53 protein-coding genes and 4 tRNA genes (2 of these 57 only partly in view) are annotated in these 55,743 nt (G+C 73.9%); 38 read left to right on the top strand and 19 right to left on the bottom strand.

Going from position 1 to position 55,743, the window contains the following annotated elements; translation table 11 throughout:
- The 3 genes from FHR36_RS40115 to FHR36_RS30865 form a co-directional block, all read left to right on the top strand.
- Positions 1 to 878, top strand: the 3' portion of a protein-coding gene (locus tag FHR36_RS40115) for a DUF1906 domain-containing protein (RefSeq protein WP_253802528.1). Its footprint begins 178 nt before the window's first position; only the last 878 of its 1,056 coding nucleotides appear in the window; its start codon lies off the left edge, out of view; the stop codon is at positions 876 to 878.
- Positions 879 to 1,048: 170 nt separating this feature from the next.
- The gene (locus FHR36_RS30870; protein WP_253802525.1) at positions 1,049 to 2,710 is read left to right on the top strand and encodes a long-chain fatty acid--CoA ligase; all 1,662 of its coding nucleotides are present in this window, start codon (positions 1,049 to 1,051) and stop codon (positions 2,708 to 2,710) included.
- Between the two features lie 115 nt (positions 2,711 to 2,825).
- Complete coding sequence (locus tag FHR36_RS30865; protein WP_253802524.1) at positions 2,826 to 3,305, top strand: DUF4396 domain-containing protein; 480 nt, start codon at positions 2,826 to 2,828, stop codon at positions 3,303 to 3,305.
- 114 nt (positions 3,306 to 3,419) lie between these two features.
- Here the strand turns inward: FHR36_RS30865 and FHR36_RS30860 are convergent, their stop codons facing one another.
- Positions 3,420 to 4,079: a hypothetical protein gene (locus tag FHR36_RS30860; RefSeq protein ID WP_253802522.1), complete on the bottom strand. Its 660-nt coding sequence runs from the start codon at positions 4,077 to 4,079 to the stop codon at positions 3,420 to 3,422.
- Between the two features lie 121 nt (positions 4,080 to 4,200).
- Between FHR36_RS30860 and FHR36_RS30855 the strand changes: the two genes are divergently transcribed.
- Complete coding sequence (locus FHR36_RS30855; protein WP_253802520.1) at positions 4,201 to 4,878, top strand: response regulator transcription factor; 678 nt, start codon at positions 4,201 to 4,203, stop codon at positions 4,876 to 4,878.
- Positions 4,871 to 6,439: a sensor histidine kinase gene (locus FHR36_RS30850; RefSeq protein WP_253802518.1), complete on the top strand. Its 1,569-nt coding sequence runs from the start codon at positions 4,871 to 4,873 to the stop codon at positions 6,437 to 6,439. The genes FHR36_RS30855 and FHR36_RS30850 overlap by 8 nt, the downstream gene beginning before the upstream one ends.
- 56 nt (positions 6,440 to 6,495) lie before the next feature.
- Here the strand turns inward: FHR36_RS30850 and FHR36_RS30845 are convergent, their stop codons facing one another.
- Complete coding sequence (locus FHR36_RS30845) at positions 6,496 to 10,230, bottom strand: PAS domain-containing protein (RefSeq protein WP_253802516.1); 3,735 nt, start codon at positions 10,228 to 10,230, stop codon at positions 6,496 to 6,498.
- Positions 10,231 to 10,398: 168 nt separating this feature from the next.
- Here FHR36_RS30845 and FHR36_RS30840 point away from each other — a divergent pair.
- The 3 genes from FHR36_RS30840 (at position 10,399) to FHR36_RS30830 (ending at position 10,840) form a co-directional block, all read left to right on the top strand.
- A tRNA-Ser gene (locus FHR36_RS30840) sits at positions 10,399 to 10,489 on the top strand.
- A gap of 165 nt (positions 10,490 to 10,654) precedes the next feature.
- A tRNA-Arg gene (locus FHR36_RS30835) sits at positions 10,655 to 10,730 on the top strand.
- A 34-nt stretch (positions 10,731 to 10,764) separates the two neighbouring features.
- A tRNA-Arg gene (locus FHR36_RS30830) sits at positions 10,765 to 10,840 on the top strand.
- Positions 10,841 to 10,904: 64 nt separating this feature from the next.
- On the opposite strand, the gene FHR36_RS30825 is transcribed toward FHR36_RS30830, so the two are convergent.
- Positions 10,905 to 12,086 carry a globin domain-containing protein gene (locus tag FHR36_RS30825; RefSeq protein ID WP_253802515.1) on the bottom strand — a complete coding sequence of 394 codons (1,182 nt, stop codon included), beginning with the start codon at positions 12,084 to 12,086 and terminating at the stop codon, positions 10,905 to 10,907.
- 408 nt (positions 12,087 to 12,494) lie between these two features.
- On the opposite strand from FHR36_RS30825, the gene FHR36_RS30820 reads away from it, so the two are divergent.
- The gene (locus FHR36_RS30820) at positions 12,495 to 15,707 is read left to right on the top strand and encodes an Ig-like domain-containing protein (RefSeq protein WP_253802513.1); all 3,213 of its coding nucleotides are present in this window, start codon (positions 12,495 to 12,497) and stop codon (positions 15,705 to 15,707) included.
- A gap of 44 nt (positions 15,708 to 15,751) precedes the next feature.
- Positions 15,752 to 17,167 (top strand): SPFH domain-containing protein, encoded by a 1,416-nt coding sequence (locus tag FHR36_RS30815; RefSeq protein ID WP_253802511.1) that lies wholly within the window; start codon positions 15,752 to 15,754, stop codon positions 17,165 to 17,167.
- A 79-nt stretch (positions 17,168 to 17,246) separates the two neighbouring features.
- On the opposite strand, the gene FHR36_RS30810 is transcribed toward FHR36_RS30815, so the two are convergent.
- Positions 17,247 to 18,182, bottom strand: a complete 936-nt coding sequence (locus FHR36_RS30810) for an aldo/keto reductase (protein WP_253802509.1) — start codon at positions 18,180 to 18,182, stop codon at positions 17,247 to 17,249.
- A gap of 160 nt (positions 18,183 to 18,342) precedes the next feature.
- Between FHR36_RS30810 and FHR36_RS30805 the strand changes: the two genes are divergently transcribed.
- Complete coding sequence (locus FHR36_RS30805) at positions 18,343 to 18,543, top strand: hypothetical protein (RefSeq protein ID WP_253802507.1); 201 nt, start codon at positions 18,343 to 18,345, stop codon at positions 18,541 to 18,543.
- 157 nt (positions 18,544 to 18,700) lie between these two features.
- The gene (locus tag FHR36_RS30800; protein WP_253802505.1) at positions 18,701 to 19,600 is read left to right on the top strand and encodes a tyrosine-protein phosphatase; all 900 of its coding nucleotides are present in this window, start codon (positions 18,701 to 18,703) and stop codon (positions 19,598 to 19,600) included.
- A gap of 37 nt (positions 19,601 to 19,637) precedes the next feature.
- On the opposite strand, the gene FHR36_RS30795 is transcribed toward FHR36_RS30800, so the two are convergent.
- The 8 genes from FHR36_RS30795 to FHR36_RS30760 form a co-directional block, all read right to left on the bottom strand.
- Positions 19,638 to 20,516 carry an RNA polymerase sigma factor SigF gene (locus tag FHR36_RS30795; protein ID WP_253802503.1) on the bottom strand — a complete coding sequence of 293 codons (879 nt, stop codon included), beginning with the start codon at positions 20,514 to 20,516 and terminating at the stop codon, positions 19,638 to 19,640.
- Positions 20,517 to 20,677: 161 nt separating this feature from the next.
- Entirely contained in the window at positions 20,678 to 21,697 is a 1,020-nt protein-coding gene (locus FHR36_RS30790) for an RNA polymerase sigma factor SigF (protein ID WP_407660871.1), read from the bottom strand.
- A 278-nt stretch (positions 21,698 to 21,975) separates the two neighbouring features.
- Entirely contained in the window at positions 21,976 to 22,269 is a 294-nt protein-coding gene (locus FHR36_RS30785; protein ID WP_253802501.1) for a Dabb family protein, read from the bottom strand.
- A gap of 103 nt (positions 22,270 to 22,372) precedes the next feature.
- On the bottom strand, positions 22,373 to 22,513 hold the full coding sequence (locus tag FHR36_RS30780) for a hypothetical protein (protein WP_253803267.1): 141 nt from the start codon (positions 22,511 to 22,513) through the stop codon (positions 22,373 to 22,375).
- 460 nt (positions 22,514 to 22,973) lie between these two features.
- Positions 22,974 to 23,060, bottom strand: a tRNA-Ser gene (locus tag FHR36_RS30775).
- A gap of 66 nt (positions 23,061 to 23,126) precedes the next feature.
- Positions 23,127 to 23,666, bottom strand: coding sequence for a tRNA adenosine(34) deaminase TadA (gene tadA, locus FHR36_RS30770; protein ID WP_380231652.1), 540 nt, complete (start codon positions 23,664 to 23,666; stop codon positions 23,127 to 23,129).
- Between the two features lie 29 nt (positions 23,667 to 23,695).
- The gene (locus tag FHR36_RS30765) at positions 23,696 to 24,259 is read right to left on the bottom strand and encodes a tRNA adenosine deaminase-associated protein (protein ID WP_308199683.1); all 564 of its coding nucleotides are present in this window, start codon (positions 24,257 to 24,259) and stop codon (positions 23,696 to 23,698) included.
- A gap of 208 nt (positions 24,260 to 24,467) precedes the next feature.
- Positions 24,468 to 24,695: a hypothetical protein gene (locus FHR36_RS30760; protein WP_253802498.1), complete on the bottom strand. Its 228-nt coding sequence runs from the start codon at positions 24,693 to 24,695 to the stop codon at positions 24,468 to 24,470.
- 128 nt (positions 24,696 to 24,823) lie between these two features.
- On the opposite strand from FHR36_RS30760, the gene upp reads away from it, so the two are divergent.
- Positions 24,824 to 25,459 carry a uracil phosphoribosyltransferase gene (gene upp, locus FHR36_RS30755; RefSeq protein WP_253802497.1) on the top strand — a complete coding sequence of 212 codons (636 nt, stop codon included), beginning with the start codon at positions 24,824 to 24,826 and terminating at the stop codon, positions 25,457 to 25,459.
- A gap of 77 nt (positions 25,460 to 25,536) precedes the next feature.
- On the opposite strand, the gene FHR36_RS30750 is transcribed toward upp, so the two are convergent.
- Together FHR36_RS30750 and FHR36_RS30745 are read right to left on the bottom strand one after the other, a co-directional pair.
- On the bottom strand, positions 25,537 to 26,271 hold the full coding sequence (locus tag FHR36_RS30750; protein WP_253802496.1) for a LytR C-terminal domain-containing protein: 735 nt from the start codon (positions 26,269 to 26,271) through the stop codon (positions 25,537 to 25,539).
- Positions 26,272 to 26,449: 178 nt separating this feature from the next.
- Positions 26,450 to 26,746, bottom strand: a complete 297-nt coding sequence (locus tag FHR36_RS30745) for a type II toxin-antitoxin system VapB family antitoxin (protein ID WP_030273186.1) — start codon at positions 26,744 to 26,746, stop codon at positions 26,450 to 26,452.
- Between the two features lie 132 nt (positions 26,747 to 26,878).
- Between FHR36_RS30745 and FHR36_RS30740 the strand changes: the two genes are divergently transcribed.
- Complete coding sequence (locus FHR36_RS30740; protein WP_253802495.1) at positions 26,879 to 28,453, top strand: helicase HerA-like domain-containing protein; 1,575 nt, start codon at positions 26,879 to 26,881, stop codon at positions 28,451 to 28,453.
- Positions 28,454 to 28,465: 12 nt separating this feature from the next.
- Here the strand turns inward: FHR36_RS30740 and FHR36_RS30735 are convergent, their stop codons facing one another.
- Positions 28,466 to 29,629, bottom strand: coding sequence for a hypothetical protein (locus FHR36_RS30735; RefSeq protein WP_253802494.1), 1,164 nt, complete (start codon positions 29,627 to 29,629; stop codon positions 28,466 to 28,468).
- A 93-nt stretch (positions 29,630 to 29,722) separates the two neighbouring features.
- Here FHR36_RS30735 and FHR36_RS30730 point away from each other — a divergent pair, with 93 nt between their 5' ends.
- Positions 29,723 to 30,568 (top strand): alpha/beta hydrolase, encoded by an 846-nt coding sequence (locus FHR36_RS30730; protein ID WP_253802493.1) that lies wholly within the window; start codon positions 29,723 to 29,725, stop codon positions 30,566 to 30,568.
- Between the two features lie 52 nt (positions 30,569 to 30,620).
- Positions 30,621 to 31,139 (top strand): YbhB/YbcL family Raf kinase inhibitor-like protein, encoded by a 519-nt coding sequence (locus tag FHR36_RS30725; RefSeq protein ID WP_253802491.1) that lies wholly within the window; start codon positions 30,621 to 30,623, stop codon positions 31,137 to 31,139.
- Between the two features lie 66 nt (positions 31,140 to 31,205).
- Here FHR36_RS30725 and FHR36_RS30720 read toward each other — a convergent pair whose 3' ends face one another.
- Positions 31,206 to 31,706 carry an FBP domain-containing protein gene (locus tag FHR36_RS30720; RefSeq protein ID WP_253802490.1) on the bottom strand — a complete coding sequence of 167 codons (501 nt, stop codon included), beginning with the start codon at positions 31,704 to 31,706 and terminating at the stop codon, positions 31,206 to 31,208.
- A gap of 171 nt (positions 31,707 to 31,877) precedes the next feature.
- Between FHR36_RS30720 and FHR36_RS30715 the strand changes: the two genes are divergently transcribed.
- Positions 31,878 to 32,642 carry an SDR family oxidoreductase gene (locus FHR36_RS30715; RefSeq protein WP_253802488.1) on the top strand — a complete coding sequence of 255 codons (765 nt, stop codon included), beginning with the start codon at positions 31,878 to 31,880 and terminating at the stop codon, positions 32,640 to 32,642.
- 20 nt (positions 32,643 to 32,662) lie between these two features.
- Entirely contained in the window at positions 32,663 to 32,872 is a 210-nt protein-coding gene (locus FHR36_RS30710) for a KTSC domain-containing protein (RefSeq protein WP_253802486.1), read from the top strand.
- A gap of 24 nt (positions 32,873 to 32,896) precedes the next feature.
- Here the strand turns inward: FHR36_RS30710 and FHR36_RS30705 are convergent, their stop codons facing one another.
- Entirely contained in the window at positions 32,897 to 33,961 is a 1,065-nt protein-coding gene (locus FHR36_RS30705; protein ID WP_253802484.1) for a helix-turn-helix domain-containing protein, read from the bottom strand.
- Between the two features lie 149 nt (positions 33,962 to 34,110).
- On the opposite strand from FHR36_RS30705, the gene FHR36_RS30700 reads away from it, so the two are divergent.
- The 14 genes from FHR36_RS30700 (at position 34,111) to FHR36_RS30635 (ending at position 47,671) form a co-directional block, all read left to right on the top strand.
- The gene (locus FHR36_RS30700) at positions 34,111 to 34,269 is read left to right on the top strand and encodes a hypothetical protein (RefSeq protein WP_253802483.1); all 159 of its coding nucleotides are present in this window, start codon (positions 34,111 to 34,113) and stop codon (positions 34,267 to 34,269) included.
- 146 nt (positions 34,270 to 34,415) lie between these two features.
- Positions 34,416 to 34,604 (top strand): lysine biosynthesis protein LysW, encoded by a 189-nt coding sequence (locus FHR36_RS30695; protein WP_253802482.1) that lies wholly within the window; start codon positions 34,416 to 34,418, stop codon positions 34,602 to 34,604.
- A complete protein-coding gene (locus FHR36_RS30690; protein ID WP_253802481.1) occupies positions 34,601 to 35,485 on the top strand; it encodes a RimK family alpha-L-glutamate ligase in 885 nt (294 codons plus the stop codon). The genes FHR36_RS30695 and FHR36_RS30690 overlap by 4 nt, the downstream gene beginning before the upstream one ends.
- Before the next feature lie 17 nt (positions 35,486 to 35,502).
- On the top strand, positions 35,503 to 36,144 hold the full coding sequence (locus FHR36_RS30685) for a degT/DnrJ/EryC1/StrS aminotransferase (RefSeq protein ID WP_253802480.1): 642 nt from the start codon (positions 35,503 to 35,505) through the stop codon (positions 36,142 to 36,144).
- Complete coding sequence (locus FHR36_RS30680) at positions 36,141 to 37,460, top strand: aminotransferase class I/II-fold pyridoxal phosphate-dependent enzyme (RefSeq protein ID WP_253802479.1); 1,320 nt, start codon at positions 36,141 to 36,143, stop codon at positions 37,458 to 37,460. The genes FHR36_RS30685 and FHR36_RS30680 overlap by 4 nt, the downstream gene beginning before the upstream one ends.
- Positions 37,453 to 38,493: an N-acetyl-gamma-glutamyl-phosphate reductase gene (gene argC / locus FHR36_RS30675; protein WP_253802478.1), complete on the top strand. Its 1,041-nt coding sequence runs from the start codon at positions 37,453 to 37,455 to the stop codon at positions 38,491 to 38,493. The genes FHR36_RS30680 and argC overlap by 8 nt, the downstream gene beginning before the upstream one ends.
- Entirely contained in the window at positions 38,490 to 40,337 is a 1,848-nt protein-coding gene (locus FHR36_RS40110; protein WP_253802476.1) for a M20/M25/M40 family metallo-hydrolase, read from the top strand. Before argC ends, FHR36_RS40110 begins: the two co-directional genes overlap by 4 nt.
- Positions 40,337 to 41,152 carry a thiamine pyrophosphate-binding protein gene (locus FHR36_RS30665; protein WP_253802474.1) on the top strand — a complete coding sequence of 272 codons (816 nt, stop codon included), beginning with the start codon at positions 40,337 to 40,339 and terminating at the stop codon, positions 41,150 to 41,152. Before FHR36_RS40110 ends, FHR36_RS30665 begins: the two co-directional genes overlap by 1 nt.
- On the top strand, positions 41,149 to 42,072 hold the full coding sequence (locus tag FHR36_RS30660; RefSeq protein ID WP_253802472.1) for a transketolase family protein: 924 nt from the start codon (positions 41,149 to 41,151) through the stop codon (positions 42,070 to 42,072). The genes FHR36_RS30665 and FHR36_RS30660 overlap by 4 nt, the downstream gene beginning before the upstream one ends.
- 58 nt (positions 42,073 to 42,130) lie before the next feature.
- A complete protein-coding gene (locus FHR36_RS30655; RefSeq protein ID WP_253802470.1) occupies positions 42,131 to 43,387 on the top strand; it encodes an ATP-grasp domain-containing protein in 1,257 nt (418 codons plus the stop codon).
- Entirely contained in the window at positions 43,384 to 44,709 is a 1,326-nt protein-coding gene (locus FHR36_RS30650; RefSeq protein WP_253802468.1) for an amidohydrolase family protein, read from the top strand. Before FHR36_RS30655 ends, FHR36_RS30650 begins: the two co-directional genes overlap by 4 nt.
- Entirely contained in the window at positions 44,706 to 45,938 is a 1,233-nt protein-coding gene (locus FHR36_RS30645; protein WP_253802466.1) for an MFS transporter, read from the top strand. Before FHR36_RS30650 ends, FHR36_RS30645 begins: the two co-directional genes overlap by 4 nt.
- Positions 45,939 to 45,980: 42 nt before the next feature.
- A complete protein-coding gene (locus FHR36_RS40105) occupies positions 45,981 to 46,700 on the top strand; it encodes a 4'-phosphopantetheinyl transferase family protein (protein WP_308199682.1) in 720 nt (239 codons plus the stop codon).
- 50 nt (positions 46,701 to 46,750) lie between these two features.
- Positions 46,751 to 47,671, top strand: a complete 921-nt coding sequence (locus FHR36_RS30635) for an LLM class F420-dependent oxidoreductase (protein ID WP_253803212.1) — start codon at positions 46,751 to 46,753, stop codon at positions 47,669 to 47,671.
- 5 nt (positions 47,672 to 47,676) lie between these two features.
- Here the strand turns inward: FHR36_RS30635 and FHR36_RS30630 are convergent, their stop codons facing one another.
- Entirely contained in the window at positions 47,677 to 48,270 is a 594-nt protein-coding gene (locus FHR36_RS30630) for an HhH-GPD-type base excision DNA repair protein (protein ID WP_253802464.1), read from the bottom strand.
- 148 nt (positions 48,271 to 48,418) lie between these two features.
- Between FHR36_RS30630 and FHR36_RS30625 the strand changes: the two genes are divergently transcribed.
- The 3 genes from FHR36_RS30625 to FHR36_RS30615 are packed head-to-tail and all read left to right on the top strand — an operon-like array spanning position 48,419 to position 51,295.
- Positions 48,419 to 48,958, top strand: coding sequence for a SixA phosphatase family protein (locus tag FHR36_RS30625; RefSeq protein WP_253802463.1), 540 nt, complete (start codon positions 48,419 to 48,421; stop codon positions 48,956 to 48,958).
- 2 nt (positions 48,959 to 48,960) lie between these two features.
- On the top strand, positions 48,961 to 50,667 hold the full coding sequence (gene metG, locus FHR36_RS30620) for a methionine--tRNA ligase (protein ID WP_253802460.1): 1,707 nt from the start codon (positions 48,961 to 48,963) through the stop codon (positions 50,665 to 50,667).
- A gap of 43 nt (positions 50,668 to 50,710) precedes the next feature.
- A complete protein-coding gene (locus FHR36_RS30615) occupies positions 50,711 to 51,295 on the top strand; it encodes a hypothetical protein (protein WP_253802458.1) in 585 nt (194 codons plus the stop codon).
- Between the two features lie 7 nt (positions 51,296 to 51,302).
- Here FHR36_RS30615 and FHR36_RS30610 read toward each other — a convergent pair whose 3' ends face one another.
- Entirely contained in the window at positions 51,303 to 52,334 is a 1,032-nt protein-coding gene (locus FHR36_RS30610; protein WP_253802456.1) for a TolB family protein, read from the bottom strand.
- Between the two features lie 210 nt (positions 52,335 to 52,544).
- Here FHR36_RS30610 and FHR36_RS30605 point away from each other — a divergent pair, with 210 nt between their 5' ends.
- The 3 genes from FHR36_RS30605 to FHR36_RS30595 form a co-directional block, all read left to right on the top strand.
- Positions 52,545 to 53,339, top strand: coding sequence for a VOC family protein (locus tag FHR36_RS30605; RefSeq protein ID WP_253802454.1), 795 nt, complete (start codon positions 52,545 to 52,547; stop codon positions 53,337 to 53,339).
- A gap of 71 nt (positions 53,340 to 53,410) precedes the next feature.
- A complete protein-coding gene (locus tag FHR36_RS30600) occupies positions 53,411 to 53,893 on the top strand; it encodes a DinB family protein (RefSeq protein WP_253802451.1) in 483 nt (160 codons plus the stop codon).
- 163 nt (positions 53,894 to 54,056) lie between these two features.
- Positions 54,057 to 55,743: the 5' portion of an MMPL family transporter gene (locus FHR36_RS30595; protein ID WP_253802450.1), read on the top strand. Its footprint extends 431 nt past the window's final position; 1,687 of the gene's 2,118 nt are visible here — the first part of the coding sequence; its start codon is at positions 54,057 to 54,059; its stop codon lies off the right edge, out of view.

The following is a 55,743-nucleotide window of genomic DNA, read 5'->3' as shown; positions in this document are numbered from 1 at the left end:
CCGTCCCGGGCTCCATCCCGCCCGTCGAACTGGCCGCCGCCGAGGTGGCCCACGCCGCCCCGCCCGCCGCGGTCCCGCCCCAGGCCGTCCCGCCCCAGCCGGTCAAGCTCGCCCGCCGGGTGCTCGCCGACCCGGGCTGGACCGAGCGGCGCGAGCAGCTGCCCCGCCAGCTCTTCGCCGGCGCCGGCTTCGACGCCTGCTCCGCCCCCGCGCTCGACACCCTGAAGGCCTGGCGCGGCACGTCCCCGTACGGGGCCGTGGGCATCTACATCAGCGGTGCGCAGCGCGCCTGCGACCAGTCCCGGCTGACCGCCGACTGGGTCCGCCAGGCGCAGGCGATGGGCTGGAAGCTGATCCCGACCCACGTCGGCCTCCAGGCGCCGTGCAGCAGGCTGGCGCGCAAGCCGCACCACATCGACCCGGCGCGGGCCACGCAGCAGGGCCGGGACGAGGCGGCGACGGCGGTCCGCGCGCTGAAGTCGCTCGGGCTGCGCACCGGCAGCCCGGTCTACCTGGACATCGAGGCGTACCCGCGGGGCGACCGGGCGTGCAGCCAGGCGGTGGTCGACTTCGCCCAGGGCTGGACCCAGGCCCTGCACAAGGCCGGCTACTACGCGGGCTTCTACTCCTCCACGGACGCGGGCATCGCCGACCTCGCGGCCGCCGCCCGGGCGGGCAGCTCGCCGCTGCCGGACGCGGTCTGGTACGCCCGCTGGGACGACCGGCCCACCACCACCGACGGCGCCGGGGCGCTGGGCGGCGACCTGTGGGCCCTCCACCAGCGGATCCACCAGCACCACGGCAACGTCCAGGAGAGCTACGGCGGCGCCGCACTCACCATCGACCGGGACCAGCTGGACGCGGTGGTCGCCCGCTGACCCGCCGCCTCGTCGACCCGCGGTCTGCAGCCCTCGGCCCGGCGGCGAATGAGCCGGGTCTCATCTGGGTCGCGATTGCTGACAGCGGCCCCGCCCCGGCGGAAGAATCGGGCGAACCGTTGCCTACCTGCGGGTAGCCAACCGTCCCCGCCCGGTCAAGGAGGACCCGCGTGTTCAGCACGATGCAGGACGTCCCGCTCACCGTCACCCGGATTCTGCGCCACGGGGCCACCGTGCACGGCACGTCCACCGTGACCACCTGGACCGAGGACGGCCCGGTCGTCCGCACCTTCGCCGAGGTCGCCGCCCGCTCCGCGCAGCTCGCCCACGCCCTGCGCGACGAACTCGGCATCCGCGAGGGCGACGTGGTGGCCACCCTGATGTGGAACAACACCGAGCACCAGGAGGCGTACCTCGCCGTCCCGTCGATGGGCGCGGTGCTGCACACGCTCAACCTGCGGCTGCCGGCCCAGCAGTTGGCGTACATCGTCAACCACGCCGCCGACCGGGTGATCGTGGTCGACGGCAGCGTGCTGCCGCTGCTGGCCGCCGTGCTGCCGCAACTGGCCGACACCCTCGAACACCTCGTGGTCAGCGGACCGTACGACCCGGCGCTGCTGGCCGGCTTCGCGGGCGGGGTGCACGAGTACGAGGCGCTGATCGCCGACCGCCCCACCGACTTCCCGTGGCGGGACGACCTCGACGAGCGGGCCGCCGCCGCGATCTGCTACACCTCCGGCACCACCGGCGACCCCAAGGGCGTGGTCTACAGCCACCGCTCGGTCTACCTGCACTGCATGCAGGTCAACGCCGCCGACAGCTTCGGCCTGACCGGCCAGGACACCGTGCTGCCGGTGGTCCCGATGTTCCACGTGAACGCCTGGGGGATCCCCCACGCCGCCTTCATGTCCGGCGCCAACCTGCTGATGCCGGACCGCTTCCTGCAGCCGAAGCCGCTCGCCGAGATGATCGACCGGATCCGGCCGACGGTCAGCGCCGCCGTCCCCACCATCTGGAACGGCCTGCTGGACGAGCTGGACGCCGGCGGCCACGACGCCACCTCGCTGCGGATGGTGGTGATCGGCGGCTCGGCCTGTCCGCCCGCCCTGATGAAGGGCTTCGAGGAGCGGCACGGCATCCGGGTGGTGCACGCCTGGGGCATGACCGAGACCTCGCCGCTCGGCACCTTCGCCACCCCGCCGGCCGGCCTGACGGCGGAGCAGGAGTGGCCGTACCGGGTCACCCAGGGCCGCTTCCCGGCCTCCGTCGAGGCCCGGCTCACCGGCCCGTCCGGTGAGCGGATGCCGCACGACGGCGTCTCGGCCGGCGAACTGGAGGTGCGCGGACCGTGGATCGCCGGTGCGTACTTCGCCGGCGCGGGCCGGGACCCGGAGCGTCCGGCGGACAAGTTCAGCGAGGACGGCTGGCTGCGCACCGGCGACGTCGGCACCATCACCGCGGACGGCTTCCTCACCCTCACCGACCGCGCCAAGGACGTGATCAAGTCCGGCGGCGAGTGGATCTCCTCGGTGGAGCTGGAGAACCAGCTGATGGCCCACCCGGAGGTGGCCGAGGCGGCCGTCGTGGCCGTGCCGGACGAGAAGTGGGGCGAGCGCCCGCTGGCCACCGTCGTCCTGCGCCCGGGCGCCACCGCCGGGCTGCGCGAGCTGCGCGCGTTCCTCGCCGAGCGGGTCGCCTCCTGGCAGCTGCCGGAGCGCTGGGCGATCGTCGAGGCGGTGCCGAAGACCTCGGTGGGCAAGTTCGACAAGAAGGTGATCCGCGCCGACTACGCCGCCGAGCGGCTCGAGGTCACCCTGCTCGGCAAGGAGTAGCAAGGAGCAGCAAGGAGTAGCGGCGCCGCGCGAAACTTTCCCGTCAGGCTGCGGAATACCCCCATGGGGTATCTCGTTGGAGGATGTGTACGCAGCCTGACGAGGAGGGGTCGCCATGGAACACCACGGTCACGCGCACGAGGGTCACCACGCCGGCGGGGGGTCGGGCTGGCGCACCGCCGCCCTGGCCACTCTGCACTGCCTCACCGGCTGCGCCATCGGCGAGATCCTCGGCCTGGTCCTCGGCACCGCGTTCGGCCTGCACAACGGCGCGACCATCGTCCTGTCGGTGCTGCTCGCCTTCGTCTTCGGCTACGCCCTCACCATGCGCGGCGTCCTGCGGGCCGGCCTGACCGTCGGTCAGGCGGTACGGGTGGCCCTGGCCGCCGACACCGTGTCGATCATCGTGATGGAGCTGATCGACAACACCGTCATGGTCGCCGTCCCGGGCGCGATGGACGCGGGCCTCGGGGACCTGCTGTTCTGGACCTCACTGGCCGGCTCGCTGGCCCTGGCCTTCCTGGTCACCGTGCCGGTCAACCGGGCGCTGATCGGCCGCGGCAAGGGCCACGCCGTGGTCCACGCCCACCACTGACGCGGCGCCTGCCACCGACGCGGCGCCCCAGAGCGTTCACCACCGAGCAGCCCCGGTACGAGCATGCGGGAGGCCTGCCACGGGACCCCTCCGTGGCAGGCCCTCCCGCCGCACTCAGCGGCCGTCCTCGACGGTGTTGCCGGTGATCGACCCGTCCGTGCCGTCCACCGTCACCAGGTGCCGTACCCCGTCGGTACCGAGCACCACCACCGCCCAGGAGCTGCCGCCGCCCTCACGGCCGACCACGGTCACCCCGGCCACCCGCCCGCCCGGCACGGCCGCCGCGGCCTTGACCGCCGCCTGGTCGGCCGGCACCGCCGGCAGCGCGGCCGGGGCGAGCGCGCCGGGCCCCGTCCGGAACTGGCCCCCCGGTCGCGACAGCGTCCCGGGAGCACCCGGAGCCCCGGGCGGCACGGGCGCACCCTCGGCGGTCACCCGGCCGCCAGGCCCCCGCTTGACCCGCACCGCGCCGCCGTCGTCCCCCGGCGCCCCGCCGTGCCCGAACTTGCCGCCCATCGGCTTCCCGAACGGACCCTCGGCCCGGGCGACGCCCTGCACCCGCTCGTCGTGGTGGTGCACCACCGCCGCCGCGGCGCCGGCCACCACCACGCCCGCCGCCACCACACCGGCCCCGGCCACCAGCCACCGGGTCCGGCGCCGCCGCGGCAGGTGGACGTAGCGCTGACGGAACGAGGACTTCGCCGCCACGGGCGGCAGCGCGGCGGTCTCCTCGGTACCGGGCTCGGACGGCACCGGCGGGATCGGCTCAGACATCGCAGACTCCTATGCGTGCCGGGACCCCTGCCCGGCCGGAGGCCAGCATGGCGCCACTCGCCTGAAGCCAACCTGAAGACCGCTGGGGCCACCCGGCCACCCGGCTGTCACCCTGTACCCCATGCGCGTACTGGTGGTGGAGGACGAACGGCGGCTCGCCGCCGCCCTGCAACGCGGGCTGCGGGCCGAGGGGTTCGCGGTCGACCTCGCCCACGACGGCGAGGAGGGCTTCTGGCTCGCCACCGAGCACGACTACGACGTCATCGTGCTCGACATCATGCTGCCCGGCCTCAACGGCTACCGGGTCTGCGCCCGGCTGCGGGCCGCCGGCGACGAGACCCCGATCCTCATGCTGACCGCCAAGGACGGCGAGTACGACGAGGCCGAGGCGCTCGACACCGGCGCCGACGACTTCCTCTCCAAGCCCTTCTCGTACGTGGTGCTGGTGGCCCGGCTGCGCGCCCTGGTCCGGCGCACCGGCCGCCGACTGCCGCAGACCCTCGCCTTCGGCGACCTCGCCATCGACCCGGCCCGCCGCACCTGTGTCCGCGGCGCAGTCGAGATCCGGCTCACCGCCCGCGAGTTCGCCGTCCTGGAGTGCCTGGCCCGGGCCGGCGGCGGGGTGGTCTCCAAGCGGGAGATCCTGGAGAGCGTCTGGGACGCCGCCTTCGACGGCGACCCCAACATCGTCGAGGTCCACATCAGCGCGCTGCGCCGCAAGATCGACGCACCGTTCGGGCGCAGCGCGGTCGGTACCGTCCGCGGCGTCGGCTACCGGCTGGCGGTGGACGGTGGCTGAGCCCGACGTCCGCACACGCACCTTCGCCCGCCGACTGCGCACCCTGGCGGCCCGACCTTTCCACCGGCTCGCCAAGCTGCTCCACCCGCTCGCCAAGCTGCTCCGCCGGGCCGTCGGCCGCCTCGCCCGGCTGGTCCCGCGCCCGCTGCGGACCCGGCTGGCGCACCTGGCACCACGCCTCGTCCCCCGCTCGGTCCGGGCCCGCGCCACCGTCGCGGCCACCGCCGTGGTCGCGCTCGCCCTCGGCCTCGCCTCGGTCGCCCTGATGGCGATGGTCCACTCCTACCTGCTCCGCCGGGCCGACGACGACGCCAGCCAACAGGCCCTGTCCGTCGCCAGGATGGCGGCCGACGGCACCCTGCCCACGGTCCTGCCGATCCACGGCGCCGACTTCGTCACCGTGGTGAACGCCAACGGCCAGGTGGTGACCTTCAACCAGGGCCTGGTCGGCCGCCCGCCCGGCGGCGGGCCGTTCCACCGTCCGGCGCCGCCCGACGTCCCCCTCCCGCCCGGCGCAGCGGCCCCGAGCGGCGCCCAGGTGGTCGGTCCCGGCGCCCGGATCCTTCCGTTCGGCCCGTACCGCCAGCGGGTCGTGCAGACCACCACGGACGGCCCCGGCGGCCGCTTCACCGTCTACGCCGGCACCTCGATGCGCGACATCGACGCCGCCTTCGATGTCACCGCCGCCGCCCTGGCCGTCGGCGTACCGCTGATGCTGCTCACCGTCGCCCTCGTCACCTGGCGGGTCACCGGACGGGCGCTGCGCCCGGTCGAGGCGATCCGCGCCGAGTTCGCCGAGATCACCGGCCAGGACCTGCACCGCCGGGTCCCCGTCCCGCGCACCGACGACGAGGTCGCCCGGCTCGCCCTCACCGTCAACACCACCCTCGACCGGCTGGAGGACGCCGGCACCCGCCAGCGCCGCTTCATCGCCGACGCCTCGCACGAACTGCGCAGCCCGATCACCGTGCTGCGCACCCAATTGGAGGTCGCCCTCGCCCACCCGGCCGCCGCCGACTGGCCCGAACTGGTCCGCGACGCCCTCCAGGACACCGTCCGCCTCCAGGACCTGGCCGCCGACCTGCTGCTGCTCGCCCGCCTGGACGCCGCCGACCCGGTCGCCACCGAGCCGCTCGACCTGGCCGCCCTGGTCACCGGGACGCTGGCCGCCCGCGGCCCCGAACGCATCCCCGTCACCACCGACCTCGCACCCGGCACCACCGTCCGCGGCAACCGCAACCGGCTCACCCGGCTGCTCACCAACCTGCTCGACAACGCCCAGCGCTACGCCGACCGGCAGGTCGAGGTCCGGCTGGAGCAGGTCGGCCGGACCGCGGTGTTGGAGGTGCGCGACGACGGCCCGGGCATCCCCGCCGACGACCGCGAGCGGGTCTTCGAACGGTTCACCCGCCTCGACGACGCGCGCAGCCGCGAACTCGGCGGCGCCGGACTGGGCCTGGCCATCGCCCGTGACCTCGCTGCGCACCACGGCGGCACCCTCACCGCCGAGCCGGCCGCCCGCGGCGCCCGGTTGGTGGCCCGTCTCCCGCTCGCCGACTGACCGTCAGCGACGCCCGGGCCGGGCCTGGTACTTCCGTACCGGGCCCGGTACGGAGGTCAGTGCGCCTGCGGTCCGGCGGTCGCCGACACCTCGCCGATCGCACCGATCCGGGCCAGCAGGTCGACGATCCGCGCCTGCACCTCGTCCGTGGTCGAGCGCTCGGCCAGGAACAGCACCGTCTCGCCGGTCCGCAGCCGCGGCAGCTCCTGCGGGTCCAGGTCCACCGAGGTGTAGACGACCAGCGGCGTACGGTGCAGCCGGTCGTTGGCCTGCAGCCAGTCCAGCAGGCCGACCCGGCGGCGCCGGATCTGCAGCAGGTCCATCACCACCAGGTTGGGCTGCACACTGCTGGCCCGCGCCACCGCCTCGTTCTCGTCCGCGGCGTGGTCGACGTGCATGCCGCGCCGCTCCAGACCGGCGACCAGCGCCGCCGCGATGTCCGGATCGGACTCCACCAGCAGCACCCGGGCGGCGTGGTTCTCGCTGTCGCGCGGCGCCAGCGCCCGCAGCAGCACGGCCGGTTCGGCCCCGTACGCCGCGTCCTTGGTGGCCTGCCCGAGGCCCGCCGTGACCAGCACCGGGACGCGGCTGTTCAGCGCCGCCGTGCGCAGCGACTGCAGCGCGGTCCGGGTGATCGGACCGGTCAGCGGGTCGACGAACAGCGCGGCCGGCAGCCCGGCCACCTGTGCGTCCACCTCCTCGCGGGAGCGCACGATCACCGGACGGTAGCCGCGGTCCTGCAGCGCCTGCTTGGTCGACGGGTCCGGCTCCGGCCAGACCAGCAGCCGACGCGCCCCGCCGTCCGCGGCCGGCGCGACCACGGCCGGGAAGTCCGGCTCGTCCTGCGCCGAACCGGCCGGCTCGTCGACCGGGCCCGGGGGAGTGCCGGGTCCGGACGCGGCGGGCAGCGCGAGCGGACCGCCGGCCGGCGCCGCCTCGGCGGCTCCGGCACCGGGGGCGTCGGGGGCGGCCGGTGCACCGTCGAAGCCCGGCTGGGCCACCACGCCGGCCGGGCCGACCGCGAACGGTGCCCGGGCGCCCGCCTCCGGCGCACTGTCGAAGCTCTGCCGCACCGCCCGGCCGCCGCCGGCGCCCGGCGCCGCGTCGAAACCGGTCCGGTGGGGGCCCGGCGCGGCGTCGAAGCCGTTGCGGGCCGCCGGGATCTCGCCGGGCGCGGGTGCGCCGTCGAAGCCCGACGGGGCCGGCCGGTCCCCGCCGCCGGCGGGGGCCAGTTCGAAGCCCTGCCGGGCCGCTGCTCGTCCGCCCGCCGCGACCGGGGCGAGCGCGAAGCCCTGCCCGTTGGAGCGGACGGCGGCTGAGCCGCCGTCCGCCGGAGCGTCGGGCGCCGGGGACGCCGCCGCCTGCTGCGGGAAGGCGCCCGGGAAGGCCGAGGCGAATCCGCCGCCCATCGGCCGCGGCGGTGCCAGCTCACCGAGCCCGCTGCCCACCGGCTGCGGCTGCGCCGGAACCTGGGGCTGCCCGCTCGGCATCGGCGGCACGGCGGGGCGGGAGAGTTCGAGTTCGGCGGCCGGACGCGCGGGTGCGCCGCCCGCCGCCGGGGCGTCCGGCGCGCCGCCGGACTGCGCGGCCTCCGACGGCTGCGGTTCGGCCGGGATCACCGGCAGCACGGTGGTCGCCGCCTCGGCGGCGTCCGCGTGGTCGGCCGGCAGGGCCAGCCGGCGCCGACGGCCGGTCGGCTGGGCGGGCGCGGGGACGACCGGCTCGGGCGGGGCCGCGGGCAGCGCATGCTCCAGGCCCGGGTAGACCGGCGTGCCCGGATCCGGGATGCCCGGGATCGACAGGGCGCCGTGCGACTCCTCGTCGGCCCGGGAGCCGCGGCGGCGCCGGCCCGTCCGGGCGGGCTCCTCCGGCGGCCGCGGCGCGCTCTCGCCCGCGTCACCCGCCGGACCGAGCGCGATCGGCGTCCGCGGACCGGACGGCTCCGCGGCCGCCTCCTCGGCCCGGGCGGCCGCCCGCCGGCGCCGGGACGGCCGCTCCGGCGCGGCGGCGACCTGCGTCCCCGCGCCGTCGGTCCGCTCCCGGGCGTCCGGTTCGGCGCGCCCGTCCTGCTCCGGGCGGCCGGCCGGCCGGCCCGGCCCGGCCTCGGCCACCGGGGTGCCCGCGGCCGGCGTGTTCGCGGGCGCGGGCTGCTCGGCCTTGGGCCCCGGCTCGACGCCGCGCTCCTCCCGCCCGGCCGGCGCCGGACCGGACACCTCCGGCAGGTCCGGCAGCATCGCGGTGTCGGAGTCCTTCGGCACGCTGCGCTGCCCCCGGCCGGCCAGCACCGTCTCCGGGTCGAGCGGCAGCTCGACCACGTACGTGGTGCCCGCCCGGCCGGGCAGCTCGTGGCGCTGCAGCACCCCGCCGTGCCGCTCCACCGTGGCGCGGGCGATCGGCAGGTGCACCGGGCTGGCCTTGCGGGCGGGACCGCGCACCTCGATCCGGGCGACGTCGCCGCGCTGCGCGGCGGCCAGCACCACCATGGGCGCGTCCCCGCCGATCGGCGGCAGCGCCGGCACCCCGAGCGAGGGCGATCCCGCGGCGGCCTCCAGCGAGGGCGTCACGCCGCTCACGTCGGCGACCAGGTGGGCCAGCGCCCTGGCCAGCCGCTCCCGGTCGGCCGGGACCTCGACCGCCGCGGCGTGCACCGAGTACCGGACCCGGCCGGGCCCGACCAGCTCGCCGGCCTGCTCGACGGCCAGCTGCACCACGCCGTCCAGGCCGACCGGTTCGCGCTCCAGGGCCTGCTTGGCGCTCTCCACCGAGCTCTCGAAGCGCTGGTGTTCCAGCACCCCGTCGATCAGCTTGCCGAACCGGCGGCACTCGTCGGCCAGTCGGCGCAGCGTCCAGTTGGCCTCGGGCCACAGCTGCCCGGCCGGGTCGGCGGCCAGCGCGTCGATCCGCCGGTGCAGCGCGGTGAGCGCGCTGCCGAGCTCGTTCTCCAGGACGGCCGTCAGGTGCTCGTTGCGGGCGGTCAGCGCCAGCTCGCGGGTCCGGTCGGTGAAGGTCATCACCGCGCCGACCAGCTGGTCGCCGTCGCGGACCGGCGCGGTGGTGAGGTCGACCGTCACCGGGGTGCCGTCCTTGCGCCACAGCACGGTGTTCTTCACCCGGTGCTTGCGGCCGGAGAGCAGGGTGTCCAGCAGCGCCGAGCCCTCCAGGGCGAGCGGGCTGCCGTCCGGCTGGGAGTGCTGGATCAGCGGGTGCAGCTCGCGGCCGCCCAGCTCGCTGGCCCGGTAGTCGAGGATGTGCGCGGCGGCCGGGTTGACCAGCACCACGCGGCCGTCCAGGTCGACGCCGAGCACGCCCTCGGCCGCCGCCCGCAGGATCATCTCGGTCTGCTTGTGCTGGCGGCGCAGCTCGGTCTCGACGCCCAGGCGCGCGGACAGGTCGCGGACCAGGAGCAGCAGCAGGTCCTGGTCGGTGGTGGCGTAGGAGAGGAAGCCGTGCGGCTCGCCGCCGCCCTCGTCGGTGAAGTCGTTGCCGGACACCTCGACGCTGAAGGTGGTGCCGTCGGTGCGCCGGGCGGTCATCCGGACCGGGCGGTCCAGGCTCTCGGTCTCGCTCTTCGGCGGCCGCATCGACCCGGGGATCCGGCTGGGATCGAACTCGGGCAGCAGGTCCAGGACGCCCATTCCGACCAGGGAGGTGCCGGGGGCCTGCAGGCTCTCCACGGCGGCCCTGTTGGCGTCCACCACCGTGCCGTTGCTGTTCACCAGCAGCAACGCATCGGGCAGTGCGTCCAGTATCGAGGCGAGGCGAGCAGCGCCTCGGGTCGGCCTGCTGCTCACGTCGACAGGTCTCCTCACGGCTCTCCGGAACCCGAAGTATCTCATTCTTCTTTGCGTCGCGGAGGACCCGCCCAGTATCGTTGTCGGTGGTTGGTGCCGGGGCCTCGCGCTGTGGCATCATCGCTTTCGCACGGAGTGCGTCGGCCTGGCCGGCGCGGTTCGAGTGAGGGAGGCGTCGCCTAGTCCGGTCTATGGCGCCGCACTGCTAATGCGGTTTGGGTCTTAAAGCCCATCGAGGGTTCAAATCCCTCCGCCTCCGCCTCACGGGAGCCCCGGTGATCATCGATCACCGGGGCTCTTCGCATGCCCGTGACGAGGGACCGGCGAGGGGCTGCGGAGGGTCGGCGGCAATCGATTTCGCCCCGCGTCGCAGGTCATGTAATGTTGTCCCCGCACCGCCCAGGAGGCCAGTCCGCCGGGGCGAGCGCTCATAGCTCAACGGATAGAGCACTTGACTACGGATCAAGAGGTTGCAGGTTCGAATCCTGCTGAGCGCACCAACCCACCGCTCGCGGTCCTTCCAGGGCCGTACGAGCGCTCATAGCTCAACGGATAGAGCACTTGACTACGGATCAAGAGGTTGCAGGTTCGAATCCTGCTGAGCGCACCAGCCGAAGGCCCCGGGCAGCAGCCCGGGGCCTTCGTCGTTCCCGGGCTCCGCTCCGGGTGCGGTCTCAGCCCAGCTCGGTGCGGTTGATCCAGGGGACGTCCCGGTGGTCGAGGAACCACTCGCCGGGGGTGAGCGGGCGGGCCCGGTTGAAGGTGTCGGCGCCCGGGTCGTGCCGGATCGACGCCGGGTCGGCGCCCTGGCCGACCAGTTGCCGGCCCAGCGCGCGGGCAAGGCCGGGCGGCCCGCTCAGATGCACCTCGTGCCCGGCGCAGTCGCCGTGCCGGCCCAGCCGCTCCCGCAACCACGCCGCCCCGCCGCCCCCGGCCGCGGGGAGCACCGTCCGCAGCCACGGGTGGCGGTCCGCCAGCCGCTCGGCCGCGGCCCGGTCGTACGGGCCGCCCGCGCGGTCGGCCAGGTAGACCGTGGCGGGCCGGCCGCCGTCCAGGGCGAGCTGTTCGACGAGCGCCTTGATCCGGCCCCAGCCGGAGCCGCCGGCGACGGCGAGCAGCGGCCGGTCGGAGTGCGGGTCCAGGACGGCGTCGCCGAGCGGCGGGCCGATCCGCAGCCGCTCGCCCGGCAGGACGTCGTTGACCAGAGCGGTGGAGAGCAGCCCGTCCGGGACGCGCCGGACGTGCAGCTCCAGGGTGTTGTCCGGACGCGGCGCACAGGCGATCGAGTACGGGCGCCAGACCTGCGGCCGGCGGGCGGAGCAGGCGGTCAGGTACTGGCCGGCGGTGAACGGGTACGGGTGGCCGGGGGCCAGGGTGAGCACCACCAGGTCGGCGGCGGCCCGCCGGCGGTCGACCACCTCGGCGTCCCACCAGCGCGGGGCGTCGGCGGGGACGGCCCGGGCGGCGGCGATCATCGCGTCGGAGAGCTCGGTGTACGCCTCCTGCCAGGCCTTCTCGATCGCGGCCGTCCAGGAGTGCCCGGAGAAGTGCCGAAGGGCGGCGATCAGGCTGGCGCCGACGGCGGGGAAGTGCTCGGGACCGACCCGGAACTTGCGGTGGTCGCGGCCGAGCGCCGCCAGGTAGCCGGCCAGTCGGCCGGGTTCGTCCAGCCGCAGCACCAACTGGGTGAGGGCGGCGAAGAACCGGTCGCGCTGCTCGGCGAGACGTTCGGGGAACAGGGCCTGGAAACCCGGGTTGTGGGTGAACAGGTGGGCGTAGAAGAACCGGGTCAGCTGATCGGCGCGGCGCTCGACGACGGCGAAGCTGGCGCGGACGACCGCGGGATCGAAGGGCACCGGGACGGCCTCAGCGCGAGCGCTCGTACTCGAACAGAAACCACCCGCAGAGGTCCGCCGCCGGTTCGCCGGCAGGGCCTTGGAGCGGGGCGGTGGCCGGATTCGTGGTCATGGGGGTCGACTCTACTGAAAGGCCCCGCAATTCGAACAGACCGAGGTGATGAATACTCAGCGGCTTTCGGGAGAAGTCCCGTTCGGCCGGTCTTTTCCTGCCGCAGGTCGGGCCGCGCACCGCCCTTCCGTTGCTCACGGAAGGGCGGCCGCCAATCGGGTGGTACCCGGACGAATGTCCAGGTGTCGCGGTATGACGGACTCCCCATCGTGATTCCCTTTTGTCAGATGTTATTGACGTGTCAGAAGCCATCCGGGACCCACGACTTGGCCGGACGACACCGAGAGGAGAGCCGGATGCGCCGACAGTTCCCCCACCGGGCCCGCGCCTCCGCCGCCCGGCCGGTCCTCCGCACCGGGACACGGCGCACCGTCACCCGGAGCGCCGCGGCCGTGCTCGCCACCGGGCTGCTGGCCGGCCTCGATTCGCCACTGGTCCACGCCCAGCAGTCACCGAACGCCTGGAGCGCCGAACGCCGCGCCGTCCTGCCGTCCGGTTTCGTCATCCAGGCGGATTTCTCCCCCCTCCCGGGAGTGAAGTCCACCGCCGCTCCCGGAAAGCTCGCGGAACGCGCCGCCAGTGCCGCAGGCGCCGCCACAGGCGCCGCCCCCGCCTACTCCGACGGCATTCGTCCCGGCGACCCGGCTGAGACCTTCACCGTCGCCGAACAGCGCCCCGTCGCCGACGGGTCCTGGCACACCCTGGGCACCCTCCAGCTCACCTTCTCCCGGCCGGTCCGCAACCCCCGGCTGCACCTCAGCGGCCTCGCCGGCCTGGCCACCGGCAAGACCGGCACCACCAGCACCGCGACCCGGCTGACCGTCAGCGGCGGCTCGCCCGGCGCCCCGACCCTGGTCGGCCGCACCGCCTGGCCCGGCTGGACCGTCGCCCCCGGCGAACTCGCCCCGGCCGGCGACGGCGGCAAGGACGGCACCGACGCCGGCGCCGGCACCCTCGAACTCGGCGGAACCGTCTCCACCGTCACCTTCCGGGTCGAACAGCGCTCGACCGCCCGGGCCGGCTCCACCACCGCCCCGCCCGCGCTGCGCCAGGCGTACACCGTCACCGTCGACGAGGACCTCGGCACCGCACCGCCGGGCTACGGCAACGCCTCGCACGTGATCTCCGACCTGTTCCTCGGCAAGGACGCCGCCACCACCACCCGCACCGCCCGCCCCGGACTGGCCGGGACGGTCGACCAGCCATTGGTCGGCGGCCCCGGCGCCCCGGCGCCCCCGCCCGCCGACCCGGGACCGGTGGTGCAGACGGACGGCGGCGCCGCCCGGCGCAGCCTCTGGTCCAACCCCGTCCCGCCCCAGCTGCAGCCCGGACGCGGCGACTACCAGGGCACCGACCCCACGCTGGTCTTCCCGGCCGAGGCCGCGGTCGGGCGGTACTACCACCTGGACGTCCCGGTCAGCCCCGGCTCCGGGACGGCCACCCTGGCCGGCTGGATCGACTTCGACCACAACGGCCGCTTCGACGCCACCGAGCGGGTGCAGGCCGACGTCCCGTCCGGCGCCGCCACCGCCGCCCTGGAGTGGACCGTCCCCAAGGGCGCCGGCAGCGGCCAGACCTGGGCCCGGCTGCGGATCGCCCGCAACGGCTCCCAACTGGTCGGCCCCGGCGGCTTCGCCGACTCCGGCGAGGTCGTCGACCAGCGGATCGCCGTCTCGGTGGGCGCCGCCCACCCGGAACTCTCCACACCGGTCACCGGCACCGTCACCGCCGACCAGCGCCCCGAGTTCCGCGGCGAGGGCGCGGTGGCCGGCGCCGGCGTCGCCGTCACGGAGGGCGACACCACGCTGTGCACCGCGCACGCCGGCGCGGACGGCACCTGGTCCTGCCGGCCCGACCACGCCCTCACGCCCGGCCGGCACAGCCTCGTCCCGGTGGAGACCACCAAGGGCGGCATGGTGCTGCGCGGCGACCCGGTCCGTATCACCGTCAAGACGGCGCCGCCGACCGCCCCCCAGCTCACCCTGCCCGAATTCACCAACGACCCGGGCCTGTTGGTCACCGGCCTCGGCGAACCCGAGTCCACCGTCTCCGTCGTCGACACCGCCCAGGGCGGCCGGCCCGCCGCCGACGTCTGCAGCACCGCCGTCGCCGCCGACGGCAGCTGGTCCTGCCTGCCGGTCGAGAACCTCTCCGACGGCCGCCACCAGCTCGCCGCCGTCGCCGTCGACGCGGCCGGAAACCGCACCGACGGCAAGCCGGTCGCCCTCACCGTCGACACCGTCCCGCCGGACAAGCCCGTGCTGCTCTCCCAGGCCCCCGGCGAGACCATCCACACCGCCCGTCCCCGACTCAGCGGCCGCGCCGAACCCGGCACCACCGTCACCGTCACGGCCCGTGCCCCCGGCGAGGAGCGCGCCACCCTGTGCAGCGGGGTGGCCGGCGCCGACTCCACCTGGAGCTGCACCGCCGTCCGCGACCTCGCGGCCGGCGAGCAGACGCTGCTCGCCACCGCCACCGACCGCGCGGGCAACGGCACGGCGGGGGACCAGGTGACCATCCACGTGTCGCTGCCGGAGACCCCGCCCGCCTCGCCGTCGCCGTCGCTGTCGCCATCGTCTTCGCCGTCATCGGCCGCGCCGTCGGTCTCGCCCTCGCCCTCGCCCTCGGCCTCGGGGTCGGGTTCCGCCTCGGCGTCGCCGTCCCCCTCGGCGTCGGTGTCGGCGTCGGGTTCGCCCACGGCGGGCCCGTCGGTCTCCGGGTCCGCCACGCCGAGCGGGAGCGCGCTCGCCACCACGCCGACGGCCGGGCCGGCCGACCTCCCGCCGCTGCCGCCGGGCCTGCTCCCGATCGTCGTCCCGCCGTTCGTCGGCCCGCCCACGCCGGACCCGACGCCGAGCAGCCCCCCGACGCCGAGCAGCCCGGTGAGCAGTCCGGCGAACACTCCGCCGGGCGGCCCGTCCACGAGCGCCGGAGCCTCGGCGAGCCCGTCGGCCACGCCGTCAGCCGTACCGTCCGGCAGCCCGGCCGTGGCGCCGTCGGGCAGTGCGCCGGCGGCACCCGCAAGCTCGACCGCCGCGCCGTCGAGTGGTGTCCCGTCCGCCTCGATCACGCCGTCCGTCGCACCGTCGGTGACCGCGGCCGGCAGCGCAGCGGCCGTCCCGTCGACCCCGTCCGTGACGTCGGGCAGCCCGTCCGCGTCGCCCGGCGTGTCCACCTCCACCGGCCCTTCCGGCTCGCCGTCCGGCTCCGGCTCCGCGTCGGCCTCGGCCGCCTCCGCCGACTCGGCCGTCCCGTCCGCCAAGGCGCCGGTGGTCGGCCGGACCACCGCGATCGCCCGCCCAGCGGACGAGGCGATCGCGGAGGGCGGTGCCAGGAGCGGTGCGCCGCGGGCCGGGGCCGTCCCGCCGCCCGACCCGCTCGCGGCGGCGAACCGGACGGAGGCCACCGGCTGGCGCGGCATCGCCAGTGGCGTCCTGCTGATGCTGGCCGCACTGGGCCTGCTGACCCGAAGGGTGTTCGGACGCGGCAGCGGTACCCGTCGCCGCTGACCCGCCGTCACCCCACCCGTACCCAGAGACCCGAGGACCCGTGCATGGACGTCACCCGCGACTCGTCACCGCTGCCCACCGCCTGGCCGCCCGCCGTGCCCGACCTCCCCGCCGGCGCCACCCAGCTGACCCGGGCGGTGGCCAGGGCGGTCACCAAGCCGCTGATCAGGGCGGTGCCGGCCGAGGACGAGGTCGAGACGGATCCACCCACCCGGCCGCTGCCGAGGGTCCTCACCGACCCGCCCTCGCAGTCGCACCCGCACCAGCCGCCGACCGGCAGTTCGCCCGCCGCCGCGTTGGCCGACACCGTCGAGCTGTCGGCAGTTCCGGCATCCGCCCACGGCATCACCCGCACCCCGGCCAACAGCACGGCCCACACCACGGCCCTCAGCCCGTCCACCACAGCGGACGCCCCCGCCGTCCGCCGCCCCCCGCGCGCCGACCAGTCGCTGCGCGAGCAGCGCGCCTTCGCCCTGCCCGGCTGGATCCCGCTGCTGGCCATCCTGCTCGGCGTGATCGGCGCGGTCCTGGTGCTCGCCCGTACGGGCGTGGTCCCGCGCCTCGCCGCGCTGCCGGACATCCGCAGCGCCGCCGTCCGGGCGACCGGCGGACCGGTGGTCACCGGGCAGGAGATCGCCGCCGCGGCCGGCGCCGGAGTACTGCTCCTGCTGGCCCTCTCCGGCCTGCTCCCCAACCCCGGCGGCCAGACCCGGGTGCTCACCCGCTGGGGCCGCTACCGGGGCACCGTCCGCCGCACCGGCCTGGTCTGGGTCAACCCGCTGATGCGCCGTCGCCGGGTGGACGTCCGGCTGCGGCACTGGCGCAGCGAACCGGTCCACGTCACCGACCGCACGGGCACGCCGCTGGTGGTGCGGCTGCTGATCGTCTGGCGGGTCAAGGACACCGCCCGGGCGATCCTCGGCATCGCCGACCACGAGACCTACCTGCGCGAACAGACCCAGGCGGTGCTGACCCGGATCGCCTCCACCCTGCCCTGCGACTCCAACGCGGAGCCGGGAGCCGCCCAGCCCGGATCCACCCAGCCCGGATCTGCCCAGCCCGGATCTGCCCAGCCCGGACCGGCCCTGCGCGACGGCCAGTGGTTCGCCGACGAGCTCACCCGGGCGCTGGCGGCCGAGACCGCCCCGGCCGGGCTGGAGGTGTACTCGGTGCAGCCGCTCGCCCTGGACTACGCCCCGGAGGTCTCCGAGTCGATGCGCCGCCGGCGCCTCGCCGACCTGGACGCGGGCCTGCGCACGGTCCTGGTGGACGACGCGGTGGAGGCGGCGGCGCTCGCCGTCCGTCGCCTGGAGCGGGCCACCGCCCAGCAACTGGACGAGGCGGCCCGCAGCGCCCTGATGGAACAGCTGCTGGTCGCCTTCGTCACCCCCGCGGGCGTGACCGCCGCGGTGTCCGTCCCGGCCGCCCGCCCGGTCCGCCGGGACGGCAGGTCCACCTGACCCGGCGGACCGGCTGCCCGCCGACCGCCGTCCACAGGCTGTGGACACCCGTCCGGTGTCCACAGCCTGATTCATGCGCTCAGGCCGAGGCCTCGTTCAGCAGCTTCAGCTCGGCCTCGGTGAGCACCAGGCCGGCCGCCGCCAGCAGCGGCGGCAGCTGCTCCACCGTCCGCGCGCTGGCCAGCGGCGCGGCGACGGTGGGCTGCGCGGCCAGCCAGGCCAGCGCCACCGACGCGGGCTCCACCCCGTGCGCCCCGGCCACCCGGTCCAGCGCGGCCAGCACCAGCGGCCCGCGCGGCTCGGCCAGGTGGCGGCCGGCGCCGTCGGCCCGCGGGCTGTCCACCGCGGGACCACCCGGCCGGTACTTGCCGGTCAGGAAGCCTGCGGCCAGCGCGAAGTAGGGCACCGCGGAGAGGCCGTGCTCGGTGGCCACGTCGGCGAGCGCGCCCTCGTACGTCGACCGGGACACCAGGTTGTAGTGCGGCTGCACCGCCACGTACCGGGCCAGGCCCTCGCGGGCCGCGAACTCCAGCGAGGCGGCGAGTCGGCCGGCGTCGATGTTGGAGGCGCCGAGTGCCCGCACCTTGCCCTCCCGCACCAGCTCGTCCAGTGCGGTGACGATCTCCTCGACCGGCGTCGCCGGGTCGTCCTTGTGCGTGTAGAAGAGGTCGATCCGCTCGACGCCGAGCCGGCGCAGCGACTCCTCCGCCCCGCGCTTGATCGTGGCCGCCCGCAGCCCGGACAGCTCCGGGTGCATGCCGACCTTGGTCGCGATCACCATCGAGTCCCGGTTGCCGCGGCTGCGCAGCCAGTTGCCGATCACGGTCTCGGACTCGCCGCCGTTGTTGCCCGGCGCCCACACCGAGTACATGTCGGCGGTGTCGACGAAGTTGCCGCCGGCCGCGGCGTAGGCGTCCAGGACGGCGAAGGACTCGGCCTCGTCCGCCGTCCAGCCGAAGACGTTGCCGCCCAGGCAGAGCGGTGAGACGGCCAGGTCGGAGGTGCCGAGGGTCACACGGGGGAGGGGGGTTCCGGTAGTGGTCATACCCGGGGTCAACCCGGCCGCCACCCAAGGGATTCCGCCCGTCCGCCGAGGTGAGGGCTCCGTGGAGAACATCACCCCCGCGGGGTACGGGGTGTCGGGAGGTCTACCCCGTTGGCTAGAGTCCCATGCCATGGCTGACAACGACTACGACCCCGCCGGCAACACCCAGATGTTCCGGGCCTTCGTCGACGAGGCCCCGGCCCCGCAGGCCCCCGGCTCCGTCTCCACCTACGGCACCTCCAGCTCGCCGTCCCGCACGCCGATGATCGTCGTCACGATCGTCCTGGCGCTCGCCGTCCTCGGCGGCGTCGTCTGGCTCGCGGTCAAGTAGGCAGCAGGGAATACAGGCGGTCCCAGGGGCGTGCGACGCCCCTGGTCCGCAGCTCGCCGGGTCCTACACTGGGCGGCACCCGTACGTCCCGTACACCCGTACGCCCCGTGAAGCCGTACGGCGTACGCCCCGTGCCCCGTGCGCCCTGGGAGGCCCCGTGACCGCGCAACCCGTCGAGACCGCCCGCAGCCTGGGCCTGACGGGCGCGGTCAACGCCCGTGACCTCGGTGGTTACCCGACCGCGGATGGCCGGACCGTGCGCCACGGCGCCGCACTGCGGGCCGACGCGCTCAACCGGCTCAGCGAGGCCGACCTCGCCGCGCTCGCCGAGCAGGGCCTGCGCCAGGTGGTCGACCTGCGCAGCCTCGCCGAGGTCCGTGAGGCCGGCCTGGACCGGATTCCCGGCCTGCCCGCGGCCGAGATCGTCGACGCCGAACTCTCCGACACCCCGGTCACCGTCGAGCGCACCGACGCCGACGGCATCACCCTGCACCACCTGCCGGTCTTCGCCGCCGACTTCGACATCTACGTCGCCCTGCGCAACGCCCTCGCCGACCGGGACGCCGACAAGCAGCACGCCCTGCTCGGAGACGGCAAGGCCGCCGGGATGATGATCGGCCTCTACCGCTGGTTCGTCACCGACGCGGTCGCCCGTGAGCGCTTCGCCACCGTCGTCCGGCTGCTGGCCGAACCCGACGGCACCCCGCTGCTCTTCCACTGCTCGGCCGGCAAGGACCGCACCGGCTGGACCGCCGCCATCGTCCTCACCGCCCTCGGCGTCGACCGGGAGACCGTGTTCGAGGACTACCTGCTCACCAACCTGCGCTCGGCCGCGCTGATCGACCACATCGTCGACACCTTCTACAGCCGCGGCCTGATGAAGGACCCCACCCTCCTGCTGCCGGTCTTCCGCGCCGACCGCGACTACCTGGAGGCCGCCTTCGAGGAGGTGGCCGCCGGCTGGGGCACCTTCGAGGCGTTCTGGCAGGACGGCCTGGGCCTCGACGACGGCGTCCTCGAGGCCCTGCGCGCCAACCTGCTCGCCCCGGCCGAGTAACGGCACTCCGGAGGCTCGGCGGCACCCCGGCCGCGGCTCACGCGTCGGCGATCAGCCCGTCGCGGAGCTGCGCCAGCGTCTTGGTGAGCAGCCGGGAGACGTGCATCTGCGAGATGCCGATCTCCTCGCCGATCTGCGACTGGGTCAGATTGCCGAAGAAGCGCAGCATGATGATCCGCCGCTCCCGCGGCGGCAGCTTGGCCAGCAGCGGCTTGAGCGACTCGCGGTACTCGACGCCCTCCAGCGCCAGGTCCTCGTAGCCCAGCCGGTCGGCGAGCGGGCCGTCGCCGCCCTCGTCCTCGCTCGGCGCCGAGTCCAGCGAGCTGGCGGTGTACGCGTTGCCGACCGCCAGGCCCTCCACCACGTCGTCCTCGCTGACGCCCAGGAAGACGGCCAGCTCGGGGACGGTGGGGGAGCGGTCGAGCCGCTGCGAGAGCTCGTCACCGGCCTTGGTGAGCGCCAGCCGCAGCTCCTGCAGCCGCCGCGGCACCCGCACCGACCAGCTGGTGTCCCGGAAGAAGCGCTTGATCTCGCCGACCACGGTCGGCATCGCGAAGGTCGGGAACTCCACGCCGCGGTCCGGGTCGAACCGGTCGATGGCCTTGATCAGGCCGATGGTGCCGACCTGGACGATGTCCTCCATCGGCTCGTTGCGGCTGCGGAAGCGCGCCGACGCGTACCGCACCAGCGGCAGGTTGAGCTCGATCAGCGTGTCGCGCACGTACGTGTGCTCGGCACTGCCCGGCGCCAACGCCGCCAGCCGCCGGAACAGCGAGCGGGAGAGCGTCCGGGTGTCGACGGCGGTCTCGGTCGGCTGCCCGCCCGGCGGATCCGCCCGGTCGACCGCCGCAGGTACGTCGACCGCCGCAGGTACCGGGATCTGCTCCGCGATCGCACCGCCCAGCTCTCCGGACATGTGCCCCCACCCCCTCGTGACTGACTGTGCAACGGTCACCACCGCACGGTGGTTCCCGGTTGACGACGTCTGTCAGGTCAATACCGGCACGCAGGCCACGGCAAACCCGAACGTTGCGAAATGTCACGCACCGGTAACACAACGCAACCTCCGGTTCCGCTTCACTCCTCCCAGGAGTTGCCGCTCCGAAGCCGCGTCAGGATCCGTGACAGCAGCCGGGAGACGTGCATCTGCGACATCCCCAGCTCGGTGGAGATCTGCGACTGGGTCAGGTTGGCGAAGAAGCGCAGCATGATGATCCGCCGCTCCCGCTCGGGCAGCTGCACCAGCAGGTGGCGGACCATGTCGCGGTGCTCCACGTCCGCGAGGGCGGAGTCCTCGTAGCCGAGCCGGTCGAGCAGGGCCAGCCCGCCCTCGTGCTCCTGGGCGGCCTCCAGCGAGGCCGCGTTGTACGCCCGTCCGGCGTCCAGGCAGGCCCGGACGTCCTCCTCGGGGATGCGCAGGTTGGCGGCGATCTCGGGCACCTTCGGGGCCCGCCCGTGGGTGACCGTCAGCTCCTCCATCGCGCCGCTCACCTGCACCCACAGCTCCTGCAGTCGGCGCGGCACGTGCATGGTGCGGACGTTGTCCCGGAAGTACCGCTTGATCTCCCCGAGGATGGTCGGCAGCGCGTACGTCGGGAACTGCACCCCGCGGGTCGGGTCGAACCGGTCGATCGCGTTGATCAGGCCGATGGTGCCGACCTGGACGATGTCCTCCATCGGCTCGCTGCGGCTGCGGAAGCGGGTCGCCGCGTACCGCACCAGCGGGATGTTGATCTCGATCAGCGCCGCCCGCACCCGGACCCGCTCGGGTGCGTCGGGGGGCAGCTCGGCGAGCCGCTCGAACAGCACCCGGGTGAGCGTCCGGACGTCCACCGCGCCGCGGCCCCCGGCGGCCCCGGACGGCCCGGGACGGGGGTCCGGCGCCGGCGGGCCGGCGTCGGGCGGCTCGGGGTCGGCGCCCGGTGCCGCCGCGCGGCTGTCGGGCAGCCCGGGGCGCTCGCCGGGCGGCTCGGGGCGGCTGTCGGGCAGCTCGGGGCGGGCGGCGGCGGACTCCTCGGCGGGCTCGTCCCCGGGCTGCGCCGAGAGCCTGTCCCTGAGGTCGTCCTCCGGTGCGCTGTCCTGCGTCCGCACGGACACGTCACCCTCCCAAACTCGAACCCTGCGACCCCGGGTCGCTGTCTGTGTGCTGACCCGGCCGCGCTCACCACCTCGCTGCCATCGCCGGTCGCCATATCCGGCAAAACCGGTCATAGCATCACAAGTTGCTCGGCTGGCGGGCAAGCACCCGCGGGAGCGTGTTGACGGTTCGTCCGATCGGCCCCATCCACGCGCCGCGACCCCCCGCCCGAGGTGCGGGCGGGGGGTCGCAAGGGTCGTGCGTATGCGATGGCTGCGCCGTTCGGGCGGCGGCCGGCTCAGACCTCGATGTCGGCGATCACCCAGGTGGCGAACTCACGCCACTGCCCGGCGGCGGCCTGGTGCGCCGGGTGGCCGAGGTACGCGGCCAGCGCCTCGCGGTCCTCGACCAGGCTGTTGATGGCGAAGTCGTAGGCGATGTCGCGGTCGGTGGTGTTCCAGCCGCACTCCCACTCGCGCAGCTCCGGGATCACCCCGCCGAGCTCCTCGAACGCCTTGGCGCCGGCCAGCGCGCGCTCGTCGTCCTTGGCGACGCCGTCGTTGAGCTTGAACAGGACCAGGTGACGGATCACGATGCCGCTCCTCGCGGAAGGGTGAGGGTAGTCGAACCCCGCCACGGTAACCGGCCCCGACCTGCCGACCCGCGCCTGCCCGCGATGTGGGCCACCTCGGCGTCTAGGAGACCAGGCCGGTCATGAACGTCCCGACCGCCTTCGCGGCGTCCGAGATGCCCACGAAACCCGACTGGACCAGCTGCGCCGCGCGCACCGGCGAGGTGATGATCGTGTAGATGACGAAGATGAGCAGGAGCCACATGCCGATCTTCTTCGCCTGAGCCATCGAACGGGCCTGCCTTCCCTGGCGCGGGCCGCCGCCTTGTCCCCGGGCGTCCCTTCCTCCAGCGCGCAGCTTATCCACCGGACGGCCCAACGGGTGAGGAGCGTGTTCACCCACCGGGACGAAGGTCCCGTCCGCTCGGGGCTTTCTCCGGATGTGCCCGGCCCGCCCGCCCGGCAGGATGGTTGTCGTAACGAGGATCTGGCAGGAATCCCCGGTACGAGGGGTCCGGAGATCCCCGCTGTGGGACCGGTGCCGCTGCTTCCCCCCGAACGCGGCGCCGGTAGAGGGATCTCCGCCGGGGGAGCCGCTCACCCCCCGGAGCGGCTCCCCCCTCCGACCCCCGCCGCCGGCCTCGGCCGGCAGCGGAAACGGGAGAGGGAAACGGGAGTGGAACGACGAAGGGCCCCGACTCGGTCGGGGCCCTTCGTCGTGCGAGCGGTAGCGGTGGGATTCGAACCCACGGTGGAGTTGCCCCCACACACGCTTTCGAGGCGTGCTCCTTTGGCCGCTCGGACACGCTACCGAGGGAGACTCTACCGGACGGGTCGGGCCGGGACGAAATCCGTATCGGGCCAGGGGTGGCGCGGGGTCAGCGCTGGGTGTCGAAGAAGGCGAGGAGCTGGGCGGAGCACTCGTCGGCGAGGACGCCGGGGACGACCTCGGGGCGGTGGTTGAGGCGGCGGTCGCGCATGACGTCGAAGAGCGAGCCGGCCGCGCCGGCCTTCTCGTCGAGGGCGCCGTAGACCACCCGGTCGATCCGGGAGAGCACCAGCGCGCCGGCGCACATGGTGCAGGGCTCCAGGGTGACCACCAGGGTGCAGCCGCTCAGCCGCCACTCGCCGACGGCCAGGGCGGCCTGCCGGAGGGCGACCACCTCGGCGTGGGCGGTCGGGTCGCCGACGGCCTCGCGCTCGTTGTGGCCGCGCCCGATCACGGTCCCGTCGGGGCCGAGGACGAGCGCCCCGACCGGTACGTCCCCGGTGGCGGTGGCCAGCGCGGCCTCGGCCATGGCGAGGCGCATCAGGTCCGTCCACGGGTCGCGTACCGGGTCGGGGCGCAGCGGAGCCGGCAGGGGCCGGATCCGGGAGGTGTCGAGGGCGTCGAGGGCCGGGGAGTGGGCGGACTGCATGGACCCAGTGTCGGGCACCGGCTCCGCGGCTACCGAACGGCCTCCAGGACCTCACCGCAGCCGAGGGCCTCGGCGATCTCGGAGAGCGCGTCGCCGGAGCCCTCGCCGGCCAGGGCGAGCAGGTCCTTGGCGGCCAGCCCGTACTCGAGGAGCAGCTCGGAGTCGCCGAGCGGGCCGACCGGCGTGCCGCCGTGCCCGGCCGGGCTCTCGTCGTCGGTGTCGGCGGAGTCCTCGGCGTCGTCACCGTCCTCGGAGTCCTCGTCGTCGAGTTCGGCGACCAGGTCGTCGAGGTCGTCGAAGTCGGCCTCCCCGTCCTGTTCGATCAGCTCGTCGGTGAGGACGGAGCCGTAGGAGCTGCGGGCGGCCGCCGCGGCGTCGGAGACGAAGATCCGCGGATCGTCCTCACCGTCCACCCGGACGACCGCGAACCACGCGTCCTCCTGTTCGATGAAGACCAGCACGGTGTCCTCGTCCTCGGCCGCCTCACGGGCCAGGTCGGTCAGGTCTGCCAGGGTCTCCACGTCGTCGAGTTCCGTCTCGCTCACATCCCACCCGGAACCGGTGCGAGCAAGCACTGCAGCGAAGTACGCCACCAGGGACACTCCCAAGATTGGTCTCGGCTGTCGGCGATCTCGGGCGGGTGCGGTCCGGCCGCCCCCGCGCCGGCAGGCGGTCCGCTGTTCGGACCGTCCCATCGCATCGTGACAGAAAGCCCGCCGCTGCGGGGGGTGTTCGGCAGCGCGTCTTCGCAGGTCGTGTCGGAATGGCTGGCCGAGGGCCGATGGAAGGGCTGCCGTGGGGTCAGATTCGGAAGGTTCGCATCCGCATGGCTTCGCGCATCCGGCGCTCCTTGGTGCGCCGGGGCTGCACCCGGGCGCGCAGTTCACGCGCCTCGGCGAGCTCGCGGAGGAAGACGGCGCGGCGTTTGCGCCGCGCAGCCTCGGTCTCGTGAGGGGGCCGCGACTCGGCTGTCGAGCCTGGCCCGTCCGCCGCTTCAGCGGCTGAAGTCCGCGCCGGGTTGCTCTTCATAAGGTCCGACTTTCCCAGAAGTGTCCGCTTGATACCACAGCTGGGACGATGGTTCGGCGATTGACACAACCGCCGGACCCGGGCGCCGGAAGTCGTACGGATGTCCTGCCGCCCGTTATCGTCGTGGCATGCGCCTCCACGTCGTCGACCACCCGCTGGTCGCCCACAAGCTCTCCACCCTGCGCGACGAGCGCACCGACTCGCCGACCTTCCGCCGGCTCACCGACGAGCTGGTGACCCTGCTCGCGTACGAGGCGACCCGGGACGTCCGCACCGAGCCGGTCGACATCACCACGCCGGTCGCGGTCACCGAGGGCATCCGGCTGAGCTACCCGCGGCCGCTGGTGGTGCCGATCCTGCGGGCCGGCCTCGGGATGCTGGACGGCATGACCCGGCTGCTGCCGACCGCCGAGGTGGGCTTCCTCGGCATGGTCCGCAACGAGGAGACGCTGGAGGCCTCCACCTACGCGACCCGGATGCCGGACGACCTCTCCGGTCGCCAGGTGTACGTGCTCGACCCGATGCTGGCGACCGGCGGCACGCTGGTGGCCGCGGTCCGGATGCTGCTGGAGCGCGGCGCCACCGACGTCACCGCCGTGGTGCTGCTGGCCGCGCCGGAGGGTGTGGCGCTGATGGAGAAGGAGCTGGCGGGCACGCCGGTCACCGTGGTGACCGCCGCCCTGGACCAGCGGCTCAACGAGCACGGCTACATCGTGCCGGGCCTGGGCGACGCGGGCGACCGCCTGTACGGCACGGCGGGCTGAGCACGGGACGGACGAAGGCGGCCGCCCCCTCGATCGAGGGGGCGGCCGCCTTTCGCGTACCCGTCGGCAAGAGCAGGTCAGCAGCTGCCGGGCCCCGGGGACGGGGCGACCGGCTTGGTGGCCTCGGCCAGCGCCGCGGCGGCCGCGGTCGGGTCGAGCAGCGCGGCGTAGGTGTCGCCGATGACGAAGTCGACGGTCGCGTCCGCGCGGGTGTCCTCGGTGGAGGCGGAGCCCGCCACCTGGGACTTCAGCAGGGTGGCCGCGCCCAGCCCGCCGGGTCCGCTGATCACCTGGACGCTGCCGGGCACCTTCTTGTCCAGCGCGGACGGCGCGTTGCCGACCTTGCCGACCGCGAAGCCGCGCTTCTTGAGCTCGTCGGCGGTGCGGGCGGCCAGGCCCGCCTTGTCGGTGGCGTTGTAGACGTTCACCGTGACGGTCTGCGGCTGCGGCACGGCGGTGTTGCTCGCGGCGGGCGCGGGCGCGCCGGAGGCGGCGGGAGCACCCGCGGCCGGGGCGCCGGACGCGGCACCTGACGCGGCGGCGCCCGGTGACCCGGCGGCGACCGGGGCGGCCAGTGCCTTCCCGGAGCTGCTGGGGGAGGCGCAGGCCTGGGCGCTGGCGTGCCGGCCCTTGCCGTTGAAGATGTCGACCAGCTGTACGCCGCCCAGCGCGATCAGGGCGAGCGCGAGCACGCCGCCGACGGCGGCGAGCACTTTGCGGCTGCGGCGCGGTGGACGGCCCAGACGCGGATAGGAGTTGCCGGTGATCCGGTACTGCTTCCCCTTCAATCCTTGGGGAGTCAACATGCTCATGGTCTGTCTCCCCCAAGGTGCCGGGGCGGGGTTTCGATGACCGCAGTACGGCCGTAGTCAGCAGATTAATCCGACCACCGCTGTGAATGTACTAAATGATCATCATCTGGAGTACGAGGGCACTCGAAAGGACGTACCGGAACCTGTCCGGGTGGCGTCCTCCGAGGGTGATGCGAGGTCAGTCCATCTCCAGCACGCGCGCGTGCAGCACCTGGCGCTGCTGCAGCGCGGCGCGGACGGCCCGGTGCAGGCCGTCCTCCAGGTACAGGTCGCCGTGCCACTTGACCACGTGCGCGAAGAGGTCGCCGTAGAACGTGGAGTCCTCGGCGAGCAGGGTTTCCAGATCCAACTGGCCCTTGGTGGTCACCAGCTGGTCCAGCCGCACCGGGCGCGGCGCGACGTCCGCCCACTGGCGGGTGCTGGTCCGGCCGTGATCCGGGTAAGGCCGTCCGTTGCCGATGCGCTTGAAGATCACACGGAAAGCCTACCGTTTGGGGCACACCGGGCGCAGCAGGCAAGGGCTGACCTGCGGGGCGTGGTTCGGGGCGTTTTGATGGGAAACGGTGCTGTTGCCCTCATTCCGTCCACCGCCCCGGGAGCCGAAGCGATGACCGACGCCGAGACCGACGCCGAGACCGATGCCGAGGCGATCGAGGAGATCGCGGCCGGCTACGCCTTCACCGGACCCGCCCTGGAACTCGGTGCCGCGCTCCGGGGCACCACCGTCCACCCGGACGCGCAGGTGCGGATCCCGCTCGGCGTGCTGAACCGGCACGGACTGGTCGCGGGTGCCACCGGCACCGGCAAGACCAAGACCCTGCAGCTGATCGCCGAGCAGCTCTCCGCCCAGGGCGTGCCGGTGTTCCTGGCCGACGTCAAGGGCGACGTGTCGGGCATCGCCGCACCCGGCGCTCCGAGCGAGCGGCTCACCGCGCGCGCCGCCGAGGTCGGCCAGCGCTGGAGCGCGCAGGGCTGCCCGACCGAGTTCTACGCGCTCGGCGGACAGGGTGCCGGCATCCCGATCCGGGCCACCGTCACCGGCTTCGGCCCGCTCCTGCTGGCCAAGGTGCTGGAGCTGAACGAGACCCAGGAGGCCTCGCTCGGCCTGGTCTTCCACTACGCCGACCGCCACGGCCTGGAGCTGTACGACCTCAAGGACCTGACCGCGGTGATCTCCTTCCTGACCTCGCCGGAGGGAAAGGAGGAGCTCAGGACGGTCGGCGGACTCTCCTCCGCCACGGCCGGGGTGATCCTGCGCTCGCTGACGGTGCTGGAGAACGAGGGCGCCGGCGCGTTCTTCGGCGAGCCGGAGTTCGACACCGCCGAACTGCTGCGGACGGCCGCCGACGGGCGCGGCACGGTGTCGGTGCTGGAACTCCCGGCGGTGCAGGACCGGCCGCGGCTGTTCTCCACCTTCCTGATGTGGCTGCTCGCAGACCTCTACCAGGATCTGCCCGAGGTCGGCGACCCGGACCGGCCCAGGCTGGTGTTCTTCTTCGACGAGGCGCACCTGCTGTTCAAGGGCGCGTCCAAGGCCTTCCTGGAGGCGATCACCCAGACGGTGCGGCTGATCCGCTCCAAGGGGGTCGGGATCTTCTTCGTCACCCAGACGCCGAAGGACGTCCCGTCCGACGTGCTGGCCCAGCTCGGCAACCGGGTGCAGCACGCGCTGCGGGCCTTCACCCCGGACGACGCCAAGGCGTTGAAGGCGACGGTGTCCACCTTCCCGCGCTCCTCGTACGACCTGTCCGAGGTGCTGACCCAGCTGGGCACGGGCGAGGCGGTGGTGACGGTGCTCTCGGAGCGGGGCGCGCCGACGCCGGTCGCCGCCACCCGGCTGCGGGCGCCGCAGTCGCTGATGGGGCCGATCGGGGAGGCGGCGCTCCGGGCGGCGGTGGAGGCCTCCCCGCTGACGCCGAAGTACCGGGACGCGATCGACCGGGAGTCGGCGTACGAGAAGCTCACCGCCCGCCCGGAGGCGGCCGAACCGGCGCCCGCACCCCGGGAGCCGGATCGCCCGGAGCGGGAGGAGCGGGACGAGCGGAAGGCGAAGGAGGAGGGCGGGCTGATCGGCTCGCTGCTGAGCAGCCCGGCGCTGAAGTCCTTCGCCCGCTCGGCGGGTACGCAGCTCGGCCGGGAGATCAGCCGCAGCCTGTTCGGCACCTCCCGGCGCAAGCGGTAGGCCGCCTCGGGTTCAGCGCAGCGCCCGGCCGATCCGGTCCATCGAGGAGAGCCGCATCAGGCCGTAGTTGTAGAACTCCACCTCCGGGACGCCCAGCTCGCGCAGCACGTCGATCTTGGCGGCGAGGTTGGCGGGGCCGTCGCAGTCGGAGGCCATCGGGCGCAGGATGACCGCCATCCGCTCGGGGCGGACGCCGTGCAGGGCGAAGGCGGAGACCTTCTCCCGCACCTCCTCCGGGGTCCGGGCGTAGCCGAGGGTCTCGATCTGGTGGGCGGCCTTCGCCAGGCCGGGCAGGTCGATGCCGGACAGCCAGCCCTTGCCGGGGCCGGCGCCGTCCATGAAGGTCAGTCGCATGCCGTGGCGTTCTGCGGCCTCGGCCAGTTCGCCGGTGAGCGAGGTGACGGTGGCGGTGGCGGAGTCCAGGTAGGCGGCGAGCGCGCCGTCGGCCAGGGCGTCCAGGGCGGCCGGCTCGGTGGCCCGGTGCTCGTCCTCCAGCCGCAGGCGCAGCTCGGCCTCGACGAAGCCGCGCACCTCGTCGGCGGGGACGCCGGCGGCGCGCGCCGCGGCCAGGCAGTGCGGGCAGAAGCAGATCGAGAGCAGCGCCTCGGTGACCGGGCCGAGCTCCTCGAAGTAGCGCTCGTGGTGGTAGCCGTGGCGCAGGCCGTGGAAGTGCAGCGACTCGGCGCGGATCGCGTCCACGCCGTACCGGGCGAGTTCCTCGACCAGCCCGTGGGCGTAGGCGCGGACCTCGGGGTCGGCCGGGCAGAGCTCGGTGAGGTGGCGGTCGCCGAAGGCGTTGGCGGGTGCGCAGTCCGGGTGGCGGAAGCCGAGCCGGTCGTTGTGGCAGAAGACCGTCCAGGCGTGCAGCTTCAGGCCGCGGCGGCGGGCCTCGGCGGCGGCCTCGGCGAACGGGTCGCGGTCGCCGATCGCGGCGGCGGCAACCGGCGCGAGGCGGCTGCCCCGCCAGCGGGCCGGGTCGGGGCGGAAGTACGCGGCGCCGGGCTCCAGGTAGCGGACGACCCGGCGGGGGTTGTGCGGGAAGACGTCCCGGGCCTCGTGGTAGACCGAGGCGAGCGTGAGACCACCGACGCCGGCCCGGTCGGTAAGGTTGCCGAAGAAGGTGTCGGCCCCCTCGTCGAGCAGATCGGTGGCGAAGGCGAGGACGGACGACTCCACGGGGCGGCTCCGGAGAAGGGTGTGCGGGACTTTCCACGCTAGCCCGGTTCCCCGGGAATGGTCTATACCTTACGGCTGAGCGAGGGGCTGGTCATGGCAGCGGTCTACCGGGGATTCGACCGGACGGAACTCGAGCGCGAGTACTCGCCCAGCAGCCTGGCCGACATCGGCGCCGAACTCGCCCGCGCCACCGCCCTCAGCGAGGCCGCGTACGGCTCGCTGACCGTCGAGCGCGACCTGGCGTACGGCCCCGCCGACCCCGAGCGGATCGACTTCTTCCCGGCCGGGTCCACCGCCCCCGGCGCGCCGCTGCACATCTACGTCCACGGCGGCTACTGGCAGGAGCTGGACAAGGCCGACTCCGCCTTCGCCGCCCCCGACTTCGTCCGCGCCGGCACCGCGTTCGCCGCGGTCGGGTACGGCCTGGCCCCCGCCTGGCGGCTGGACGCCATCGTGGACCAGGTCCGCCGCGCCGTGCTCTGGCTGCTCGACCACGCCGAGCGGCTCGGCGTCGACCCCGCGCGAATCTGGCTGAGCGGCAGCTCGGCCGGCGCCCACCTGGCCGCCATGGCCCTGCTCGACCCCCGGATCGCCGGCCGGGTCGCGGGCGCGGTGCTGCTCAGCGGCGTCTACGACCTGGAGCCGATCCCGCTCACCTACGTCAACGACGCGCTCGGCCTGGACGCCACCGAGGCCCTGCGGACCAGCCCGCTGCGGATGCCGCTGGACGCGCTGCCCCCGCTGGTGGTCGCCCTCGGCGAGCACGAGACCGGGGAGTTCGGCCGCCAGCAGCGCGAGTTCGTCGCGGCGGCCCGCGCCGCCGGGGTGCCGGTGCGCGACCTGGTCGCCAAGGCGCGCAACCACTTCGACCTGCCGCTCGACCTCGGCCGGCCGGACACCGAGCTGGGCGCGGCGGTGCGGGAGCTGACCGCGGGCTGACGGTCCATAGACTGCGGAGCGATTGTCCGTGGCACGAGGAAAGGGCACCCTCATGACCGTCCGTCCACCGCTTCCGTACGACTTCCTGCGGCAGGTTCCGTCCTTCGAGCTCAGCAGCAGCGACCTCACCGACGGTGCGACGATGCCGCACGCGCATGTCTACGCGGGCGGCAACCTGTCGCCGCAGCTGTCCTGGTCCGGCTTCCCGGAGGGCACCGAGGGCTTCGCCGTCACCTGCTTCGACCCGGACGCGCCCACCGCCAGCGGCTGGTGGCACTGGATCGCGGTCGACCTGCCGGCCGCCACCACCGAGCTGCCCCGCGGCGCCGGCTCCACCGACGCCGACCTGCCGGGCACCGCCTTCCACGTCCGCAACGACTTCCCGGAGCACCGCTACGACGGCGCCGCGCCGCCGCCCGGCCCCGCGCACCGCTACGTCTTCGTGGTGCACGCCCTGGACACCGCCTCGCTCGGCGTCACCCCGGACACCCCGGCCGCCGCCGTCGGCTTCCGCCTCGCCGCCCACGCCGTGGGCCGGGCGATGCTCACCGTCGAGTACCGCTCCAGCTGACGCCGGACGCGCGCGTGGCCGCGCCCGCCCTCGCGGGCGGCGCGGCCACCTCGTCCGCGGTACCGGTCAGGCGCTCTGCAGCACCTGGGCCAGGAAGCCCTCCAGATTGACCACGGTGCGGGCGATCTGGTCCTCCAGCGGCAGCGACTCGTCCGGACGGCTCACCGACGCCGAGCGCTTCAGGCCCCGGACGTACAGCGAGCAGGCCAGGTCGCCGCAGATGTAGGTGCCCACCGTGTTGCCGTCCCGCCCGGCCGCGCCCGCCCGGCGGGCGGTCAGCAGCGCCACGCCGGACCCGGCGTGGGCGGTGACGCACAGCGAGCAGACGTTGGTCTTGGTGAGGCTGCGCCGCACGTTCGGGGTGCGCAGGGTGACGCCGACCAGCTCGCCGCCGAGCTCGGCCACCAGGTAGCCGCGGTCCGGGGCGCCCGGGTCGCGCCAGCCCAGGAAGTCGAGGTCGGCCCACGGGAGGTCCGCCAGGCCCCGGGGCAGGTTGAGCCGGCGCGCCTCGCCCTTGGAACAGTTGACGAACGACTCGCGGATCTCGTTCTCGGTCAGTGCACGCATTCGGCCGACGCTAGCAACCGGTATGCCCGGTGTCGCCTGTATTTTCCGCGAGTACGCCGCCTCCGCCGCGGCCGCCGCCCGGCGCCTGTCACATCCCGTCCGTCCGGTCCGTCGAACCGGCAGAGCGACCGACCGGCCGACCCGGCCGGCGCGAGCGAACGGGAGACGACCATGACCACCACCCCCATCCTGGTCACCGGCGGCACCGGCACCCTGGGCAGCCACGTGGTGCCGCTGCTGCGCCGGGCCGGCCACGAGGTCCGGGTGCTCACCCGCCACACCCGCGAGGCCACCGACGGCGTCAGCTACGTGGCCTGTGACCTGCTCGCGGACGAGGGCATCGACGCCGCCCTCGACGGCGCCCGGACCGTGCTCCACCTGGCCGGCTCCAACAAGGGCGACGACGTGGCCACCCGCCACCTCGCGGCTGCCGCCCGCCGCACCGGCGTCCGTCACCTGGTCCACATCTCGGTGATCGGCGCCGACGCGATCCCGCTCGGCTACTTCCGGGCCAAGCACGCCGCCGAGCAGGCGGTGGCCGGCTCCGGCGTGCCGTGGACCGTCCTGCGGGCCGCCCAGTTCCACGACCTCGCGCTGACCGTGGCCCGCGCCATGGCCAAGCTGCCGGTCGTCCCGGGCCCGGGTGGGATCCGCTGGGAGCCGGTGGACGCCCGCGAGGTCGCCGCCCGGCTGGTCGACCTGGCCCTCGCCGAGCCGGCCGGACGCGTCCCCGACCTCGCCGGGCCGACCGTCCACCGGATGGACGAGCTGGTCCGCAGCTACCTCGCGGCCACCGGCCGGCGCCGCCCGGTGCTGCCGGTCCGGGTGCCGGGACGGATGGGCGCGGCCTACCGCGCGGGCGCCAACCTGGCCCCCGAGAGCGCCGACCGCGGCCGGCTGACCTGGGAGTCCTTCCTCGCCGAGCGGGTGCGGTAGCCCGCCGCCATGCTGGTGGCATGCGGCGCGAGCACCTCGACTCCTCCTGCGTCCGCTCGGCCGGCTACGACCCGGCCGAGGGCGAGCTGGAGGTCGAGTTCGTGGGCGGCTCGGTCTACCGCTACCTGGCGGTGCCCGAGCCGGTCTACCGCGCCCTGCTCGCCGCCGAGAGCCACGGCCGCTACCTCAACCGGGAGATCAAGGGCCGCTACGGCTACCGGCGGATCTGACCGCGGCGACCCGCCGGCCGCCGCTCAGCCGTCCAGCCACCCCTCCCGGCGCGCGAAACTGCCGGCCTGGAAGCGGCTCTCGGCGCCCAGGTCGTTCATCAGATCGGTGACGTGGCGGCGGTAGCTGCTGGTGGACATCGACAGCCGGCGCGCGGCGACCTCGTCCTTCATCCCGGACTCGAGGAGCTGCAGCACCGACCGGCGCAGCGAGTCCTTGGCGGAGCCGTACCCGGTGCCGCCGGGGGAGGAGCTGAACGGGAGCGCCGACTCCCAACTGCTCTCCCAGGAGCGGCGCAGATGCCCGACCAGCGCGGGATCGCGGACCAGGATCGCGCCGGTGCCGGCCCCCGCGCCGCTGTCGGCGATCACCGCGGTCTCCCAGTCGAAGAACAGGATCCGGTCGGGAATCTGGCCGGTGGTGCGGATCTCCGCGCCCAGCGCGGTCATCCGGCTCAGGTGCTGCTGCATGTAGCGGTGCGCCAGGACCGAGTGCGGGTACAGGGTGCGCATCGAGATGCCCCGGCCGATGACCTCGGTGGTGCGGGCCAGTCCCTCCTCCAGCGCCTGCTGCGGGGGCAGCAGCGGATGCGCGGCGGCGACCTCGCCACGGGTACCGGCCGACAGCTGCTCCAGGGTGGAGCGGACGGTGTCCGGCAGGGTGAGGTGCACGATCGGATTCTGCTCGTAACTGCCCTGCCAGGACTCCTCGAACACCGGGTTCAGCGCCATGACATGGCTGCGCAGCCGCTCCGCCTCGCGGTGGCGCCGCCGGATCTCCGCCTCGATCGAGCCGGTCAGGTGCGCGGCCGCCGCGTTCGGGCTGCACGGCAGGTAGCAGCCGGTCCCCGGCGGTCCGTCCGGGTCGTCGGGTCCGTCGGGGTCGCCGCGCAGCAGGTGGAGGCGGACCAGGTCGTGGACGGCGGCGTCCACCTCCGCCAGCGAGTGGCCCAGCCGCAGGGCGGCCTGCACCGGGTCGAGCCAGCCGTGTTCGAGCGCCCGGCGGTAGAGGGCGACGTGGAGTTCGCCCAGCCCGGGGGTGTCCTCGTCCGGGTCCGCCACGAGCTGTCCGGGGCCGTCGGTCTGCCGCATGGTCACGCCCTTCGCTGGTGAGTGGTTGTCACTTGTCAGTTGTCGTCACCGGGCATGGGTGGCGCCCGGTACGACCGCTCGGGGATGGTGGATTCAGGACGAGGAACCGCCGGCCGGAAAAGCCGCCGATCAGTGGAGGGGAAACCGCCATGAAGCTCAAGTTCGCCGCATTCTCGCTCATTTCCGCGCTTGCGCTCGGCGGGATCGCCGCCGCTGCGGACGGGCAGGAGCCCGAGGCCCGCAACGGTGGGGGAACGGTCGGCAGCGCCCTCGCGGGCGACATCATCTGGCCGGCCCCGTCGAACTGATCCGGGCTGGTCAGGCGCACCGTGCGCTCCCTGGGTGTCGAGGCGGGTCCTGTCGACACCATCCCCGAACACGCCCCTGCGCGCTACTGGGGAGGTTTCGGTATGTCAAGTCCCTTGCATGCATTGTCGAAAGGAAGACGAGTTTTATGACCACCGCGATCGAGACGCCGAAGTGCCTCGTGTGCGACACGGAATTCGAGGTCCAGGCGGATTGGGAGAAGGGTGAGATCGCCGAATGCGCTGCCTGCGGGCAGGAGCACGAGGTGGTCGAGAAGACCGACGCCACGGTCCGGGTCGAGCTGGCCCCCGAGGTGGAGGAGGACTGGGGCGAGTGACCTCCTCGGAGCCCGAGGTCCTGCTCTCGGTCACCATGCTCCGGCCGGACGAGAAGCTGCTGCTCCAGGCGCTGCGCGCCGAAGGCGTACCGACTCGTCCGGTCCTGCTGGAGGACCTGGCGGAGGTGGTGGCGGGGCACTCGGCCCCGCCCGGCCTCGCCCTGATCAGGAACCTCTCCCACCGTGAAGCGATCGGGGTGGCCCGCCGGCTGGAGTACGTCGGCGTGGAGACCCTGAACCGGGCCGCCACTATCGAGACCTGCAACGACAAGGGCCTGCAGGCCCTGCTCTTCGCCCAGCACGGAGTCCCGCACCCGATCTCGCGCCACGCCTACAGCTACGCGCAGGTCCGGTCCGCCGTCGCCGAGTTGGGCTACCCCGCCGTACTCAAGCCGGTCAGCGGCTCCTGGGGCCGCGGGGTGACCAGGATGGCCGACGAGGGGTGCGTCGACGCCTGGGTCGGCGGCCGGGAGTCCGCGGACGCGGGCGGCAAGCTCTTCCCGGTCCTCGTGCAGGAGTACATCGACAAGCCCGGCCACGACCTGCGCGTCGTGGTGATCGGCCGTACCCCGGTGGTCGCCATCCAGCGGGTCTCGGACGACTTCCGCACCAACACCCACCTCGGAGCCGAGGTCAAGCGGGTGGAGATCACCGACGAGATCTTCAAGCGGTGCGGCCAGGTCGTGGACGCCCTCGGCGAGGGCTTCTACGGCGTGGACCTGGTGGAGGACCGCTCCACCGGAGAGCTGATGGTCCTGGAGGTGAACGCCAACCCGGAGTTCGCGCGCTCCTCCGCACAACACGGCGTGAACGTGGCCGGCCTGCTGGCCGCCCACGTGGCGGAGACGTACGGGCGCACCCTCGCCCCTGCGGCCGCGTGAGAACGGGAGCGAAACCCATGGAACTGTTCGACACGGCCACCGTGCTGACCCGGGTCCTGACCTCGGGCGTGGTCATGAGCATCGAGAAGAGTGACCGGGAACTGCCCGGTCTGGAAAGGCTGCTGAGCAAGCAGACCGGCCGCGCCAAGGCCGTCCTGGTGAACAGCCGCAGCGCCGCGGTGCACACCGCGCTGGCCGGCCAGGGCATCGGCCACGGCGACGCGATCAACCGCCCCGGCCTGGGCGAGAAGGACCGGGCGTTCCTCGCCTGGCTCGGCATCGAGCTCCGCGAGGACGCGGCCGAGGGCGAGCCGGTCGCCTTCGACCACATCGCCCTGGACGCCGAGAACGCCCACCGCCTCGGCGAGTTGGCGGCCGCGAGCACCGCGCCGGCGCTGGTGGTCGACCTCACCGGCCTCGGCTTCGGCCCGGCCGCCGCCGTCCTGACCGACGACCCCGTCCAGTGGGCCCGGGGCGAGCGCCTGAAGATCTTCGGCGCCTACGACCTGCGCACCATGTGGACCCAGGAGGAGGAATCCGCGGACCTGGTGCCCGGGGTCCAGTTCAACTACCGGCTCAGCCCGCTGGTCGCCGCCTGCGTCCGGATGGCGCTCGGCCAGGCCAAGCGGCCCCTCACCACCTCCGGAGCAGCCTCGTGATCACCGACTTCCCCTCGCGTCCCCTTCCACTGCCGAACGCCGACGAACTCGCCGCCGAGCTGGCCGCGTTCGGCGGTGACGCGATCATCCCCAAGGACCTGCGCCGCACGCTCTTCCCGGTCATCACCAAGGAGGACGTGTTCAACCTGATGCTCGCCCAGCGGTCCACGCCGCAGAAGGTCGTCGACGGCTTCGCCGAGGCGTACCGCCAGTACGTGGGCGCCGGATACGCACTGCCCACCGCGAGCGGCACCTCCAGCCTCCACCTGGCCCTGGTCGGCGCCGGCGTCCAGCCGGGCGACGAGGTCATCGTCCCGGCCTTCACCTTCATCGCCACCGCGCAGGCCGTGGTCGCGGCGCACGCCGTCCCGGTGTTCGTCGACATCGACCCGCGCACCTACTGCATGGACCCGCAGGCCGCCGCCGCCGCGATCACCGAGCGGACCCGGGCGATCATGCCGGTCCACGTGCACGGCCTGCCGGCCGACGTCCCCGCGCTGCGGGCGCTCGCCGACCGGCACGGCATCGCCCTGGTCGAGGACGCCTCGCACGCCCACTCGGCGAAGATCGGCGAGCAGGTGGCCGGCTCCTTCGGCGACGCGGCCGGCCAGAGCCTCATGGCGGACAAGAACTTCCCGCTCGGCGGCGAGGGCGGCATCGCCTTCTTCGCCACCGCCGAGGCCCACGGGCGCGCCGCCGACTACCTGGAGCGCCACGGCATCGACTACGGCATGTCCTGGGTGGCCGCCGCCTTCGGCACCAGCCAGCTGGCGCGCCTGCCGCACTACGACGAGATCCGCGCCCGCAACGCCGAGCTGCTCGGCCGGGCCCTGGACGGCACCGGCCTGTTCCACGCGCCGCACGTGCCCGAGGGCCACACCCACGCGTACAACATGTACCGGATCACGCTGACCCCGGACGCCGTCGGCCTGGACGACCTGCCGGTGTGGGCGGTCAAGGAGGCGGTGCACGAGCTGCTGGTCGCCGAGGGCGTCCCCGCCCGCGAGTGGCAGAACACCCCCATCCCCTGCCACCTGCCCTTCCAGCACCGCGACGGCTTCGGCAACGGCTACCCGTTCACCCTCAACCCGGGCGCCGTGCGCGACCACCGGCCGGAGGACTTCCCGGTCACCCAGGGCATGCTCGACTCCACCCTGGTGCTCTGCCGCGAGCTGCGCGCCCCGGTCGAGTACGAGCGCGCGCTGCGCTACGCGGACGCCTTCGCCAAGGTCGCCCGCCGCCCGGACGCCATCCGCAAGCTGGTCGAGGCCGGCGACTACCGCCGCCCGTACGAGAAGGCGGCCCGCCTTGGCTGACAAGATTCGAGTCGCGGTCGCGGGGGCCAGCGGCTACACGGGCGGCGAGGTGATCCGGCTGCTGCTGGACCACCCGCAGGTGGAGCTCGCGTTCCTGTCCGCCGAACGCAGCGCCGGCACCCCGGTCGGCGCCGTCCACCCCTGGCTGCGGAACCACCCGGGCGCGGCCGGCCTCAAGTTCCGCCCGCTGGCGGAGCTGGAGGAGGTCGACGTGGCCTTCGGCTGCCTGCCCACCGGCACCCTGCCGGCCCGGCTGCCGCTGCTCGCCGAGCGGGCCAAGCGGGTGCTCAACCTCGCGGGCGACTTCCGCCTGCGCGACCCCGAGGAGGTCAAGGAGTTCTACCCGAAGTCCGCAGCTCACCCGGCCGACGAGGAATTCGCCTACTACATACCCGAGTTGTCGCCGGTCGTCCCGGAGAGCAGGTTCATCAACCTGCCGGGCTGCATGGCCGTCGCCACCATCTACGCCCTCTACCCGCTGTTCGCCAACGCGCTCGTCGAGTCGCAGGTCGTGGTCGACGCCAAGACCGGCTCCAGCGGCGGCGGCCGCGGCAGCAGCGAGCAACCGGCCGAGCGGGCCGGCAACTTCCGGGTCCACAAGCTGCACGGACACCGGCACACCCCGGAGATCCGGCAGGCCATCGCCGAGTTCACCGGCGCCGTCCCCGAACTGCGGTTCTCCACCCACAGCCTGGACGTCCCGCGCGGCATCATGGTCACCGCCTACTCCCGGCTGAAGCCCGAGACCTCGGCGCTGGACGTCAAGCGCGCCTACGCCAAGGCGTACGTCGGCAAGCCGTTCGTCCGGGTCCGCCCGGCGCCGAAGGCCCCGCAGGACTTCCCGATGCTCAAGGCCGTCAACGGCTCGAACGTCGCCGAGGTGGCGATCGCGGTCAAGGACGACCAGTGCGTCTCGGTCACCGCGCTCGACAACCTGATCAAGGGCGCGGCCGGCCAGGCCATCCAGGCGATGAACCTGATCAGCGGCTTCGACGAGAGCGCCGGCCTGCCCCGGACGGCGGTGTCGCCGTGAAGCCCCTCTACGTGGTCAAGGTCGGCAGCGCCACGCTCGACCGGGGCGCGATCTACGGCGAGCTGGCCGCGCTGGTCCGCCGCGGCGCCCGGGTGCTGCTGGTGGCCGGCGGCGCGGTCGGCATTGAGCGGCACTACACCGCGATCGGCCGCCCGATGCCCGAACTGCGCCTCGCCAACGGCGACGCGGTGCGCTACTGCCCGCCTCAGGAGATGGCCCACCTGGTCGACGCGTACGAGCGGGTCACCCTGCCGGCCGTCGAGGAGGGCCTGCGCGAGCAGGGGCTGACCGCCTTCACGGCGGTCGGCGCCCGCGGCGGCCTGGTCGCCGGGCGGGCCAACCGCCCGCTCAAGGCGGTCTCCGCGAGCGGCAAGGCCACGGTGGTCCGCGACCACCGGGCCGGGGTGCCCGAGGAGGTCGACACCGTCCGCCTGGGCGCCCTGCTGGACGCCTACGACGTGGTCGCGCTCTCCCCTCCGGTGCGCGACCTCGACGGCGGCTCGCCGCTCAACGTGGACGCCGACGTCCTGGCCGCCGCCCTCTCCAACGCCCTGGACGCCGACCACCTGCGCCTGGTCACCGGCACCGCCGGGCTGCTCACCGACCCGTCGGACCCCGCCTCGACGCTCCGGCACGCCCACCCCGGCGAGGCCGCCCGGTACGCCGGCGGACGGATGCGGCAGAAGGTCCGGGCCGCCGAACTGGCCCTGGCCGGCGCCGCCGACGTCGCCATCACCGGCCCGCACACCATGGCCGACCCGGCCGGCTGGACCCGGTTCTGGCGCACCCGGGAGCCCGCCGAGGACCTGACCCTGCTCAGCCGGGCGGTCGGTGTCCCCTCGGTCTCCGGCGACGAGCACGAACTCGCCGCGTACCTGCTCGACTGGTGCGCCGAGCGCGGCATCGACGCCCGGATAGACGAGGCGGGCAACCTGGTCGCCACCCGCGGCGACGGCCCGCGGCGGCTGCTGCTGCTCGGCCACCTGGACACCGTCCCCCACCGGTGGCCGGTCGAGTGGCGCGAGCAGGAACTGCACGGCCGCGGCAGCGTCGACGCCAAGGGCAGCCTGGTCACCTTCCTGGAGGTGCTGGCCGGGGCCGACGTCCCGGACGACGGCCAGCTGCGCGTGGTCGGAGCGGTCGAGGAGGAGATCTCCTCCTCCAAGGGCGCCTTCCACGCCCGCGACCACTACCCGGCGGACGCGGTGGTGATCGGCGAGCCCAGCGGGGCGCAGAAGCTCACCCTCGGCTACTTCGGCCTGTTCAAGCTGCGGGTCACCGCCGAGGTGGCCAGCGGCCACTCGGCCGGGATGGACGCGGTCTCCGCGCCGGACGCGCTGATCCGGGTCCTGGAGTCGATCCGGGAGTCGGTGGAGAAGGAGGCGTCCGACGCGCTCAGCGCGGTGATCGACATCCGGGTGGAGTCCGGCCGGGCCAACCACCGGGCGGTCGGCGTGCTCAACTTCCGCGTCCCGCCGCTCGCCGACCTCGCCGCGCTCCGCGAGGCCGCGCTGGGCCACGCCGGACCGGGCGTGGAGATCGAGGTGCTGCGGGCCACCCCGGGGCACTCCGGCGGCCGCGCCACCCCGCTGGTCAAGGTCTTCACCCGGGCCTTCGGCCAGGCCGGCATCCGTCCCACCTACGTCGTGAAGAAGGGCACCTCGGACATGAACACCCTCGCCACCACCTGGCGCGACGTCCCGATGGTCGCCTACGGGCCGGGGGACTCCACCCTCGACCACACCGACGTCGAGCACCTCACCGCGACCGATCACCGGTCCGCCCGCGGGATCCTCGGCGACGCGGTCGCCCGCTGGTTCGCCCTGCCGGAAGGGAGCCGGTGATGACCGACGTCCTTCCCCCGCAGGTCGACCACGCGGTCGCGGTCGACCTCGCCGCCCGGGCCGTCGAGGCCCGGCGGCTGGTCGTCGACATGGCAGCCGGTCCTCGCGGCTGCCACCTCGGCGGCAGCCTCTCGGTTCTCGACATCCTGATCGCCGCCCTGCACCGGGCCTCGCTCGGCGACGGCACCGAGGTGGTCCTCAGCAAGGGCCACGCCGCCGCCGGACTGTACGCGGCGCTGCACGTCAGCGGCGTCCTGGCGGAGAACCCGGCGCCGCTGTACGGACAGCTCGGCCACCCGTACACCGGCCACCCCGGGCCCAAGGTGCCCGGCGTGCGCTTCCCCACCGGCAGCCTCGGCCACGGCGTCCCGTACGCCGCCGGCTGGGCGCTGGCCCGCCGGATCGGCGGGCAGCCGGGGCTCGGCATCGCGGTGGCCGGCGACGGCGAGCTGCAGGAGGGCCTGGTCTGGGAGACCTGCCAGGTCGCCGCCGCCCAGCGGCTGGGCAACTTCGTCCTGGTGGTCGACCGCAACGGCGGCCAGAACGACGGCCTGGTCGCGGACATCTCGCCGCTGCCGGACCTCGCCGCGCGGTTCGCCGCGTTCGGGTTCGACACGGTCGAGGTGGACGGCCACGACCTGGCCCGCCTCACCGCGGTGTTCGGCGCCGACCGCACCGGGGCCGAGCGGCCGCTCGCGGTGATCGCCGACACCGTCAAGGGCAAGGGAGTCCCGGCCGTCGAGGGCAAGGCGGGCTCGCACTACGTGACCATCGACGCCGCGCGCGCCGCCAAGTGGAAGCGAATGATCCGATGACCGCCGCAACCGTGTCCGCGCTCTCCGGCCGCGACGCCTACCGGGACGAACTGACCCGGCTGGCCGGGACCGACCCCATGGTGGTCTGCCTGGAGGCCGACCTCGGCGGCAAGGGCCACCCCTTCCAGGCCGCCCACCCCGACCGGTTCTTCAACCTCGGCATCGCCGAGGGCGCGATGATCGACATGGCCACCGGGCTGGCCTCGGCCGGCTACAAGCCCTTCGTCTCCACCTTCGCGCCGTTCGCCGCGCTGCGGGCCGCCGAGAGCCTCAAGCTCACCCTCGGCTATTTGGCCGCCGGGGTCACCGTGGTCGCACCGTACGCCGGGGTCTCCGGCGCCTGGTTCGGCACCACGCACCACTGCCTGGAGGACCTCGCGGTGCTCCGCTCCATCCCGGGCGTCACCATCGCCGCGCCGTACGGCGAGGCCGAGACCCGGGCGGTGGTCCGGGCCGCGGTGGCCTCCGGCCGGCCGCATTACATCCGCACCGGGCGCAACGCGGTGTTCGACAGCCTCCCCACCGGGGACGGCGAGGTGGGCCCGGTCACCTGGGACCACCGCGGCGAGCCGGACGCCACCTGCCTGGTCTCGGTCGGCGAGGAGGGCACCCGGCTCGCGCTGGAGGCCCGCGCCGCCCGCCCGGAGCTGGCCCACGCCCACCTCACCTACCTGGACCACGCCCATCTGGAGCTCGCCGCAGCCGAGTTGGCGCAGCGCCCCGGCCGCTTCACCGTCATCGAGGAGCACCGCCGCGAGGGCGGCGTCGCCGAGGCCCTGGCGCTGCTGCTGCCCGGCCGCGAGGTGACCGGCGTGAACGCCGGCCACGGCTGGCCCACCCAGGGCGGCGACCACCACGAGGTGATGGGCCAGCTCGGCCTCGATCTTCCCGCCGTGCTCGCCGCGGCGACCGCACCCTGACCCAACCCAACCCCGCCACCGGCCAAGCACGTTCGGTGGGACCGCGAAAGGACATCCCATGCACATCGTCATGGTGGAGTGCAACCCGAACGGCATCGCCGGCATCGCCAACGCGCTGGAGCTCGGCCACCGGGTCACCCTGATCAGCGCCGACCCCGACTTCTACCTGAACGCCTCGCCGCTGGCCAAGGACGCCTACGCACACCCGAACTGCCACGTCATCAAGAGCGAGCAGGCCTTCTCGATCGACGCCCTGGTGCAGCTGGTCAAGGAGGTCCACGCCGCCAACGAGGTGCACGGCGTCACCACCTACAGCGAGTACCACACCGTGCACGCGGCCTCGGTGGCCCGCGCGCTCGGCCTGCCCGGCCTCAGTGTCGAGGGCGCGCTCAACGCCCGCCACAAGCACCGCACCCGGCTCGCCCTGCGCGACACCCCGGGCGTGCGCCAGCCGCGCTTCGCCCACGTCGAGGACCCGGCGCAGATCGAGGCGGCCATCCGCGAGGTCGGCTTCCCCTGCGTGGTGAAGCCCTCCGACGGCACCGCCAGCCTGCACGTGCTGCACCTGACCAACGAGGACGAGCTCCAGGCCTACCTCGCCGACCTGGCGAAGGTCGCCGACTACGGCCGCGGCGTCACCCGCATCCCGGACCTGCTGGTCGAGGAGTTCGTCACCGGCGAGCTGGTCTCGGTCGAGTCCGTGGTGCTCGCCGACGGCACGCTGGTCAACCTCGGCATCACCGACCGCACGCTGAGCGGCTTCCCGTACTTCATCGAGATGGGTGCCACCTACTTCCGCGGCCACTCGCTGGAGGCCGAGCTGTTCGCGATGAACGAGAAGGTGTCGGCCGGCCTCGGCATCGACTTCGGCTTCATCCACACCGAGTACTTCCTGACCGCGGACGGCCCGGTGCTCTGCGAGGTCAACGGGCGCCTGGTCGGCGGCATCGTCCCCGCCCTGATGAAGATCTCCGGCGGCGTCGACCCGTACCTCGAGGTGATCCGCCTCGCCCTCGGCGAGACCCCCGAACTGCCCTTCCCCGGCGAGGTCATCGCCACCGGCCGCTGGTTCGGCTCCCCGGTCGAGGGCGAGCTGAAGGCGATCGACTTCACCGCGCTCAAGGAACTGCCCGGCTACCACGACGCGCTCGGCTACCGCGAGCCCGGCCGCCCGGTCTCCAAGCTGTCGCGGAGCAACTTCGACTGGCTCGGCCACGTGGTCTTCACCGGCGCCGACCGCGACGAGGCCCACGGCCGCGCCGAGGCCGCCCTGGACCACATCGGTGTCGAGGTCGCGGTCAAGGTGGCCCGATGACCACCCACGAGCTGCGGCGGGTGGCGATCCCCGCCCTCGACCCCGGGCTGCTCTACGACGTGGACGTCGAGGACGGCGTGTTCACCCGGATCGAGCCGGTCGGCGAGCGGACCGGCGCGAGCGGCGAGGCGGTCGAGCTGTGGCCCGGCTACGTCGAGGCACACGCCCACCTCGCCCTGCCGGCCAACTTCGACGACTCGCTGGACGACCCGCGGATCAGCGCCCTGTCGTACCTGTACCACGGCGTCACCCACGTCGCCGACCTGTTCGGCTACCCGCTGCTGAAGTCCCGGTGGGAGGCCGGGCAGGCCGAATCCGCCGTCCCCTACCCCGAGTTGGTGCACTGCGGCTACGCCGCCACCGCCACCCGGGACGCCATGGGCCTCACCGGCCACGGCGTGGAGTTCCCCTCGCCGGTCTTCCAGCTCGGCATGGAGGAGGACCTCGCCGACGTGCTGCACGCCAACCGGCGGCGCGGTGGCACCTTCCTCAAGGTGATGTTCACCGACGGCACCGAGCAGCCGGAGATGGCCGCCCGGTTCTCCCGGCTCTCCCCGAAGGTCCTGGAGCACACCGAGCAGGTCACCCGGGAGCAGGGCGTCCCGGCCGTCCTCGACTGCAACACCCGCGAGGAGGTGCTGGAGGCGTACCGGATCGGCTTCCGCCTCTTCGCCCACCCGGTCCGCGACTTCGAACTCACCGACGAGGACTGGCAGCAGCTGGACGGCGCCCGCTTCGTCTCCACCCTGAGCGGCCTGCGCCCGATGGTCATGGAGCGCGAGGAGTTCCGGGCCGAGTACGGCCGCCCCGGCTTCCTCGACACCCAGGACCCGGCCAACCTCGACTTCGTCGCCGGCGTCGAGGAGCCGTACGGCATCCAGTACAAGTGCCAGGACACCCGCACCGCCGCCCTGCACGCGATGCGCCTCAACAACCTCGCCGCCCTGCGCCGCGGCCGGCTGCTGGTCGGCACCGACTGCGGCAACACCGGCGCCTTCCACGGCTACAGCCTGCTCGGCGAGCTGGACCTGCTGGCCGGCGACGAGGCCGACGACCCGGAGCTGCGGGACGGCCTGCGGCACGCCGCGACCGTCGACAACCTGCGGTTCTTCCGCGAGCTGGCGGGCCAGGACTCGGTGACGCACCCGCTGAGCATCGGCGCCCCCGCCACGTACAACCTGTTCACCGCGGGCACCGGCAGCCCGCTCTCCACCCTGCCGGACACCACCGTCGTCCACGGAGTCGCGATCGACCGCACGGCGATCGCCCGCGAGATCCGCACCATCCGGGAATCGGCATCGGAAGGAAAGGTCGTCCTGTGACCACCCAACTGCGGCGCACCCTCTGGGGGATCAACGTCGGCATCGCGCTGGCGCACATCGGCAACTACGTCTACTTCCCGCTCCTGGTCTCCAACCTGGGCGTCGCCTACAGCGGCTTCTGGGCCGGCTTCGTGATGTTCCTGACCTACGTCGGCCGACTGACCTCGACCTTCAGCTACGAGGGACTCTCGCAGCGGATCGGCGTCCGCGGCGGGATCATCGCCGGTGTCGCCGTGGAGGCCCTCGCGCTCTGGGGCATGGGCTTCGTGCACGGGGTGGCCGCGTACAGCGTGCTGGCCTTCTTCGTCGGCTTCGGCTCGGGCATGTCCTTCCCCGGCCTGAAGAACATCCTCTCCACCTTCCCCGAGGCGGACCGCCCCAAGGCGTTCTCCTCCTTCCAGATGGCCTGCCAGCTCGGCGCCATCGGCGGCGCCCTGATCGGCGGCCTTTTCGTCCACCTCAGCATGGCCGTGCTGTTCAGCACCGTGTTCGCGCTGTTCGCGGTGTACTGCCTGGCCGCCGTCTTCGTCATCCCGGCCGACACCGCTCCGGCCGACACCGCCGGGGCCCCGGCCGCGAAGGCCCCGCTGTTCAGCCTCGCCGTGCTGAAGGGCATCCGACTCGGCGGCGGCGGACGGTACTTCGTCCTGTCCAGCGTGTTCTGGCTGCTGTCCATCAGCTTCCTGGTCGGCATCCCGCTGCACATGCAGGAGTACGTCAAGGGCCTGCCGATCTCGATGCCGTTCTGGATCACCGGCATCACCCTGCTGGTCCTGCAGTTCCCGGTGCTGCGGCTGCTCAACCGGCACCTGCAGCCCGGCCAGGTGATGGCGGTCGGCTTCGCCGCGATGACCGCCGCCTACCTGCTCTTCGGCGCCGGCCGCAGCGCGGTCTGGGTGATCCTCGGCTGCTTCGTGGTGGTCTTCGGCGACATCCTGTTCACCCCGTCCTTCGACCTGTGGGTGGCCAAGCAGATGCCGCGCGAGAACCTCTCCCGGGCGATGGGCTCGATGCACTTCTTCCGCAGCTTCGGGAACATGGTCGGCACCCTCGCCGCCGGCGCCCTCTACGACCTGGCCCGCACCACCGGCCTCCCCGGCCTGAACTGGTACGTCGTCGCCGTGATCGCGATCGGCTGCGCCCTGTTCAGCCTGGCCGGCGCCCGCCGGACCGCCGAGCCCGCACCGGTCGAGCCGGCCCGCGAGCCGGCCGCCGCCCAGGCCGCCTGAACCCCCGCCGCAGGGCCTCCTCACCTCAGAAGGGCGGACGCCGTGACCCGCACCCCCTCCCTCCCGCCGCGCGGGGAAGCCCACGTGTGGCACGGCCACGGGCACGGCGGCGACCCGGACCGGGACCTGGCCCTGCTCTCCGCCGAGGAACGGCGCCACTGCGCTCGGCTCTCGCTGGCGGCCGACCGGTGCGGCTTCGCTGCCGCCTGGGCCCACGCTCGCCGGATCGTCGGCGGTTACCTGGACCAGGACCCGGCCGCGCTGCGGATCGAACGGCCGGACACCCCGGGCGTCCGGCAGCCGACCCGGGTGGGCACCGACGGCGGCGCCCCGGTGTTCATCGGCCTCACCCGGGCCGGACGGCACTGGCTGCTCGCCCTGGCGGTGGGCGACCCGGTCGGCGTCGACCTGGAACCGCTCCGGACGACCGACCTCGCCGCCCTCCTCGGACGCTGCCTCGCCCCCGAGGAGCGGCGCCAGGTCGAGCGGTTGCCCGAGGCCGAGCGGGGCGAGGCGTTCGCCCGGGCCTGGACCCGCAAGGAGGCGCTGATGAAGGCCGTCGGCCTGCCCCGGGCCACCGCCCGGCACCGCCTGGTGGTCGACCCGGCACACCCCGGCACCGTCACCGTCCGCCCGGTCCAGGCAGAGCCCCGCTCCGCCTGGACCGTCCAGGACCTGCCGCTGTCCGCCGGCACCCGCCGGGCCGCCCTGGCCCGGCCCGCGGACTGCACCGGACCGGTCCGCCGATTCACTGCCGCCTGAGCACCCCCGACCATCCCAGAAAAGTGACTGTCTGTCGGATGATGGAAACCATGGACCTCCGCATCTTCACCGAGCCCCAGCAGGGCGCCTCCTACGACACCCTCCTGCGCGTCGCCCGCACCGCCGAACAGCTCGGCTACGACGGCTTCTTCCGCTCCGACCACTACCTGAGGATGGGCGACGGCGACGGCCTCCCCGGCCCCACCGACGCCTGGATCACCCTGGCGGGCCTGGCCCGCGAGACCGAGCGGATCCGGCTGGGCACCCTGATGACCGCCGGCACCTTCCGACTGCCCGGCGTGCTGGCCATCCAGGTCGCCCAGGTCGACGCCATGAGCGGCGGCCGGATCGAACTCGGCCTCGGCGCAGGCTGGTTCGAGGAGGAGCACACCGCGTACGGCATCCCCTTCCCGCCCCGGCGGATCGACCGGCTGGAGGAGCAGCTGGCCGTCGTCACCGGACTGTGGGAGACCAAGGTCGGCGAGACCTTCGACTTCGAGGGCGAGCACTACCGGCTGAAGGACTCCCCGGCGCTGCCCAAGCCCGTCCAGGACAAGCTGCCGGTGATCGTCGGCGGTATGGGCCCCCAGCGCACCCCGGCGCTCGCCGCCCGCTACGCCGCCGAGTTCAACCTGCCGTTCCAGTCCGTCGAGCGCACCCGCGAGCAGATCGACCGGGTCCGCGCCGCCGCCGAGGAGATCGGCCGCCCCGGCGACGACCTGGTGTACTCCAACGCGCTGGTCACCTGTGTCGGCCGCGACGACGCCGAGGTGGCCCGCCGGGCCGCGGCGATCGGCCGGGAGGTCGACGAGCTGAGGACCAACGGCCTGGCGGGCAGCCCCGCCGAGGTGGTCGAGAAGATCGCCCGCTACCGCGAGGCCGGCAGCAGCCGGATCTACCTGCAGATCCTCGACCTGCACGACCTCGACCACCTGGAGCTGATCGCAACCGAGGTGGCCCGCCAGCTCTGACGGGTCTAGTCCTTGGCGGCCTTGGCCTCCTTGGCGGCGCGCTTGGCCTCCTGCTTGTAGGCGCGGACCTGGGCGAGCGACTCCGGGCCGGTGATGTCGGCGACCGAGCGGAAGCAGCCCTCCTCGCCGTACGGGCCGGCGGCCTCGCGCCAGCCGGTCGGGCGGACGCCGAACTGCTTGCCGAGCAGGGCGAGGAAGATCTGCGACTTCTGCTTGCCGAAGCCGGGCAGGTCGGTCAGCCGGGCCAGCAGCTCCCTGCCGTCGGCGGCGTCCCGCCACACCGCCTCGGCGTCGCCGTCGTAGTGCTCCACCAGGTACTGGCAGAGCTGCTGGATCCGCTTGGCCATCGACCCGGGGTAGCGGTGCACGGCCGGCTTCTCGGAGAGCATCGCGGCGAACGCCTCCGGCTCGGCGGCGGCGATCCGGTGGGCGTCCAGGTCGTCGGCGTCGAGCCGCCGGCTGATGGTGTACGGGCCGGTGAAGGCCCACTCCATCGGGACCTGCTGGTCCAGCAGCATCCCGACCAGTGCGGCGAGCGGGCTGCGGGAGAGCAGCTCGTCGGCCTCGGGCTGCTGGGCGAGGTGCACGGTGACGGACATGGGGCCATGCTCGCAGCTCGGCCCGGTGCCGCCGGGGTGCGACACGGTGGGTCCGCGGGGCGGCCGGCCCGCGGACCCACCCGAAATCCCCCGTCCCGCCGGGCGTGGATGCCCTGCCTCAGCCCGCCCGAGGGCGCACACTGGGGCCATGACGGCTCCCGCTCCCGTACGGCTCGTGGTGCTCCGACACGCCAAGTCCGCCTGGCCGGACGTGCCCGACGCGGACCGCCCGCTGGCCGAGCGCGGCCGGGCGGACGCCCCGGCCGCCGGGCGGTGGCTCCGCGAGCACGGCGTGGTGCCCGACCTGGTGGTCTGCTCGACCGCGGTCCGCACCCGGCAGACCTGGGAGCTGGCCCTGACCGAGCTCGGCGCCGACCCCGAGGTGGTGTTCGAACCGCGCGCCTACCGCGCCGAGGCGGAGGAACTGGTCGAGCTGCTGAGCGCGTTGCCCGCCGGCACCGGCACCGCCCTGCTGGTCGGCCACCGCCCGGAGGTGCAGGACCTGGTGCTGATGCTGGCCGGCGAGCGGGAGAGCGAGCCGCTGGCCCGGGTCCGCGAGAAGTACCCGACGGTCGGCATCGCGGTCCTCCAAGTCCCCGGCGGCTGGAGCCGACTCGCTGCCGGAACTGCCGAGTTGACCGAATTCGCGGTCCCCCGCGGCACGCCCGGAACCGGGCTGGACCACTAGCCATGGCCCGGCACCTGGTCACCAGCGCCCTGCCGTACATCAACGGGATCAAGCACCTGGGCAACCTGGTCGGCTCGATGCTGCCGGCCGACGTGTACGCCCGCTACCTGCGGCAGCGCGGGCACGAGGTGCTGTTCATCTGCGCCACCGACGAGCACGGCACCCCGGCCGAACTGGCCGCTCAGGAGGCCGGGTTGCCGGTCGCCGAGTTCTGCGCCCGGGCGCACGAGCGGCAGCGCGGGATCTACCGCGGGTACGAGCTCTCCTTCGACCACTTCGGCCGCAGCTCCTCGCCGCAGAACCGGGAGACCACCCAGGAGATCGCCCGCGAGCTGCACCGCAACGGCTTCGTCGAGCAGCGCTCGGTGCGCCAGGTGTACTCGACCGCCGACCGCCGCTTCCTGCCGGACCGCTACATCGTCGGCACCTGCCCGTACTGCGGCTACGACCGGGCCCGCGGCGACCAGTGCGAGAACTGCACCCGGGTGCTCGACCCGACCGACCTGCTGGACGCCCGGTCGGCGATCAGCGGCAGCGCCGATCTCGAAGTCCGCGACACCGAGCACCTGTTCCTGCTGCAGTCCCGGCTGACCGGGGAGGTGGAGGCCTGGCTCGCCGACCGGGCCGACCGCTGGCCGGTGCTGGCGTCCTCGATCGCCCGCAAGTGGCTGGCGGAGGGGCTGCAGGACCGCTCGATCACCCGCGACCTGACCTGGGGCGTGCCCGTCCCGGCCGACACCTGGCCCGAACTGGCCGCCGCCGGAAAGGTGTTCTACGTCTGGTTCGACGCCCCGATCGAGTACATCGGCGCCACCAGGGAGTGGGCCGACGCCGCCGAGGGCCGCGACTGGCGGTCCTGGTGGTACGAGGCCGACGAGACCGTCCGCTACACCCAGTTCATGGCCAAGGACAACGTCCCCTTCCACACCGTGATGTTCCCGGCCACCCTGCTCGGCTCGCGCCGTCCGTGGAAGAAGGTCGACCACGTCAAGGCGTTCAACTGGCTGACGTACTACGGCGGCAAGTTCTCCACCAGCCTGCGCCGCGGGGTGTTCACCGACGACGCGCTGGAGCTGCTGCCGGCCGACTACTGGCGCTGGTTCCTGATGGCCAACGCCCCCGAGTCGGACGACGCCAGCTTCGGCTGGGAGCTGTTCGCCACGGTGGTCAACAAGGACTTGGCCGACACCCTCGGCAACTTCGTCAACCGGGTGCTCTCCTTCGGCCACCGGCGCTTCGGCGACCGGGTGCCGGCCGGACAGACGGCGGGCGAGGCCGAGCAGCGGCTCGGCCGGGAGGCCGCCGCCCTGCTGGCCGGGTACGAGTCCGCCCTGGACGCCCTGGACTTCCGCAAGGCGGCCCGCGCCCTGCGCGCCCTGTGGAGCGCAGGCAACGCCTACCTGGACGAGCGGGCCCCCTGGCAGCAGGTGAAGGCCGACCCGGCCGCCGCCGAACTCACCCTGCGGACCGCGATGAACCTGATCCATCTGTACGCGGTGGTCTCCGAGCCGTTCGTCCCGGCCGCCGCACGGGCGATGCGCGGCGCCTTCGACCTCCCGGCCGACCCGGTCCGCTGGGTGGACGCCGAGCGGGCCGCCGCGCTCGACACCGTGCCCGCGGGCACCCCGTTCCGGGTGCCGCCGGTGCTGTTCGCCAAGGTCACCGACGAGCAGACCGAGGAGTGGACGGCCCGGTTCGGCGGCCGATGACCCGACCCGCGACGCGGATTGACGCGGCGACTACCGTGAGGGGGTGCGTTTCGACAGCGTTCCCAAACCGCCCCCGGTCGAGGCCAGGCCGCGCGACGGCCGGGGCTACCCCGTCCCCGCGATCACCCCGTGGCAGGACGGTCAGCCGCAGTTCGCGCTCACCGACCACGAGCGCAGCGCAGCCTGCGCCCGGGACCGGCTCTGCTCGGTCTGCAACACGCTGATGCCGGCCGGCCCGGTCTGGCGGGTGGTCGGCGGCGCCGAGACCGAGGCGATCGCCGAGGCGCTGGCGGCCGGCCTGCCGTACCGGAACCTGGCGGCCACCCTGGAGGGCCCCGGCCACCGGGCGTGCATGCTCTACGCCTCGATGGTCTGCCCCTACCTGGCCCGGCCGAACGCCCGGCGCGGCATGTCCGCCGCGCAGCCGGACGAGCTGACCGAGCACGTCGTGCGCGGCGCGGTGCGCGGCGCCCACGGCGCGGTGGTGGGCTTCGCCGACTACGAGTTCGCGATCACCCCGGACCGGGTGCTGTTCCGCTTCGTCGACCTGGTCGAGTTCCTCCCGCACGCCACCTCCGACGCCCACCTGGACGAGCTGCGCGCCGAGTTGGCGCGCAGCTCCGGGTAGCGGCCGGTCAGCGCCGGTAGGCGGGCAGCCCGGGGGTGTCGGAGACCCTGGTGGGGGCGGCGGAGCCGTCCAGCGGAAGGGTGTAGACACCGTCGGCGGCCCGGACGGCCAGGGTGCGGCCGTCGGCGGAGAACGCCGGTTCGGTGTAGTCGGCCGCGGCCTGCGGGGTGAGGTCCTTGGCGGGCTTGCCGTCCAGCCCCAGCTCGAAGATGTGGCTGTGGCCGTTGACCGAGCGGACGAAGACCACGTCGTCGCCGTGCGGGGAGAGCGCCGGCTCGGAGCCCGGGCCGATCGCGTTGCCCTGCTGGCGCAGGTAGTCGTCGCGGATGTAGACCTGCCCGGTGGTGCGGTTGGCGTAGACGGCGCTGCCGTGCTCGCCGCCGCCGCTCGGCCACAGGTTCCCGGTCTGCGGGAGTTCGGCCACGTTGTCGCCGGACTCGTGCCCCAGCGACAGCGCGTGCGGGGCGCCGCCGCGCGCGGCGGACTCCACGCCCATCAGGCGCAGGACGCCCTTGTCCTCGGCGGTGAAGAAGAGGTTGCTGCGGGCCGGCCCGTACTCGTCGGCGGCGCTGACCTGCCAGGTCGGGTGCGACCAGGTCTGGCCGCCGGGGTTCTTGGCGACCACGGCGCGGCCGCTGCCGTCGGGCTTGGCGACGACCAGGTCGCCGGAGCCGTCGACGAAGGCGGCGGAGCCCCCGTCCGGGGACCAGGCGAGGTCGCGCACCTCGGTGCCGAAGTCCACCCGGGTGCCGTTCATCAGCACGTAGCGGGTGCCGTTGCTGATGGTCAGGCCGTTGTGGGCGGTGTTGTTGAGCGAGGGGGCGGGCTTGGCGGACGGGCTCGCCGACCCGGCAGGGGCCGACGGCTTGCCCGAGCCCGCGGCCTGGGCGGTCGGTGCGGCGGACGCGGTGGCGGCCGGGGCGCTCGCGCCGCCGGCCGGGTCGGCCGGGTCGCAGGCGGTCAGCAGCAGGGTGCCGGCGGAGACCGCCACGGTCAGCGCGATGGCGGAGGCGGTACGGAGACGGGCGCGCGAGGACATGGCGGTGGTTCCCCCCGGGGAGCGGTGCCGGCGTCCTCTCCCCGGACGCCGTGCGATGGAACAAGCCTGCCCGGCGCCGGTCATCGGGCGGTGCACCGGCTGTCACAGCGCGGCAACAGCCTGTCGGCGCGGCCTGCCGGGCAGGCCGGGGGGTGAGTCGCTAGCGTGACATACCGGGCCATATCCATCACTGCACAGGGAGCAGGACCAATGGCGGTGCAACCGGAAGGCACGCCCTGCTGGGCGGACGCGATGTTCTCGGACGTCGAGGGCGCGAAGACCTTCTACGGCGGGGTGCTGGGCTGGACCTTCGGCGAGGCCTCGTCGGAGTACGGGAACTACACGCAGGCGTACTCGGACGGCAAGGCGGTCGCCGCCGTGGTGCCGCCGATGCCGGGTCAGGAGGGGCACTCCGCCTGGTGCCTGTACCTGGCCTCGCCGGATGCCGCGGGAACGGCCGAGAAGATCCGCGCGGCTGGCGGCACGGTGCTGATGGATCCGATGCAGGTCGGCGACTTCGGCTCGATGCTGATCGCGCAGGACCCGGGCGGTGTGGTGTTCGGCGTCTGGCAGGGCGGCACCCACGAGGGCTTCGAGAAGATCGGCGAGAGCGGCTCGTACGCCTGGGCCGAGGTCTTCACCCGCGAACCGGCCAAGTCCGACGCCTTCTTCCCGGCGGTCTTCCCGTACACAACCCAGAAGATGGCCGACGAGCACGTCGACTACAAGATCTTCAACCTGGACGCCGGGCCGGCGCTGGGCCGGATGGAGATGACCCCGGACGTGCCGGCCGAGGTGCCCTCCTTCATGAGCGTCTACTTCGGCGTGGAGGACTGCGACGCCGCCGTGACCAAGGCCGTCGAGCTGGGCGGGAAGCTGGTCTTCGGGCCGATGAGCAGCCCGTTCGGCCGGTTCGCCTCGCTGGTCGACCCGCAGGGCGCGGCGTTCTCGATCATCGACATGGGTACCACCGAGGGCGAGATGCCGAGCATGGCGGACGTCTGACCCGCCCGGGACAGCCGGCGGCCGGCGGCGCCCACGGGCGCGGCCGGCCGCGTCGTACGGAGGAGAGAGCGATGAGCGAACAGTCCGATCTGCTGGAGACCCTGGGCAAGCACCGGGGCTTCCTGCGCTACACCGTCCGCGACCTGACGGACGAGCAGGCCGCCCGGCGCACCACCGCCAGCGAACTGTGCCTCGGCGGGCTGATCAAGCACGTGACCGGCGTCGAGGAACGGTGGATGCGGTTCGCGACCGGCGGCGCCGACGCGATGCGCAGCGAACCGATCGACTGGGAGAACCAGTTCAGGATGCTGGACGGCGAGACCCTGGCCGTCCTGCTGGACCGCTACGAGCAGGTCTCCCGGCGCACCGACGAACTGCTCCGCACCCTGGACCTGGACCAGGAGCACGCCCTGCCGGAGGCGCCCTGGTTCGAGCCCGGCGCCAAGTGGTCGGTGCGGCGGGTGCTGCTCCACGTCATCGCGGAGACCTCGCAGCACGCCGGCCACGCGGACATCATCCGGGAGTCGCTGGACGGCGCGAAGACGATGGGCTGAGCCCCCACGGCCCCCGCCGCTCCCGGCGGTCCGGGCAGCCGGGTGACCGCCCCCCGGGCGGCGGAAGCCCGGCTGCCGGGACGCGGGGGCGGTGCCATATTGGGACCCGGGGTTGTCCGGGCGGGCGGGACTCGCCGACGCACGTGCCGAAGGGGACGTACCGATGAGTCCGTCCAGGAGACTGGCCACGCTTCCCTGCGGTCGCCGTAGCAAGTGGGTGGTGCTCGCGGTCTGGCTGCTGCTGGTGCTGGCCGCCGGGCCGCTGGCCGGCAAGCTGACCGGCGCCGAGGACAACCAGGCGTCCAGCTGGCTGCCCGGCAGCGCGGAGTCCACCCAGGTGCTGATGGAGCAGAAGACCTTCCAGCCGGTCGAGACCGCCCAGGCCGTGGTGGTGTACGAGCGCGACAGCGGCATCACGGCAGCGGACCAGGCCAAGGCCCAGCAGGACGCGATCACCTTCGCCTCCGCCCCGCACGTGGCCGGTCAGGTGGTCGGCCCGATCACCTCGCAGGACGGCAAGGCGATGCAGACCTCCGTCCCGATCGAGGTCGGCACCAACGGCTGGAACAACCTCCGGCCCGCCGTCGACAGCCTGCGCGCCACCGCCGCGGCGGGCGGCGACACCGGGCTCGCCACCCACGTCACCGGGCCGGCCGGCGTCGGCGCCGACGAGTCCGAGGCGTTCGCCGGCATCGACTCCACGCTGCTGTTCGCCACCGTCTCGGTGGTGGTGATCCTGCTGCTGCTCACCTACCGCAGTCCGGTGCTGTGGCTGTTCCCCCTGGTCTCGGCGGGCGTGGCGCTGATCGTCGCCGAGGCGGTGATCTACCTGTTCGCCGCGCACGCCGGACTGACCGTCAACGCGCAGAGCGCGGGCATCCTGGTCGTCCTGGTGCTCGGCGCCGGCACCGACTACGCCCTGCTGCTGACCGCGCGCTACCGCGAGGAGCTCCGCCGGCACGAGGACCGCCACGAGGCGATGGCCTTCGCCCTGCACCGGGCCGGGCCGGCGATCTTCGCCAGCTCCGCCACCGTGGTCGCCTCGATGCTCTGCCTGACCATCGCCGAGATGAACTCCACCAGCGGACTCGGCCCGGTCTGCGCGATCGGCGTGCTGATCGCGCTGCCCGCGATGCTGACCCTGCTGCCGGCCCTGCTGGTGACCGTCGGGCGCTGGGTGTTCTGGCCGGTGCGGCCCGACTACGGGACGCCGGAGCCCACCAAGTCCGGCCGCTGGGCGCACATCGGCGGCTGGATCGGGCAGCGCCCGCGGACCGTCTGGGCGACCACCGGGGTGGCGCTGGCGGTCTGCTCGCTCGGCCTGATCTCGCTGAACGCGGGCGGGCTGAGCACGGCCGGCACCTTCACCGGCACGCCCGACTCGGTGGTCGGCCAGCAGGTGCTCGCCGAGCACTTCCCGGGCGGCACCGGCGCGCCGCTGTCGATCATCAGCAACGCGGCGCAGGTCGGCGCGGTGCAACAGGCCACCGCCGCGACCGCCGGGGTGTCCGGCACCACCCCGCCGGTGACCCAGTCCGGGGAGGCCTTCTTCCAGGCCACCCTCACCGACCCGCCGGACAGCGATGCGGCCAAGGCCACCGTGGACCGAGTCCGGGACGCGGTCCACGCCGTCCCGGGCGCCGACGCCAAGGTCGGCGGCAGCACCGCCGTCCTGCTGGACGCCGGCCGGGCCGCCGCGCACGACAACCGGGTGATCATCCCGCTGGTGCTCGTGGTGGTGCTGCTGATCCTGGCCGCCCTGCTGAGGGCGGTGGTCGCGCCGCTGGTGCTGATCGCCACCGTGGTGCTGTCGTACACGGCGGCGCTCGGCATCAGCGCGTTCTTCTTCG

The organism is Kitasatospora cinereorecta, from assembly GCF_024172095.1.
In the GTDB taxonomy this organism is placed as follows: domain Bacteria; phylum Actinomycetota; class Actinomycetes; order Streptomycetales; family Streptomycetaceae; genus Kitasatospora; species Kitasatospora cinereorecta.
This window is presented reverse-complemented; position numbering and strand designations above follow the sequence as displayed.

Coding starts and splice junctions, on each gene's coding strand:
- FHR36_RS30865 (WP_253802524.1), top strand. CDS start 2,826: ATGGAACACCACGGTCACGCGCACGAGGGTCACCACGCCGGCGGGGGG.
- FHR36_RS30860 (WP_253802522.1), bottom strand. CDS start 4,079: ATGTCTGAGCCGATCCCGCCGGTGCCGTCCGAGCCCGGTACCGAGGAG.
- FHR36_RS30855 (WP_253802520.1), top strand. CDS start 4,201: ATGCGCGTACTGGTGGTGGAGGACGAACGGCGGCTCGCCGCCGCCCTG.
- FHR36_RS30820 (WP_253802513.1), top strand. CDS start 12,495: ATGCGCCGACAGTTCCCCCACCGGGCCCGCGCCTCCGCCGCCCGGCCG.
- FHR36_RS30815 (WP_253802511.1), top strand. CDS start 15,752: ATGGACGTCACCCGCGACTCGTCACCGCTGCCCACCGCCTGGCCGCCC.
- FHR36_RS30805 (WP_253802507.1), top strand. CDS start 18,343: ATGGCTGACAACGACTACGACCCCGCCGGCAACACCCAGATGTTCCGG.
- FHR36_RS30795 (WP_253802503.1), bottom strand. CDS start 20,516: ATGTCCGGAGAGCTGGGCGGTGCGATCGCGGAGCAGATCCCGGTACCT.
- FHR36_RS30780 (WP_253803267.1), bottom strand. CDS start 22,513: ATGTGGCTCCTGCTCATCTTCGTCATCTACACGATCATCACCTCGCCG.
- tadA (WP_380231652.1), bottom strand. CDS start 23,666: ATGCAGTCCGCCCACTCCCCGGCCCTCGACGCCCTCGACACCTCCCGG.
- FHR36_RS30760 (WP_253802498.1), bottom strand. CDS start 24,695: ATGAAGAGCAACCCGGCGCGGACTTCAGCCGCTGAAGCGGCGGACGGG.
- upp (WP_253802497.1), top strand. CDS start 24,824: ATGCGCCTCCACGTCGTCGACCACCCGCTGGTCGCCCACAAGCTCTCC.
- FHR36_RS30750 (WP_253802496.1), bottom strand. CDS start 26,271: ATGAGCATGTTGACTCCCCAAGGATTGAAGGGGAAGCAGTACCGGATC.
- FHR36_RS30740 (WP_253802495.1), top strand. CDS start 26,879: ATGACCGACGCCGAGACCGACGCCGAGACCGATGCCGAGGCGATCGAG.
- FHR36_RS30730 (WP_253802493.1), top strand. CDS start 29,723: ATGGCAGCGGTCTACCGGGGATTCGACCGGACGGAACTCGAGCGCGAG.
- FHR36_RS30725 (WP_253802491.1), top strand. CDS start 30,621: ATGACCGTCCGTCCACCGCTTCCGTACGACTTCCTGCGGCAGGTTCCG.
- FHR36_RS30720 (WP_253802490.1), bottom strand. CDS start 31,706: ATGCGTGCACTGACCGAGAACGAGATCCGCGAGTCGTTCGTCAACTGT.
- FHR36_RS30715 (WP_253802488.1), top strand. CDS start 31,878: ATGACCACCACCCCCATCCTGGTCACCGGCGGCACCGGCACCCTGGGC.
- FHR36_RS30710 (WP_253802486.1), top strand. CDS start 32,663: ATGCGGCGCGAGCACCTCGACTCCTCCTGCGTCCGCTCGGCCGGCTAC.
- FHR36_RS30705 (WP_253802484.1), bottom strand. CDS start 33,961: ATGCGGCAGACCGACGGCCCCGGACAGCTCGTGGCGGACCCGGACGAG.
- FHR36_RS30700 (WP_253802483.1), top strand. CDS start 34,111: ATGAAGCTCAAGTTCGCCGCATTCTCGCTCATTTCCGCGCTTGCGCTC.
- FHR36_RS30695 (WP_253802482.1), top strand. CDS start 34,416: ATGACCACCGCGATCGAGACGCCGAAGTGCCTCGTGTGCGACACGGAA.
- FHR36_RS30685 (WP_253802480.1), top strand. CDS start 35,503: ATGGAACTGTTCGACACGGCCACCGTGCTGACCCGGGTCCTGACCTCG.
- FHR36_RS30665 (WP_253802474.1), top strand. CDS start 40,337: ATGACCGACGTCCTTCCCCCGCAGGTCGACCACGCGGTCGCGGTCGAC.
- FHR36_RS30660 (WP_253802472.1), top strand. CDS start 41,149: ATGACCGCCGCAACCGTGTCCGCGCTCTCCGGCCGCGACGCCTACCGG.
- FHR36_RS30655 (WP_253802470.1), top strand. CDS start 42,131: ATGCACATCGTCATGGTGGAGTGCAACCCGAACGGCATCGCCGGCATC.
- FHR36_RS30650 (WP_253802468.1), top strand. CDS start 43,384: ATGACCACCCACGAGCTGCGGCGGGTGGCGATCCCCGCCCTCGACCCC.
- FHR36_RS30635 (WP_253803212.1), top strand. CDS start 46,751: ATGGACCTCCGCATCTTCACCGAGCCCCAGCAGGGCGCCTCCTACGAC.
- FHR36_RS30630 (WP_253802464.1), bottom strand. CDS start 48,270: ATGTCCGTCACCGTGCACCTCGCCCAGCAGCCCGAGGCCGACGAGCTG.
- FHR36_RS30625 (WP_253802463.1), top strand. CDS start 48,419: ATGACGGCTCCCGCTCCCGTACGGCTCGTGGTGCTCCGACACGCCAAG.
- metG (WP_253802460.1), top strand. CDS start 48,961: ATGGCCCGGCACCTGGTCACCAGCGCCCTGCCGTACATCAACGGGATC.
- FHR36_RS30610 (WP_253802456.1), bottom strand. CDS start 52,334: ATGTCCTCGCGCGCCCGTCTCCGTACCGCCTCCGCCATCGCGCTGACC.
- FHR36_RS30605 (WP_253802454.1), top strand. CDS start 52,545: ATGGCGGTGCAACCGGAAGGCACGCCCTGCTGGGCGGACGCGATGTTC.
- FHR36_RS30600 (WP_253802451.1), top strand. CDS start 53,411: ATGAGCGAACAGTCCGATCTGCTGGAGACCCTGGGCAAGCACCGGGGC.